A 56,169-nucleotide genomic window follows, 5' to 3' on the forward strand; every position below is an offset into this window, starting at 1 on the left:
GACGTCGTCCCACAGCCGCTCCACTCCCCACTCCTCGGCCAGCTCGACGACCAGCGCGGCGGTCCGGTTGCCGTCGAACTCCTCGGCGGCGGCGGTCAGGCGCTTGCGCGCGATCTGCACGACCTCGGCCGGCATCGGTACCCCAGACACCAGACTTCCTCCCAGTGGACAGGTCTCCACCGGGGGATTCGTTCGGTGGCCCCGCCACGGATGCGCCCGCGACGACCTTGACCCGGACGGCTACGTTGATGATCAACTCAGCAAGCGCCGTCACCGGAAAGGTCCCGCCATGCCCTTCGGCTTCATCCTGGCCATCGTCGCCGCCGTCGTCGCGATCGTCGCCGCCGCCGTCGCCCTGTTCAGCTCGCAACGCCAGGTGCGGCAGATCGGCGTCCTGACGGCGGTCGGCGCCCTGGCCGGCACGGCGATCCTCACCGTCGCGTCGAGCGCCCACTCGGTGCCGATCCGCTCGGTCGGCATCGTCACCAGCTTCGGCAAGCCGACCGGTGAGGTCACCGGTTCCGGCCTGAAATGGGTCACCCCGTGGCAGCGGGTCGGCGAGTGGGACGCCGGGCGGCAGAAGTACGACCACATCGGCAACGACAAGTGCGTGCGGGTACGTACCGGCACCCTCGCGGACGCGTGCGTCGAGGTGCTGGTCGAGTGGCAGGTCCAGCCCGAGAACGCACCGCAGCAGTTCATGGACTACAAGGGTGACTTCGAGAGTTTCCGGGGGCAGCGGGTCGGCGTCCAACTCGACAGCGCGGTCAACGACGCCTTCGCCACCTACAACCCGCTGGAGCGCATCGACTCGAAGACCGGCAACCTGAACGTCGACCTCAAGCCCTTCTCGGCGAGCATCAAGTCCAACGCCGAGGGGCGGCTGGCCGACGACGTCGAGATCCTGTCGGTCACCATCACCCGGGTCAACCACGACGACAAGACCGAGGGCAACATCAAGGCGTTCCAGGACAAGCTCGCGCAGACCCGCAACCTCGAACAGGACCGCCTCAACGCCGAGATCCAGAAGCAGGTCACCGAGACCAACGCGACGGTGGACAAGGTGACCCGCTGCCTGGAGATCGCGGACAAGCACGGCAGCTCGCCGGGACTGTGTATCAACCCGGGCATCATCACCGGCAAGTGAGGCGGCGGTCAGGGGACGTCGCGGACATCGTAGGGATCGCGGGAGACCGCCCTGCGGACAGTGCCGCCCGCCCTCACCGGTCGGGTGAGGGCGGGCGGCGGGCGCCGGCCACACACCGGCGAGCCGTCCGGTGCGGCGTGGCCGGCGCGGTCAGGAGGTGAGTGCGTCGAGGGCCAGGTCGACGTCCTCGGTGGTGGAGTAGAGATGGAACGAGGCCCGGACGCGACCGGCCCGCACCGCCGCGCGTACCCCGGCGCGCTCCAGCTTCTCCTGCGCGTCGGGCACCTCGACGGTGACGATCGCGCTGTGCCCGGGTGGCTGCCCCAGACCGGCGAGGAAACGGTTGGCCAGCGCCACGTCGTACGCCCGCACCTGCTCGACGCCGATCTCCAGCAGCAACTCCAGAGCGGGTACCGCACCGACCCAGCTGAACCAGGCCGGTGACAGGTCGAACCGGCGGGCGTCGTCGGCCAGCCGCAGCGGCGGCCCGTAGTAGGAGGCGTGCGGATCGCGGCCCGCGTACCAGCCGGCGGCGTCGGGTCGCAGCCGGTCCCGCAGCCCGGGAGCCAGGTAGGCGAAGGCGGTGCCCCGGGGAGCCATCAGCCACTTGTACCCGCCGGCCACCACGACGTCGGCACGGGCCGCGTCGAACGGCAGCCAGCCGCAGGCCTGGGTGGCGTCCACCGCGACGAGCGCGCCGTGCGCCCGGGCCGCCGCGACGATCTCGTCGTACGCGGCGACGGTGCCGTCGGCGGACTGCACCAGGCTGAACGCCACCAGGTCGGTGTCCGCGTCGATCGAGGCGGCCAGCTCGGCCAGCGGGACGGTGCGTACCTCGACGCCCCGATCGGCCTGGACCAGCCAGGGGAACAGGTTGGAGGTGAACTCGACCTCGGGCACCAGCACCCGGGCACCGGTGGGCAGCGCGGCGGCGACCGGCGCCAGCAACTGGGAGACGGTGGCACCGACCGCGACGTCGCCCACCGGCACGCTGACCAGGGAGGCGAACGCCGTCCGACACCGGTCGGTGGCGGTGCCCCAGTCCTCCCACGCTCCCCGCCCCACCCGCCAGGCGGCCAGCGCGTCCTGCAACGCGTCCCAGGCGGGGTCGGGCGGCAACCCGTAGCTGGCGGTGTTCAGCCAGCCCGGCTGCGGTTGCCACAACTTCTGTGCCTGCTCCAGATCCACACCCCGACGCTAACCGCCCCGCCCCCCACCCCTAAGCGCCAATCCCACCCCCGTGGCCCCCACCCCCACCCCCAACGGGGGTGACCGGGAGGGGTGTGGGGCTCAGGTGACGTTGGCGGGGCCCAGGACGCTTTTCAGGTCGGCCATGAGGGCGGTGGTGGCGGCTACTCGGACCGGGCTCAGGCGCAGGGTGGTGGTGCGGGTGCCGTTGAGGAGTTTGACGTGCACCTCGGCGTCACCGGGGTGCAGCACCAGGGTCTCCTTGAGCCGTTCCACGAGCGGTGGGGTGCAGCGGGTCACCGGGATGGTGAGGGTGACCGGCTTGTTCGTGGTGCTGGTGCTGACGTCCGGCAGGGACATGTCCATCGCCATGATGCGCGGGGTGTCGTCGCGCCGGTCGACCCGGCCCTTGACCACCACGATCGCGTCCTCGGCGATGTACTGGCCGATCACCTCGTAGGTGTTCGGGAAGAACAGCGTCTCCACACCGCCGGCCAGGTCCTCCAGGGTGGCCGAGGCCCACGCCCGCCCCTGCTTGGTGACCCGTCGCTGCACGCCGGAGAGGATGCCGGCGAGGGTGACCACCGCGCCGTCGGGCACGGTGCCCTCCTCCGACAGCGCCGCGATGGTGGTGTCGGCCGCCGCACCGAGGATGTGTTCCAACCCGAACAGGGGGTGGTCGGAGACGTACAGGCCGAGCATCTCGCGCTCGAAGGCGAGCTTGTCGCGCTTGTCCCACTCCCCCTCGGCGATGACCGGCATGACCGTGGTGTTCGTCGCCACCTCGGCGTCACCGAAGCCCGCGCCGAACAGGTCGTACTGCCCGACGGCCTCCTTGCGCTTGACGTCGGCGTACGCGTCGATGGCGTCGGCGTGCACGGAGAGCAGGCCCTTGCGGGGGTGCTTCAGCGAGTCGAACGCCCCCGCCTTGATCAAGGATTCGATGGTCTTCTTGTTGCAGACCACCGCGTCCACCTTGGACAGGAAGTCGTAGAAGTCGGCGTACTCGCCCTTTTCCTCGCGGCACCGCATGATCGCGGCGACCACGTTCGCGCCGACGTTACGGATCGCGCCGAGGCCGAAGCGGATCTCCCGGCCGACCGGGGTGAACGGGCCGGCCGAGGTGTTCACGTCCGGTGGCAGCACCTGGATGCCCATCCGCCGGCACTCCGACAGGTACATGGCCATCTTGTCCTTGTCGTCACCGACGGAGGTCAGCAGCGCCGCCATGTACTCGGCCGGGTAGTTGGCCTTCAGGTAGCCGGTCCAGTACGACACCAGCCCGTACCCGGCGGTGTGCGCCTTGTTGAACGCGTAGTCGGCGAACGGGACGAGGATGTCCCACAGGGTCTTGATGGCCTCGTCGGAGTAGCCGTTGCTCCTCATCCCGTCCCGGAACGGGATGAACTCCTTGTCGAGGACCTCCTTCTTCTTCTTGCCCATCGCCCGGCGCAGCAGGTCGGCCTTGCCGAGGCTGTACCCGGCGAGCACCTGGGCGGCGCGCTGCACCTGCTCCTGGTAGACGATCAGACCGTGGGTCGGGCCGAGGATCTCCTCCAGCGGCTCGGCCAGCTCCGGGTGGATCGGGGTGATCTCCTGGAGCCCGTTCTTGCGCAGCGCGTAGTTGGTGTGCGAGTTGGCGCCCATCGGGCCGGGCCGGTACAGCGCCAGGACGGCGGAGATGTCCTCGAAGTTGTCCGGCTTCATCAGCCGCAGCAGCGAGCGCATCGGCCCGCCGTCGAGCTGGAACACGCCGAGGGTGTCGCCGCGGGCCAGCAGCTCGTACGTCGGCTTGTCGTCCAACGGCAGCTTGAGCAGGTCGACCTTGAGTCCGTGGTTGAGCTCGATGTTCTTCAGCGCGTCGTCGATGATGGTCAGGTTGCGCAGGCCCAGGAAGTCCATCTTCAACAACCCGAGCGACTCACATGTCGGGTAGTCGAACTGGGTGATGATCGCCCCGTCGGCGTCCCGGCGCATCAGCGGGATGTGCTCGATGATCGGCTCGGCGGACATGATGACGCCGGCGGCGTGCACCCCGGTCTGCCGGATCAGCCCCTCGATGCCCTTGGCGGTGTCGATCACCTTGCGGACGTCGGGGTCGGACTCGTACAGGCCACGGATCTCGCCGGCCTCGGCGTAGCGCGGGTGCTTCGGGTCGAAGATGCCGGTGAGCGGGATGTCCTTGCCCATCACCGCCGGCGGCATCGCCTTGGTGATCCGGTCGCCGACCGCGTACGGGTAGCCGAGCACCCGAGCCGAGTCCTTGATCGCGGCCTTCGCCTTGATCGTGCCGAAGGTGGCGATCTGGGCGACCTTGTCCTCGCCCCACTTGTCGGTGACGTACTTGATCACCTCACCGCGCCGACGCTCGTCGAAGTCGATGTCGACATCCGGCATGGAGACCCGCTCGGGGTTGAGGAACCGCTCGAAGATCAGCCCGTGCGGGATCGGGTCCAGGTCGGTGATGCCCAGGGCGTACGCGACCAGGGAACCGGCCGCGGAACCACGGCCGGGACCGACGGCGATGCCCTGCGCCTTGGCCCACTGGATGAAGTCGGCCACCACGAGGAAGTACGACGGGAAGCCCATCTGGATGATGACACCCAGCTCGTACTCGGCCTGCACGACGTGCCCCTCGGGGATGCCCTCCGGGTAGCGGCGGGCCAGGCCGGCGAAGGTCTCCTTGCGGAACCAGGACTCCTCGGTCTCGCCCTCGGGGACCGGGAAGCGCGGCATCAGGTTGTGGAACTCGAACATCCCGGTCGGGTCGACCCGCTCCGCCACCAGCAGCGTGTTGCGGCAGCCCTCCAGCCAGGCGTCGGAGTGGTCCACGCCGCGCATCTCGTCGGCGGACTTGATGTAGTAGCCGCTGCCGCCGAACTTGAACCGGTTCGGGTCGGCGACGTTGCTGCCGGTCTGTACGCACAGCAGCACGTCGTGCGCCTCGGACTGCGCCTCGTGGGTGTAGTGCGAGTCGTTGGTGACCACCGGCGGGATGTTGAGCTTGCGGCCGATTTCCAGCAGCCCGTCGCGGACCCGCTTCTCGATGTCCAGGCCATGGTCCATCAGCTCCAGGAAGTAGTTCTCCCGGCCGAAGATCTCCTGGTACTTCGCGGCGGCTTCGAGGGCCTGCGCGTCGTGGCCGAGCCGCAGCCGGGTCTGCACCTCACCGGATGGACAGCCGGTGGTGGCCATCAGCCCGTCGGCGTACTCGGCGAGCAGTTCGGCGTCCATCCGGGGCCACTTGACGAAATAGCCCTCGGTGTACGAGCGCGAGGTCAGCGCGAACAGGTTGTGCAGGCCGGTCTTGTTGCGCGCCCAGATGGTCTTGTGGGTGTAGCCACCGCTACCGGAGACGTCGTCGCTCTTCTGCTCCGGCCGGCCCCACCGGACCCGTGACTTGTGGAACCGTGACTCCGGCGCCACGTACGCCTCGATGCCCAGGATCGGGGTCACCCCGGCGGCCATCGCCTGCTTGTAGAAGTCGTTCGCGCCGTGCATGTTGCCGTGGTCGGTCATCGCCACCGCCGGCATCCCCTGCCGCTTGACCTCGGCGAACAGGTCCTTGAGCCGGGCCGCCCCGTCGAGCATCGAGTACTCCGTGTGCACGTGCAGATGCGCGAACGAATCGCCCATGCGGAGGCCCCCCGGTTCGGATGATCGAGTCGGTCGGCGCTAACCCTAACCCCGCCGTCGCCGGTCGCTCCAGCGCGCCGCGCGCGGCGCTCGCCGGTCCGCTCGACCCGCCTCGGCGGCCGGCGCCGACGCCCGTGCCGTGTCAGCTGGTGGACTCGGGACCGGACGCGGCGGTCCCGGCGGCGTAGCCTGAACGCCACCGCAACACCGGCGAGCACGGGACGGCGCGATGACCCTCGCGGATGGGATCGACGACCTGGCCGCAGCTGCGGCGCGTGGCGATCGGGCGGCCCTGGACACGCTGCTCGCGGCGGTGCGTCCGGAGGTGCTGCGGCTGTGCGGTCGGCTGCTGCCCAACCGGGAGGACGCGGAGGAGGCCTGCCAGGACGCGCTGCTCGCGGTGGCGCGGGGCATCGACAGGTTCGAGGGCCGCTCGTCGTTTCACACCTGGCTGTACCGGCTGACCGCCAACCGGGCCCGCTCGACCTACCGGACGCTGCGCCGACGGTGGCTGATGGAGACCGCCGGGGCCCCGCTGCCGGACCGGCCCGACCCGCGCCGCACCAGCGTGGTCGCCGGTACCCGACTCGACCTGCTGGAGGCCCTCGACGCGGTCCGACCGGACCTGGCCGAGGCGCTGACCCTGCGGGACGTGCTCGACCTCGACTACCGCGAGATCGCCGAGCTGCTCGACATACCCGTGGGCACGGTCAAGTCCCGCATTCACGAGGCCCGCCGGCAGGTCCGGCAGCGGCTCACCGGTGCCGACTGACCTGGCCGGCCGGCTCCGCCCGACGGTGCTGGCCCTGGCCGTCGCGCTCGTCGCGGGTGCCGGCGGTTGCGCCGACGAGCCGGTCGCGCCGCTGCCGGTACGCCCACCCGCGCCCACCACCGCGCCGCCGCCCTCCCCACCGTCGATCCGGCCGAGCGGAACACCTGTCGGTACGCCACCGACGGTCGGGACGGTGCCGACCACGCGGCCGGCACCGGCGCCCCGGGCGCCCACCCCGCAGCGGAGCACCCGCGCCCCGGCACCCAGCCCGAGCATGTCCGAGTCCTGCCTCGGCGCGGTCCGGTACGAGCTGCCCCTGTCCGACCCCGGGCCGTTGCCGTCGTCGCTCTGCTTCGCCACCGGCGGGGTGCTGCGCCTGCGGGACATCGGACCGGGTGAGGTGACGGTGGACCGAGAGGACCTGGTGGACAGCAACTACGAGGCCGGCGTGGTCGATCTCCGGTTCCTCCGGACCGGCACCGTGGAGGTGTTCATTCCCCGCGAGGCGGTCACCCACGTACTCACCGTGGTGGTGCGATGACCGGTCGTCGTGTCCGTACCCCGTCGAGCAGGGTGTCCACGAACTCGTCGCCGGCACCGGGTGGGGGCACGACCTGGGCGTAGAGCAGGCCCGTGGGTGCCCGGGCGGCGGCCTCCACCAGCACCGGCCGCCCGTACGGGCAGTCAAAGCGGGCGACCACCCAGTCCAGACCAGCGCGCCGCACCCGTCGGGGTGGCGAGGGAGCGCAGTCGGCATGCGGTTGCGCGGCGACGAACGTACCCGGATCGGTGTGTCGGGCGGTCACCGACAGCCCGAGGAAGGCACCCGGCACACTCGGGTCGGTGGCCCACCGACGCGGCTCCGGCGAGATCACCATCGCCGGTTCGAGCCGACCGGACGCGTCGTACCGCCCGGCCCAGCCGGTGCCGGCCGCCCGCCAGCCGGCCGGCAGCACGACGGACAGCGGGCCACTTCTCGCCGTACCGCTGGGCGTCGCCGAGTCCGCCGAGACTGTGCCGGCCGCCGCCACCAGGATCACCGTCAGCGCGACCGCACGCAGCCACCGTGTCGGTGCGGCAGCTACCGGGGCGTCGGCGCCGTGGGTACCGGGCGCGGGAGCCGGCCACTGTCCGGTGCTCGGGTTGGTCGGATCCCGGGTTTGCCGCGCCGCCGCCAGCAGGGCCGTGCGAAACGCCTCGGCGTCCGGGTACCTGTCGTCCGGTCGGGTGGCGGTCGCTCGCCGGAGCGCCGCCGCCACGGGCTGCGGCACCGGATGTGCGAGCAGTTGCCGGCCGAGTCGGCCGAGGGCGTACACGTCGGCGCGCTCGTCGACGACCGCGAGCGGGTCGTCCTGCTCGGGTGCCATGTAACCGGGCGTGCCGGCGCGCATGGTGAGCCCGGAGGCGACGGCGAGCGCCTTGGCCAGACCGAGGTCGGCGATGACCACCCGCTCACCGTCGGCGGTCGAGCGGAACAGGATGTTGCCGGGTGTCAGGTCACGATGCACCACTCGGTGCCGGTGCAGCACCGCCACCCCGGCGGCGATCTCGGCGAGCAGGTCCAGGGCGGTCGCCACGGGAAGGGGCCCGGCGGCGAGCCGCTCCCGGAGGCTGCCCCCGTCGGCCCAGTCGAGCACCGTGTAGGGCCGTCCGTCCGCCAACTCCCCCACCAGGCGTACCCGGACCAACCGGTCGTCCTCCATCCGGCGTAGCAGCCGGGCCTCGTCCAGGAAGCGTTCCCGGACGCGTACGTCGTGGTGCCAGTTCTCCGCCAGCACCTTGATCGCCACCCGGACTTCCAGCGCCGGGTCGTACGCCAGCCAGACGGTCGCGAACGAGCCCACCCCGAGCAGGCGCTCCACCCGGTACGCCCCGATCCGCCCCGGCACCCCCACCCGCCCACCCCACCCTCTCCCGCCACCCTCCCCCTCCCTCGTCCCCGCAGCAACCACCCCGGCGGGTGGGGACGGGGCGAACCGCGGGGGTGGGCGGGGAGACGAAGAGAGTAGGAACTCGATGCCGAGGAGGCGATCTCTGTGCACCGTTTCGCGTATGTCGCAGTCGCGACCGTTCTTGGCCTCGCCGGGGCAGCTCCGGCGCAGGCCGCACCACTGCCGCGTCCGGCCCTCTCGGTGGTGGTGGGCGCGCAGCCGCCGGTCACCACCGACACCGGTGTGTTGAGCGTGCGGGGCGCCGGGCCGTACCGGATCGGTGCCGGTCTCGACCGGCTCACCGCCGCCGGAATGATCGACTGGTCCGTCGCCACCTGCGACGGCGTGGTCCGGGCCGGTGCGACCGGCGCCTGGGCGGGCGTGATCCTGTTGGCCTTCCGGCACGGCCGGCTGGTCGAGGTGATGACCGCCACCGTCCCGCCCTACTCCCCCGCCGGTGCGGGAGTCGGCATGACCTTCGCCGACCTGGAGACGATCTACGGCCCGCGCGGCGGCCTGATCAGCAACGACGCGGGCACCGCAACGGCGTACCTGGTCCGGGTGGGCGCGCGGGTGGAGCTGTTCACCGGGCACCCGATCCGGTCCGGCGTGGGCGCCTTCCAGGTCGGTCCGGCGTCCTTCGTGGAACGTGGCTTCCGGCAGGGCGGCACCTGCTGAGGCGGCCTACGGACAGACGGGAGACGACGCGGGACGTCCGGATATCCGGACGTCCCGCGTTGCCCGACAGAGCTACATCGTTGTGCGTTAGACAATAGTGTGTGGCACACAGTATGGTGTGACGCATGGTCAGCGATGACGTGCTACGGACCCACCTACAGGAACTACGTCGGGGCACCGTGGTGGTGGCCAGCCTGGTCGCGCTGCGTCGACCCGACTACGGCTACGCACTGCTGCAACGACTCACCGGGCACGGCTTCCCGGTCGACGCGAACACCCTCTACCCCTTGCTGCGACGGCTGGAGGAGCAAGGGCTGCTGACCAGCGAGTGGAACACCGAGGAGAGCCGGCCCCGGAAGTTCTACCGCACCAGCGACTCCGGCGAGCAGGTGCTGCAACGCCTGCTCGACGACCTCACCGCCGTACAGACCTCGCTGCGCACCCTGATCGAAGGAGCCCCCGAATGACCTCGCTGACCGACCGCTACCTGGCTGCCACCCTGCGCTCGGTGCCCACCGGGCGACGCGAGGAGATCGCCATCGAACTGCGCGCCTCCATCGGCGACATGATCGACGGCCGGACCGCCGAAGGGCTCGACGCCGCGACGGCCGAACGCGCCGTCCTCACCGAGCTGGGCAACCCCGCCCACCTGGCCGCCCGATACGCCGATCGCCGTCTGCAGCTCATCGGGCCGGCGTACTACCTGGCCTGGCAGCGGCTGCTGATCGTGCTGCTCAGCACCATTCCCGCCATCGTCGGGGTGCTGATCGGCGTCCTCCAGGCCACCGTTGCCGACAACCCGGCCGGCGCGATCGGCGAGGGCATCGTCGCGGCGTTCAACGTCGCGGTGCAGATCGCCTTCTGGGTGACCCTGGTCTTCGCGGTGCTGGAACGCATCGGCACCCCGCTGAACCTGCCCGAGTGGAGCGTCGACCAGCTACCCGAGCTGCCCAGCGAACGGGGCGTCACGCTCACCGACGTGTGCGCCTCGATCGTGTTCCTCGGCCTGTTCATCGCCTTCCTGCCATGGCAGCACTTCCAGTCGGTGATCGGGCCCGACGGCGAGCGCCTGCCGATCCTCGATCCGGCGCTGTGGACGTTCTGGCTGCCGCTGCTGATCGTCGTCCTGCTCGCCAGCATCGCCCTGGAGATCGGCAAGTACCGTGCCCGCCGGTGGACCTGGCCGCTGGTCGTCGGCAACGCCGTGCTGAGCCTGGCGTTCGCGGTGCCGGCGATCTGGCTGCTGCTCGACGACCGGCTGCTCAACCCGGAGTTCGTCGCCCGCTTCGCCTGGCTGCGCGACGGCGGTCTCGACACGGTCGCCCGGATCAGCATCGTGGTGATCGTCGCGATCACCCTGCTGGACATCGCCGACAGCGTGGTCAAGGCGCGTCGATCCGCGCGCTGAGCAGGAGCGGGCCTGGACCGACGAACGTACGATGATCAGCGGAAGTACCGACTCACACCGAGGGAGCGGCCGTGGAACTGATCATCGGACTGGTGTGCCTGTTGTTGATCGTCGTGGCGGTGCTCGGCTTCGGCGTGTCGATCTACAACGGGCTGGTCCGGGCCCGCAACGCGTACCGTAACGCCTTCGCCCAGATCGACGTGCAGCTCGTCCGGCGACACGACCTGATCCCCAACCTGGTCGAGACCGCCAAGGGCTACCTCAAGCACGAACGGGAGACCTTGGAGGCGGTGATCAACGCCCGCAACGCCGCCGTCAACGCGCAGGCCACCGCGGCCGCGGCTCCCGGCGACCCGGCGGCGATGCAGCAGCTCAGCGGCGCGGAGAACGCGCTCACCGCCACCCTGGGTCGGCTGTTCGCGCTTTCCGAGGCGTACCCGGACCTGAAGGCCAACCAGAACATGATGCAACTGTCGGAGGAGCTGACCTCCACGGAGAACCGGGTCGCGTTCGCCCGGCAGGCGTACAACGACGCGGTGATGGCCTACAACAACAAGCGCGAGGTGTTCCCCTCCAGCGTGGTGGCGGGCATGTTCTCATTCGGCCCGGCGGAGCTGTTCCAGCCGGACGACCCGCAGCAGCGCCAGGCGCCGCAGGTCTCGTTCTGATCGGGCCGCGATGAACTTCTTCGAGCGACAGCGGCAGGTGCGCCGGCTGTCGACCCGACTCGTGCTGCTGTTCGTGCTGGCCGTGGTCGGGATCGTGGTGGTGGTGAACGTCGCGGCGTTGGTCGCCTTCAACGCCACCACCGCCGATCCCGGCCAGCTCGCCGGGTTCATCGCCATGGTCACCGTCGCCACCCTCGCCGCGATCGGGCTGGCCGCCCTGGTCCGTACGCTCGCGTTGCGCGGCGGCGGTGGGAAGGTGGCCCGCGAGCTGGGCGGGGTGCCGGTGCCGGCGAACACCACCGATCCCGAGCTGCGCCGGCTGCGCAACGTCGTCGAGGAGATGGCGCTGGCCTCCGGCGTACCGGTGCCCGAGGTCTACGTGCTGCCGGAGGAGACGGCGATCAACGCCTTCGCCGCCGGATGGACCCCGTCCGACGCCGCCGTCGCCGTCACCCGGGGCGCGTTGCAGCGACTCAACCGGGACGAACTCCAGGGCGTGATCGCCCACGAGTTCAGCCACGTCGTCAACGGCGACATGCGGCTCAACATCCGGTTGATGGGCCTGCTGTTCGGCATCCTCTTCCTGACCGTGATCGGTCGCGGGCTGGCGCGCGCCGGGGTCATCGGCGGCGGCCGGTCGCGCGGCAACAACAGCGGCGGCAGCGCCGCCCCACTGGCGCTGGTGGGTCTGGCCCTGCTGGTGGCCGGCTACGTCGGGGTGCTCGCCGGGCGGCTCATCCAGGCGTCGGTCTCCCGGCAGCGGGAGTACCTGGCCGACGCCTCCGCGGTGCAGTACACCCGCCAGACCCGGGGCATCGCCGGGGCGCTGAAGAAGATCGGCGGGCTCAGCGACGGCTCCGAACTGAAGTCGCCGAAGCGCGACGAGGTGGGGCACATGCTCTTCGGCGAGGCGGCCCGCACGTCGTGGTTCGCCACCCATCCCCCGCTGACCGACCGGATCAAGGCACTGGAGCCGTCGTTCGACCCGGCCGAGCTGCAACAACTGTCACGGCGGTGGGCGGCGGCGCCGCCGTCGGGCCGTCAGGAGGATGTCGCCCTCGGCCTGGCCCCCGCCGGCGCACCGGACCGCCCGGACACAGCGGCGCGCCCGGACACGGCGGACCGCCCGGTGGAGGCGGGCCGGGCGCGGCCGGCCCGGCCCAGGTCACCGGTCGGCGGCGGGCGGATCCGCGTCGCACCGGGCGAGGTACTGGACCGGGTCGCCGCTCCCACCGCGACCGCGTACACCCACGCCGCAGCGATCCTCGACCGGATACCTGATCCGCTGCTCGACCGGGCCCGCGACCGGCAGGCGGCGGTACCGCTGCTGCTCGGGCTGCTGCTCAGCGCCGAGCCGGAGGTCCGGCAGCACCAGTACGCCGCGGTGGCCCAGCGGCACGGCCAGCACCTGGCCGACGCTGCCCTGCGCGCGGCGGACGACCTGGTCGAACTCCCCGCCGAGCTGCGGTTGCCGCTGGCCGAACTGGCCTTCCCGGCGCTACGCGACCGGCCCGACCCCGAGGTGGAGTCACTGCTGGCGGCCGTGTTCACGTTGATCCAGGCGGACGGCGCGATAAACGTGACCGAGTACTGCCTGTCCCGGCTGTTGCTGGCCGAGTTGGAGGAGTCGCTGCGGCCGGACTCGCGCTGGCGTACCGACCGGCGCAAGCTCACCGACGCGCGGTCGGCGGCGGCCGCCCTGCTGGCCATCCTCGCGCAGGTCGGGCACCCTGACCGAGGCGAGGCGGAACGGGCCTACCGGGCCGGCGTCGGCTCGCTGCTGCCGGGCACCAACCTGCCGTACGCGCCGCCGGAGAACGGCGTGCTCGCCCTGGAGACCGCCTGGCCGGTGCTCGACGGGTTGCGTCCTGGCGACAAGGAACGGCTGGTGGCAGCCACCGTCGCGGTGATCAGCCACGACGGGATGATGACCGTGCCCGAGATCGAGTTGCTGCGGACGATCTGCGGCCTGCTGCACTGTCCGCTGCCGCCGATGGTCGGCGACGTCACCGGCTGACCATCGCCCCACCCTTCCCTCGCCCTTCCCTCGCCCTTCCCCCGACCTTCCCTCGCCCGACCGCCCCCGACCGCCCCTCGCCGGCGCTACGGCCCGGTCCGCCGGTGCTGCGTCTAGGGGCAGGTGCAGTCTCTGCCCTCGGTGGGCCCGCACGAGGACCGGACACAGAAAGTGATTGTCACTACGAGTCACGGCAACGCGGACGACCTCTATCCCACCTCGCACGCTTTGCTCTGCTTCAACCCACGCACTGGCGCCTGAGCAGGGGCAATGCAACGGTCCACGGCCGCACATCTCGCACCCGCCGACACTTTCCGTGACCATTGCGTCCGTTGAAGCAGAGCAAAGGGAGGAGAAGGGTATTGGTTGGGGGCGGTCCGAAGGCACTGTCCGTGACGATCGGTGGGCGGACGGACGGCCCGATCTCACCCGACGCGAATGGCGGTCGGCGGGGGGATGGCATGCTGCCCAGGGTGACCACCGAGACCGCCGAGACCAGCGACGAGTGGCGCCGGGCCGAGACCGGTGACGACTGGCGACGGCCGGGGCCGACGCCGGAGCAGCGCCGGCTGGACCTGTACGCCGGTCTGGCCGCGACGGCCCTCGCCCTGCTCAGCCTGACGTTGGCCCGCAGCACCGGGGCCTTCCTGCTGGGGCCGCCGCCGTCCGGTGTCGAACAGCTCTTCTGGACCGTCGCGGTGCCGCTGCCGCTGATCTGGCGACGTCGCTTCCCCGTCGCCGCCACGCTGGCCGTGTCGGCCGCGTTCATCGGTTCGCAGGTGCGCGCCGTCCCCGAGTGGCAGCTCTCCACCTGGGCGCTGTTCATCGCCATCTACACGCTGGGCGCCTGGGGCCGGGACCGTCGGTTGTCCCGACGACTGCGGATCGGCGTGATCGTCGCGATGTTCGCCTGGCTCGGAATCTCCTACTCGATCAGCTTCGGGACGCTCACCGCGGAGACCTTCGACGACGCCATCGGGCCGGTGCCGCCGGTGCTCGCCGCGATCGTCACCGGGGTCCTGGTCAACGCGCTGTACTTCGGATTCGCGTACTTCTTCGGCGAGACCGCCTGGGTGGCGGCTCGTCGTGCGCACCAGGTGGCCGAGCAGGCGGAGCGGCTGCGCCGGTCGCAGGCCGAGGTACGCGAGCACGCGGTGGTCGGCGAGCGGGTACGCATCGCCCGTGAGCTGCACGACGTGGTGGCCCACCACGTGTCGGTGATGGGCGTGCAGGCGGCGGCCTGCCGCCGGGTCTTCGACAAGGATCCGGCGAAGGCCCGCGCCGCCCTCACCGCCATCGAGGAGACCGCCCGTCAGGCGGTCGACGAGTTGCGCCGGATGCTCGGCGTGCTGCGGGCCCGCGACGGCGACCCGGACAACGCCCGACAGCCGGCCGGGATCGACCGGATAGCCGCCCTGGTGGACCGGGCCGGCGAGGCCGGGCTGCGCGCCACCCTGGGGGTGTACGGCGATCCGCAGCCGCTGCCGGAATCGGTCTCCCAGGCGGCGTTCCGGGTGGTGCAGGAGGCGGTGACGAACGTGTTGAAGCACGCCACCGGGGCGAGTCTGCTCGACGTCCGGGTCCGCTATCTGGCGAAGGAGATGGAGGTCGAGGTGAGCGACGACGGTCGGGGCAGACGCTCGGCGAACGCCGACGGGCTGGGACTGATCGGGATGCGGGAACGGGTCGCGACCCATGGCGGTGAGTTGGAGGTGGGTCCGCGTACCGGCGGTGGCTGGCGGGTGCGGGTCCGTCTCCCACTGCCGGCGGGGAGTCCGAGGTGAACCCGATCCGGGTGCTCCTCGCCGACGACCACCACCTGGTGCGGACCGGCTTCCGGGTGATCCTGGAGATCGAGGACGACATCGAGGTGGTCGGCGAGGCCGCCGACGGGGAGCGGGCCGTCGGCATGACCCGGGCGCTGCGTCCGGACGTGGTGCTGATGGACGTGGAGATGCCCGGGATGGACGGGTTGGAGGCCACCCGGCGGATCAGCACCGACGACGAGCCGGGCGGGCCGGCCGTGCTGATGCTGACCACGTTCGACCGCGACGACTACCTCTTCGCCGCGCTGCGTGCCGGCGCGAGTGGCTTCCTGCTCAAGAACGGCACACCGGAGGCCCTGGTCGACGCGATCCGGGTGGTGGCCCGCGGCGACGGGCTGCTCGCGCCGGAACTCACCCGGCGGGTGATCGCCACCTTCGCCCGCCCCGGCGACCGCCCCGGTGGTGACGTCGGTTCGGCGGCGGCGCTGGACAGCCTGACCCCCCGGGAACGGGAGGTCCTGGTGCTCGTGGCCGGCGGCGCCAGCAACGCCGAGATCGCCGCCGACCTGCACCTGGGCGAGGCGACGGTGAAGTCACACGTCAGCCGGGTGCTGGCCAAGCTGGGCCTGCGCGACCGGGTGCAGGCGGTGGTCTTCGCGTACGAGCACGGGGTGGTGCGGCCCGGCGGGTGAACGGCCTCCACCGCGAGAGGGAGTCGTGATCTCCATCCGTGGGCGGACGGCAGCCGGCCGCCCACGACCTAGCGTTGCCCCATGACCAGCGTGCTCCGTCTCGACGGCGTCGACCGCAGCTTCGGCGACCGTCAGGTACTCAAGGACGTCTCGTTCGACGTCGTCGCCGGCCGGATGACCGGCTTCGTCGGCGGCAACGGTGCCGGCAAGACCACCACCATGCGCATCATCCTCGGCGTGCTCGCCGCCGATGCCGGCCAGGTGACGTGGCGGGGCGAAGCGCTGAGCCGGGACGCGCGGCGGCGCTTCGGCTACATGCCCGAGGAACGCGGCCTCTACCCGAAGATGAGCGTCCGGGAGCAGGTCACCTACCTCGGTCAGCTGCACGGGTTGACCGCCGACGCAGCCCGCCGCGCCACCGACGGGCTGTTGGAGCGGGTCGGACTCGCCGAACGGGGCGACGACCTGCTGGAGACGCTGTCCCTGGGCAACCAGCAACGCGCGCAGATCGCCGCCGCGCTGGTGCACGACCCGGAGGTGCTGGTGCTGGACGAGCCCTTCTCCGGCCTCGACCCGCTGGCCGTGGACACGGTCGTCGGCGTGCTGCGGGAACGGGCCACCGCCGGTGCCCCGGTCCTCTTCTCCAGTCACCAGCTCGACGTGGTCGAGCGGCTCTGCGACGACCTGGTGATCATCGCGGACGGCTCGATCCGCGCCGCCGGCAGCCGGGAGCAGCTGCGCTCCGCGTACACCACGCCTCGCTTCGAGCTGGTGGTGGAGACCGACGCCGGCTGGCTGCGCGACCACCCCGGGGTGAGCCTGGTGGACCTCGACGGCGCGCGCGCCGTGTTCGACCTGGCCGCCGGCACCGACGAGCAGCCGGTGCTGCGCGCGGCGCTGGAGCGCGGCCCGGTCCGCGCGTTCCGCCCGGTCACCCCCTCCCTCGCCGAGATCTTCCGAGAGGTCGCCAAATGAACACCATGCAGGCCACCCGCCTGGTCGCCGCCCGGGAGATCCGGGTCAAGCTGCGCGACCGCACCTTCCTGATCAGCACCGTGGTCTTCCTGCTGATCGCCGCGGCGGCGACGATCCTGCCACCGCTGCTGTCCGGCGGGCCGTCCACCGTGGCGGTGACCGAGGCGGCGGCGGGCCCGCTGCGGGCGGCCGGGCTGGAGGTGCTCGCCGTACCCGACGACGCCGCCGCCGAGCAGGCGGTGCGCGACGGAGACGCGGACGCCGCCGTGGTCGCCGGCCCGGCCGTGCTCGCCATGGACGACGCCCCCGACGACGTGATCTCCGCGTTGAGCACCGAGCCCCCGGTCCGGCTGCTGAACCCGGACGCGGTGGACCCGGTGGTGGCCTTCCTGGTGCCGTTCGCGTTCGCCTTCATCTTCTTCATCACCTCGCAGACCTTCGGGGTGCAGATCGCGCAGAGCATCATCGAGGAGAAGCAGACCCGGATCGTGGAGATCCTCGTCGCCGCGGTGCCGGTCCGCGCCCTGCTGGCCGGGAAGATGCTCGCCGGTACGATCCTGGCGCTCGGGCAGATCGCCCTGGTGGCCGTGGTCGCGGTGGCCGGCATGGCGTTCGGCGACAACACCACCCTGCTGTCGCTGCTCGGCCCGGCGATCGGCTGGTTCGTGCCGTTCTTCCTGCTCGGCTTCGTGCTGATCGCGTCGATGTGGGCGGCGGCCGGCGCGCTGGTGAACCGGTTGGAGGACATCGGTGGCGTGTCGACGCCGGTACAGCTCGCGGTGATGCTGCCGTTCTTCGCGGTGATCTTCCTCAACGACAACGTCACCGCCATGCGGGTGCTGTCCTACCTGCCGTTCTCGTCGCCGACGGCGATGCCGCTGCGACTGTTCACCGGGGACGCCGCCGCGTGGGAGCTGGTCGTCTCGCTGGCCCTGCTGCTGGTCGCGGCGGTGGGCTTCCTACTCGCCGGAGCCCGCGTGTACGAGGGCTCGCTGCTGCGCACCAACGGCCGCACCTCGATCCGCACCGCCTGGCGCGAACGCGAGACGCTCGGCTAAGACGCCCAGTTGGTGGGGAGGTGGGGGACGGGCCAGGTGGGGTCGGGTTGCCAGGTCGACCAGGACTCGTCCCACCAGCGCTCACCGGCGTCGAGCAGGGCGGCGATCCGGTCGCCCTCGGCGCGGATCGCCTCACCCTGGCCCGGGTAGCGCCCCTCCACCAGCCGCTGGGCGAACATCTCCACGTCCTTGAAGACGTACCGGTCGGCGTCCGCCGCCCACCAGAGGTCCAACTCGTGGTCGAGGGTGTCCACCCCGATCGGCGTACGCCGGAACGGGTCCTGGAGGTTGAAGTACCAACCGGCGAAGGTGCGCTCCGGGCCGGACCAGAACACGTCGACCGAGTGCGCCTCGCCGGGCCGTTGCAGCATCAGCTTGCCGTGACCGGTCCAGGCGGTGTGCCCGGCGAGCTGCCACGGGTGCCGCCCGCACGGAAACTCCCCCGACTCGGGGAAACCGAACTCGGCGCCGGTCGGCAGGAAGAGCGCGAGCAGGTCGGGTGAGTCCTCGACGCAGATCGTCGGGCAGCCGAACCACACCTCACCGCGCAGGATTTCCCGCCGTACCAGCACGTCACCCGGCGCGAACCGGCCAGCCGTCGTCACGCTCGCAGATGCCGCCCTACTTCTTGCCGACAAGCTTCTGGGTGATCGGCCGCCCGGCCTCGCTGGCGAGCCGCAGGATCACCGCGCCGACCGGGTCCTGCTCCCCGTCCTTGAGCCCGACATCCGTCGAGTTGACCCGCATCGGCGCCTGGCCGGTCGGCTTCATCACGTACGCCGCGGTCTTGCCGGCGAACAGCGTGCCACCACCGAAGACCTGGACCTCCACCTCGGCCATCTCGGCCCAGGTGGCGGCCCGGGCGTTGCCGTTACGGACGTACACCATCCCGCCAGGGTAGAGGTAGCCTGCCTCGAAGCCTCTCACCAACACGGCGACGAACCAGCCGACAGCGCAGATGCCGAGCGCCAATGACGGGATCGCCAACCAGATCAGCGGCCGCCAGGAGGACGCGAGCGCGAAGAGGGCGACCGACACCAGGACCGCCACCGCGCCGACGACGACGATCGTGAGCGCGGACCTGATGGGATTGCCGCTGCTGCGCTTGTCGATCAACGTACCGAGCCCGCGTTCCGCAGCCAGGCTGGCCACCTTTTCCGGTACTTCCTGCCGCTCGTCGACACTGCTCATGCCCGCCCCGTTTCGGTCGACTCGAGAATCAGCGGCGAGCATATCCATGGTGGACAGTTGCTGCTGCCCCGTGTTGTGCGGCGGGCGGGAGCCGACGAGTGGCCGGGTGTGGCGTCCGGCTACCGGTGAGCGCCACCGGACGTCAGTTCTCGGGCAGGGTGCGCATGGTGCGCAGCGGGGAGAAGACGACCCAGAGCACGCCGAGCAGGGCGCCGAGACTGGCGACCCAGAGGGCGGGCCGTACCCCGATCGCCGCGCCGAGGGTCCCGCCGAGCACGGCACCGATCGGCCGGATGCCGTAGTTGACGGTGCGGCGGAAACCGGAGACCACGGCGAGCATCGCCACCGGGGTGGCGGCGATCTGCACCGATCCGACGGCGATGTCGAGGATCATGACGCCCAGCGCGGATACGAACTCGGCGGCGAACAGCAGCGCGAGCACCAACGGTTGCGGCCCCGTGGCCAGCGGCACGAGGACCATGGGGGCCGGGAAGGCGACGAAACCGAGGAGCACCGCGGGGCCGATGCCGATCCGGCGACTGATCGCGCCGGTGACCGCCGCGCCGAGCAGTCCACCGACCGCGCCGGCCCCGATGATCAGGCCGAGCAGGCCCGGGGAGACACCCAGTTCGGTGGTCACGTACAGCACGAACAGCGCGGCGAACATGTAGTTGAACAGGTTGAGCGTGGTGGTGCCGAGCAGCGTAGCCCGCAGGATCGCCGAGCGGACCACGTACCTCACCCCGGCGGCCATCCCTCGGCCGGAGCCCTTCGGTACGGGGTTCTCGGTGACCTGCGTCCGGGCCAGGAAGGCCGCCGAGATCAGGTAGGTGAGCACGCCGGACAGGAGCGCGAACGGAGCGGTGAGCACCTGCACCAGCACCCCGCCGATGCTCGGGCCGGCCACGTGCGACATGGCCCTGCTGCCGTTGACCAGACTGTTGGCGTCCACGTAGTCCGCCCGTCGGACCAGTGCGGCGAACAGGCTGCTGTGCGCCACCTCGAAGAACATCGAGAGGATCCCGATCAGGAAGGTGACGGCACAGAGCAGCGGCAGGTTCAGCGCGTCCGCCCACCACAGCAGCGGCACGGCCAGCAGCAGGACCGCCCGACCGACATCGGCGATGATCATCACGTGGCGTCGGCGCGGGTACCGGTCCACCCACGCGCCGGCCGGCAGGGAGAAGAACAGGTTCGGCAGCAGCGAGGCGGCGGTCAGGTAACCCATCTCGGCGGGTCCGGCGCCGAAGGCGAGCACGGCCAGCAACGGCACGGCGAGCATGGTGATCTGGTCGCCGAAGAGCGAGACGGTCTGCGCGGACCAGTAGCGGCGGAAGGCCGCCTGCCGCAGCAGCCGTGGGACGCGCGGCCGGCGCGGCGGCGCCGGGTCGGCCAGGGTGAGAGATCCGGTCACGATCCGTCTCCGCTCGCCGTCTCCCGCGGAGGTACGGCGCCGCGCGGCAGCGCCATCTGGACGAACGTCACCGGACGGGAGCCGGGCGGGCGCTTCGCCGGGTCGGCGATCCGTTCGTCGTACCGGGCCAGCAGCGCGTCGATCTGTCCCGTGATCTCACTCAGCTCGGCGGCGGTGACGTGCAGCAACGCGTCGCCGAAGCCGGCGGCGGCCCGCCACTCGGCGGGCTCGCCGGCGCGGATCGCCAGGTAGTCCTGCGCCCGTTGCAGGTAGAGGGCGACCATCACGCTGTTGATCTGGTCGGTGGCCTCCCGCATGGCCGGATCGTCGGAGTCGTCGTCCCAGGAGGTGTACTGCGTGGTGGCCCGCCAGGGCCGTTCCCGCGCGTCCGCACCGGGCACGCGTTCGGCGAACCCGTACTTGGCGAGTTGCCGAAGGTGGAACGAGCAGTTCGGCACGTTGTCGTCGAGCCGAGCCGCCGCCTGCGTCGCGGTCATCGGCCCTTCGCCACGCAGCAGCCCGATCAGGCGCATCCGCAGCGGGTGGGCGTACGCCCGCAGGGCGCGCGGGTCGGTGACCTTGAGCGAGCGCTGAGGTACCTCGTCAGTCATACAGTAGAGAATGCTTTAGAAAGACATCTCTAGCAACTGCCATCCGACCGGCCCGCCCCCCGCTCGCACACCGTCAAGCCCGTCGGGACGGCCAAATCTTGGACAGATTCCGCTCTTCGCTAACGGGAATCTTCCAAGATCTCCGTGATCTCGTCGCTGAGGTCTGTCATCCAGCACGGCTCGGGGCCTGACCCCGGCCGCGGTTCGCCCAGGGTGCAGCTCGCAACAGAAGGCCCCCGAGCAGGAGCAGTGCGGCGGCGAAGACGACTTCCCGATCGAACGCCTTGGTGGCAAGGCTCAGCAGAAGCACGACTGCTCCCACCGCGACAGCCGACGTTCCGATGCCGCTGACGATCTGTCCAGACCTGCTGTTCACCACGGCAGTCTAGTCACCGTCGGTCGACCTGTCGGGCACACCGCACACGCTCAGGCTCTCAGCGATCGCCGCCCACCGCCCGGGGTCAGCCGACGGCGGCCATGACCTCGTCGGAGACGTCGAAGTTCGCGTAGACGTTCTGCACGTCGTCGCTGTCCTCCAGGACGTCGATCAGCTTGAAGATCTTGCGCGCGCCCTCCTCGTCCAGCGGCACCGTGACGCTGGGCACCAGGGAGGACTCGGCCGACTCGTACTCGATTCCAGCGTCCTGCAGGGCGGTCCGCACCGCGAGCAGGTCGCCCGGCTCGGAGATCACCTCGAACGCCTCGTCGAGGTCGTTGACCTCCTCGGCGCCCGCGTCGAGGACGGCCAGCATCACGTCGTCCTCGGTGGTGCCGGCCTTGGGCACGATCACCACGCCCTTGCGAGAGAACATGTACGACACCGAGCCGGCGTCGGCGAACGAGCCGCCGTTGCGGGTCAGCGCGGTGCGTACCTCGGTGGCGGCGCGGTTGCGGTTGTCGGTCAGGCACTCGATCAGCAGCGCGACACCGTTCGGGCCGTACCCCTCGTACATGATCGTCTGGTAGTCGGCGCCACCGGCCTCCAGGCCGGAGCCGCGCTTGACGGCCCGGTCGATGTTGTCGTTGGGGACCGAGTTCTTCTTGGCCTTCTGGATCGCGTCGTAGAGGGTCGGGTTGCCGGCCGGGTCCCCACCGCCGGTACGCGCCGCGACCTCCACGTTCTTGATCAGCTTCGCGAACATCTTGCCGCGCTTGGCGTCGATGACCGCCTTCTTGTGCTTGGTCGTCGCCCACTTTGAGTGGCCGGACATCTGTTACCTCCGTTGCTACCCGCCGTCTGCATCGACCGCACCGAGCGCCCCGCTCCGCACCGGCGCACACGGTGGTGCCGGTCAGCTCTGGTGGAAGCAGTGGCGGCCAGATGGCCCTGCCGAATCTCGACAATCCTACCGACGTGCGGCGGGTGGTCGTCACCCGCCGCACGTCAGCCGTCGGCCCGCACTCCCCCGATCACCACAAAGCGGACGAAATCACTCCCCTATGCCGTACGAACCCAGCACGCTGAACTCGGTCGTGCTGCGCTGCTCGCAGCGTTCCTCAAGCCGCGCCCGGAAGCGGCCGAACGACTCCAGCGACGGCAGTGGTCCGGGCAGGTCCGGGCCGATGACGACGTCGACGAAGCTGAGCCCGTCGTCGAGCCGCAGGGTCAGGTAGCGGAACCCGGGCGGGCGCAGCCGGGCCAGGTCCCGGTGCACCGCGTCGAGCAGGGCCAGATGCTCGTCGAGGCGGTCCGGGCGGACCCGGTACGTGATGAGCAGGGTCTCCATGGTCGGCTCACCGCCCAGCGACCGGGACCGCGTCCCGGCCCGCCGTCCCGGCACCGGCCGCCGGATCCGCCGTCTCGCCGGCACCCGCCGCCGGGTCCGCCGCCCCGCTCGATTCCGACGCCGGCTCCGCCCGCTGGTCGACGCGGCGTTCCCGGGCCGCGGCGAGGAGTTCGGTGAGCATCGCCGTGACCAGGTCCGCTCGGCCGTCGCCGGGCGCGATCCGACCTTCGGCGGTCGGGTCGGACCGATCCGCACCGGACCAGTCGAAATCCGTGAACAACCCCAGCTCGACGTGGTCCGGCAGGACCGCCATGCCCACCTCGGCGAGAATGGGCCGCAGGTGCTCGGCGGCCCGCCCACCCCCGCGTACGCCGTAGGTGAGCACACCGGCCGGCTTGCCGCGCCACTCGGCGTCCAGGTAGTCGATGGCGTTCTTGAGGACGGCCGGGATCGAGCTGTTGTACTCCGGGGTGACGAAGACGAACGCGTCGCAGGCCGCCGCGACCGACGACCAGCGACGGGTGTGCTCGTGACGGTAGTCGCCGAACCTCGCCGGCACCGGCTCGTCGAGCAGCGGCAGCCGCTGCTCGGCGAGGTCGACAAGCTCGACGGTCACCTCCCCCGCCCGCGCCGCCGGATGCCCGGTCGCCGTGTCGGCCACCCACCCCGCCACCGTCGGGCCACGTCGCCCCGGGCGGCTGCTGCCGACGACCAGGCCCACCTTGATCGGTCCGTGCTGTCGTGTGCTGTTCATGAGCCGATCCCACCGCCGTCGGCAGCTCCCGGGGAGACCGGCGGGAGGGTAGCCCTGGCGGGGACACGCTCCCGGAGCGCGAGCGCGGCAGACTGGACGGGTGATGGACGGCGAGTTGGGCGCGTTCCTGCGTAGCCGCCGGGAGGCGCTGCGACCCGATCAGGTGGGGCTATCCACCAACGGCCGGCGGCGTACGCCGGGCCTGCGGCGGGCGGAGTTGGCCACGTTGGCCCAAGTCAGCGTGGAGTACCTGACCCGGCTCGAACAGGGTCGGGACACCCGCCCGTCGCCGGGCATCCTCGCCGCGCTGGCCGAGGCGTTGCGCCTCGACGACGCCGACCGGCGGCACCTTCAGCAACTCGCGTCCGTCGATCACCGCCGGCAACTGTGCGCGGGTGGGCGGCCGACCGTGTCGCGTACCGTCCGCCCGCAGGTCCAAACGCTGCTGGAGGCGCTGCGGGACCGGCCGGCGTACCTGACCAACCGGCTCGGCGACGTGCTGGCCTGGAACGAGCCGTTCGACCGGTTGGCCCGCCCGCTGGGGCTGCTCGACGGCGAGCGGCCCAACCTCGTGTGGTTCCTCTTCGTCGACGAGCGCGCACCTCAGCACTTTCCCGACTGGGCCGACCTCGCCGATCAACAGGTCGCCGACCTGCACCGGTTGCGCGCGGGCGACCCCACCACCGACGCGTTCGCCGAGCGGCTCGCCCGTACCGTCGGGGAGCCGTTCCGGTCCCGGTGGCAGCGCCGGCCGGTCGCGGTGCGGCCGAGCGGGGTGCGCTGGTTGCGGCATCCGGAGGTGGGGCCGCTGCGACTGTCGTACGAGACGCTGGAACTCGCCGACGACCAGCAGCGACTGGTGGTGCAGCAGCCCACCGACGCGGCCGGCGCCGCCGCGCTGGACCGCCTCCTGGGCCGCCGCCCCGGCAGCCTCCGCTCCGTCGCCGGCTGACGCCCAGTCCGAACAGCGCCCCGGCCGGCACAAGATCCCCGCAGTTTCGGGGAAACTGCGGCATGGAGGCCGCAGAAGGCGGCAGTTTCCCCGAAACTGCCGGCACGCGTCGGCGCGGCGCGGCAGCGCGAGACGGGGTCAGCGGGCGGCGCGGACCAGGTCGACGAAGTAGGCGTGCAGGCGGGGGTCGCCGGTCAGTTCCGGGTGGAACGAGGTGGCCAGCAGGTTGTGCTGGCGTACGGCGACGATCCGGCCGGACGCGGGGCCGTCGGACACCGTGCCGAGGACCTGCACGTCCTCGCCGACCCGCTCGACCCAGGGCGCGCGGATGAAGACCGCGTGCAGCGGCCCGCCCGGGACGCCGGTGATCTCCACCGGCGCCTCGAAGGAGTCGACCTGCCGGCCGAAGGCGTTGCGGCGGACGGTCATCGCGATGCCGTCGAAGCCGCGCTGGTCCGGCCGGCCGTCGAGCACCTCGGCCGCCAACATGATCATTCCGGCGCAGGAGCCGTAGACCGGCATCCCGTCGGCGATCCGCTTGTCGATCGGGCCGCGCAACTCGAAGATGTCGACCAGCTTGCTGATCGTGGTGGACTCCCCGCCCGGGATGACCAGGCCGTCGACCGCGTCCAGCTCCGCCGGCCGGCGTACCGGGCGGGCCTGCGCGCCCGCCGCTGTCAGGGCCGCGACGTGTTCGCGGACGTCGCCCTGGAGAGCCAGCACACCGATCACGGGTGCCGTCACCGTCGGGTCACCAGCCGCGTTCGGCGAGGCGGTGCGGCTGCGGGATGTCGTCGACGTTGATGCCGACCATCGCCTCGCCCAGACCACGGGAGACCTTGGCCAGCACGTCCGGGTCGTCGTGGAAGGTGGTCGCCTTCACGATGGCGGCGGCCCGCTGGGCCGGGTTGCCGGACTTGAAGATGCCCGAGCCGACGAAGACGCCCTCCGCGCCGAGCTGCATCATCATCGCCGCGTCGGCCGGGGTGGCGATGCCACCGGCGGTGAACAGCACCACCGGCAGCTTGCCGGTCTCGGCGATCTCCCTGACCAGCTCGTACGGCGCCTGCAACTCCTTGGCCGCGACGAACAGCTCGTCGGCGGGCAGCGACGACAGGCGGCGGATCTCCTGGCGGATCCTCCGCATGTGGGTGGTGGCGTTGGAGACGTCGCCGGTGCCGGCCTCACCCTTCGAGCGGATCATGGCGGCGCCCTCGGTGATCCGGCGCAGCGCCTCGCCCAGGTTGGTCGCGCCGCAGACGAACGGCACGGTGAACGCCCACTTGTCGATGTGGTTGGCGTAGTCGGCCGGGGTGAGCACCTCGGACTCGTCGACGTAGTCGACCCCGAGGGACTGGAGGATCTGCGCCTCCACGAAGTGCCCGATGCGGGCCTTTGCCATCACCGGGATGGAGACCGCGTTGATGATGCCGTCGATCATGTCGGGGTCGCTCATCCGGGACACCCCGCCCTGGGCGCGGATGTCCGCGGGCACCCGTTCGAGGGCCATCACCGCGACCGCGCCGGCGTCCTCGGCGATCTTGGCCTGCTCGGGGGTGACCACATCCATGATCACGCCGCCCTTGAGCATCTCGGCCATGCCGCGCTTCACCCGCGCGGTGCCGACGACCGGGGTGGCGGTGGTCGGGGAAGTCGTCTCGGACACGTTGTCGCTCCTCAGGCGTCCTCGGGAGGTGGCAGCGCAGATGCTACGCCCGGGCCGACGCCGCTCCGACAGCCAATCAACCCCGTGGTGGCCTGCCCTGTGGCCGCCGTCACCCCCGGACCGGCGGCTCAGCGGATGGGCACGTCGGCGGCCGGGACGGTCAGCGTCGGGTCGTCGATGTCGAAGTAGCGCGGCCAGGTGTGCCGGCGTCCCATCCGCAACAGCCGCACCAGGGGCCGGCTGCGCACCGCCCGGGCGTCGCGGACCAGATCGGTGTGCACCTGGCGGGCCAGGGCGAGCCGCCGGCTGGCCGCGATGACCGCCTCACAGTCGCCGTCGGTGGGATCGAGCCGCACCGCCCGCAACTGCCGGGTCAGGTCGTTCTCGGCTGCCTCCCGCTCCTCCGGCTGGGCGTCGAGGGCGATCCGTGCCGCCGCGTACAGCTCGACGCCGTAGCGGCGTTCGGCCAGCACCGCCGCGGCGGCGGCCCGCCGCAGCAGGTGGGCGTCCAGGGCACGGGCGGCGAGCTGGGCACGGTCCTGGAGCCGCTCGACCCGGCCGGCGGTCCAGATCAGGTACACCGCCACCAGGGCGACGACCACCGTCGCGCCCACCACCCACCACATGCCCGGCATCGTAGTGCTGCTCCCGTTCCTCCCGATCAGTCCGGCCCCGCCCACTCCTGGTCGATCACCCGCCCGTCGGTCGCCTCGATCGCCGCTGCGTATACCTCCAGAACCCGGCGGGCAACCACGGGCCAGTCGAAATTCGCCACCACCTGGTCGCCGCAGGCGGTCAGCTCCGCCCGTTGGTCCGGATCGTCAAGCAGTTCGGCGATCGTCTGCCGCAGCGCCGCCGCGTCGCCGGTGGGGAACAACCTGCCGGCCCGGCCGCCGTCGAGTACCCGGCGGAAGGCGTCGAGATCGCTGGCGACGACCGTGGTGCTGGCCGCCAACGCCTCGGTGAGGATCATGCCGAACGACTCGCCGCCGGTGTTGGGCGCCACGTAGAGGTGCACGCTGCGCAGCATGCGCGCCTTCTCCGGCTCGGGTACCAGCCCGAGGGAGGTGACCCGGTCGCGCAGGTCGGTCGGGAACCGGTTGAACAGGTCGTCCGGGTCGCCGGGGCCGGCGACCAGCAGGCGCAGCCCGGGACGCTGCCGGGCCAGCTCGACGAAGGCGTCGCGCAGGATCGGGAACCCCTTGCGCGGTTCGGTGAAGCGGCCCAGGAAGCCGAGGGTGCCGCCGGTACCCGGCCCGCACGCCCCCGGCCAGCCGGGCAGCGGCTCGACCCCGGCGTACTTGGCCACCGCCACCCCGTTCGGGATCTCCACCGCGCCGCCGTCGAGGTGCTCGACCTGCACCTTGCGGGCCAGGGCGCTCACCGCGATCCGTGCGGTGATCCGCTCCAGCAGGATCTGGAGCACCCCCTGGGCGGCGGCGAGCACCCGGGAGCGGGTCATCGCGGTGTGGAAGGTGGCCACCACCGGTCCCCGGGCGGAGAGCACGGCGAGCATGGACAGGCTCAGCGTCAGCGGTTCGTGCACGTGCAGCACGTCGAAGTCGCCCCGGGTGATCCACCGGCGGACCCGCGCGGTGGAGACGGGGCCGAACGCGATGCGGGCCACCGAGCCGTTGTACGGCAGCGGGACCGCCCGCCCGGCCGGCACCACGTACGGCGGCAGCGGCGAGTCCTCGTCCGCCGGGGCGAGCACACTCACCTCGTGGCCCAGCCCGATCAACGCCTCGGCCAGGTCCATGACGTGGTTCTGCACCCCGCCCGGAACGTCGAAGGAGTACGGGCAGACGATGCCGATCCGCATTGCGCCCGTCCCCTCAGTCCAGCCACATCCGTTGCAGCATGTGCCAGTCTTCCGGATGCCGGGCGATGCCCGCCGCGAGACCGTCGGCGATCCGCTGGGTCAGCGACCGGACCCGTACGTCGAGGTTGCCGACCTCGGGCCCCGGCACCGGCAGCGGGCCCTCCAGCGAGGCGCACGCCGCATCCGGTTCGTACCACATCGACGCCACGTACAACGGTGCGCCGGTCCGCAACGCGAGCAGCGCCGGGCCGGGCGGCATCCGCGTTCGGCCGCCGAAGAAATCCACCTCCACGCCCCGGGCGGAGAGGTCCCGGTCGGCCAGCAGCGGCACCACCGCCCCGGCGGCCAACCGGTCGGTCAGCACGTCCAGCGGCGGCCGGACGCCGCCCGTGGTGGGCAGGATCTCCATCCCCAGCCGTTCCCGGAACGCGGTGAACCGCTGGTAGACGCCCTCCGGCTTGAGTCGTTCCATGACGGTGGACAACGGCCACCCGTTCGCCACCACCCACGCGCCGGCCATGTCCCAGTTGCCGGCGTGTGGCAGGGCTACCACCGCGCCGCGGCCGGCGGCCACGTCGGCGGCAAGCAACTCGGTGCCGTCCAGTCGGAATCCGGCGAGAATCTGGTCGCGGCTCAGCGACGGCAGCCGGAACGCCTCCATCCAGTACCGGGCATACGAGCGCAGGCCCCGGCGGACCAGGTCGTCGAGTTCGGCCTCGGGCAGCTCCGCCCCGACCACCCGGCGCAGGTTGGCGCGCAACCGGGTGGCACCGGCCCCCCGGCGGCGGTGAGCCCGGTCGGCCCCGGCGTTGAACGCGGCGGCGGCGACCGGTCGAGGTAGCGCGCGGACCAGCCGCCAGCCGGCCAGGAAGCCGAGTTCGGTGAGGTTCACCTGGTGCTCCGTCCGGCTGTGCCGCTCACCCCTGGCCGCCCGGCACGTCGACCTGCTGGGCCTGCCGGTACACGTGCCGCATCCGCTGGCCGACGGTGAACAGGGACACCGCCGCGAGCAGCCAGAGCGCGATCGGCAGCGCCACCGGGTGGACCAGCTCGGCGAGCAGGCCGCCGACACCGACGATCAGCAGTCGCTCCGTACGCTCGGCGATGCCCACGTTGCAGGTCATCCCGAGCCCTTCGGCGCGGGCCTTGACGTACGACACGAGCCCTCCGGCGGCCAGGCAGATCAGCGCGGCGGCCAGCCCCGCGCGGTCGCCCTCGGTGGCCAGGTAGAAGGCGACCGCGCCGAACACCGCGCTGTCGGCGACCCGGTCCATGCTGGAGTCGAGGAACGCGCCGAACCGGGTCGACCCGCCGCTCATCCGGGCCATCGTCCCGTCGAGCAGGTCGGTGAGCGCGAAGACCGTCACGATCAGCGCTCCGGCGACCAGGTGGCCGCGGGCGCCGAAGCCGAGCGCGCCGACGAGCACCCCGAGGGTGCCCGCGACGGTGACCGCGTTGGGGGACACGCCCGCGCGCAGCAGGCTGCGGGCGATCGGCTCGACGACGCGGGTCATCCCCGCGCGGGCCGACACTTGGAAGATCTTCGCCATGGCGGTCCCACGATAACGGTCCGCCCTGAACGGGCGACACCGCCCGGCTGACCAGCCACGCTCGACCCGGCGCGGCGGCTGGCCGGAGAGGGTTGTGTCGGCCCGGCATCGGGTGTGAGATCGAGCAGAAGGGTGACCCGGCTCACCCCGCCGCCTGTTGACTGCCCGGTCCCCAGCGAGTCACCGGAGGATATCGCCGCAGCACCCCGCCCGGGCCGTGTCCCCGTCGCGTGCGGCGGTCGCCACCCACCACCACCGGCTGAGGGAGGTGCGCCCGATGGCGCAGAGGAGTCAGGACAAGGGGGCCACCGGCGTACCGGTGGTGACCGACCCCGCCAGGATCCGCAACGTGGTGCTCGTCGGGCACTCCGGAGCGGGCAAGACGACACTTGTCGAGGCGTTGCTCGCGGCCTCCGGCACGATTTCCCGGGCCGGCTCGGTCACCGACGGCACCACCGTCTGCGATCATGACCCGGCCGCCGTCCGCCAGCAGCGTTCGGTCGCCCTGGCCTGCGCGCCGCTGCTGCACGACGGGATCAAGATCAATCTGCTCGACACGCCCGGCTACGCCGACTTCGTCGGTGAGCTGCGCGCCGGGTTGCGGGCCGCGGACGCCGCCCTCTTCGTGGTCTCGGCGGTCGACGGGATGGACGCGGCCACCGCGGCGCTGTGGGAGGAGTGCGCGGCGGTGGACATGCCCCGGGCGGTGGCGGTGGCCCGGCTGGACCACCCCCGCGCCGACTTCGACGAGGCGGTGGCGCTGTGCCAGCGGGTCTTCGGCGACAACGTGCTCCCGCTCTACCTGCCGATGCTCGGTGACGACGGTGAATCCACCGTCGGCCTGCTGGGGCTGATCACGCGGCGGGTCTTCGACTACACGGGTGGGCTGCCGCCGCAGGTGCGTGAGCCCGACCCGGAGCACCTGCCGGCCATCGTCGAGTCCCGCAACGAGTTGATCGAGGGGATCATCGCCGAGAGCGAGGACGAGACCCTGATGGACCGGTATCTCGAAGGCGAGGAGATCGACGCCGCCATCCTGGTGGAGGACCTGGAGAAGGCGGTCGCCCGCGGCCACTTCTATCCGGTGGTGCCGGTCTGCGCGGCGACCGGGGTCGGCGTGGACGCGCTGCTGGAGGTGCTCACCGCCGGCTTCCCCGCCCCGCCGGAGCACGCGCTGCCCGCGGTGACCGGGGTAGACGGCTCCCCACGACCGCCGCTGACCTGCGATCCGGACGGCCCGCTGGTCGCCGAGGTGGTACGGACCACCATCGACCGGCACGTCGGGCGGGTCTGCGTCGTCCGGGTCTTCTCCGGCACGCTGCGCGCCGAGCAGACCGTGCACGTGTCCGGGCACGGTCTGGCCGAACGCGGCCACCCCGACCATGACGCCGACGAGCGGATCGCCCACCTCTACAGCCCGCTCGGTGCCACCCTGCGGGAGGTGGGCGTGGCGGTGGCCGGTGACATCTGCGCGATCACCAAGTCCGGCAGCGCGGAGACCGGCGACACCATCTCCGCCAAGGAGAACCCGTTGCTGATCGCCCCGTGGGAGATGCCGGAGCCGCTGCTGCCGGTGGCGATCGTGGCGAAGTCCCGGTCCGACGAGGACGCCCTGGCCCGTAACCTCGGCCGCCTGGTCGCCGGTGACCCGACGATGCGGCTGGAGCGCAACCCGGAGACCCACCAGCTGGTGCTGTGGTGCATGGGCGAGGCGCACGCCGACGTGGTCCTCGACCGACTGCGCGCGGGCGGCGTCGAGCTGGACACCGAGCCGGTGCGGGTGGCGCTGCGGGAGACGCTCACCGTGCCGACCCGGGGCCACGGCCGGCACGTCAAGCAGTCCGGTGGGCACGGGCAGTACGCCGTCTGCGACATCGAGGTGGAGCCGCTGCCGCGCGGTGCGGGCTTCGAGTTCGTCGACCGGGTGGTCGGCGGCGCGGTCCCGCACAACTACATCCCGTCGGTGGACAAGGGGGTACGCGCCCAGATGGAGCGCGGCCTGGTCGCCGGCCATCCGGTGGTGGACCTACGGGTGACGCTCGTCGACGGCAAGGCGCACAGCGTGGACTCCTCCGACGCCGCGTTCCAGACCGCCGGGGCACTGGCCCTGCGCGACGCCGCCGACCGGGGGCAGCCGGCGCTGCTGGAGCCGGTCGACGAGGTGACGGTGCGGGTGCCCGACGTCAACGTGGGCGCGGTGATGGGCGACCTGTCCGGCCGGCGCGGCCGGGTGCTCGGCACCGAACCGGACCCGGCCGCCGAGGGGCGCACTCTGGTACGCGCCGAGGTGCCCGCCACGGAGCTGCTGCGGTACGCCGTGGAGCTGCGGGCGATGACCTCCGGAGCCGGCACCTTCCGGCGCCACTTCGTCCGCTACGACCCGATGCCCGCCCACCTGGCCGACCAGATCCGCAAGGAGCACGGCTGACCGGTCAGGGGCGGGCGGTGGGCAGCATCGGGCTGGGCCAGTAGGGGCGGTCGGCCTCCCGCAGCGCGGCGGCCCGCAGCGCGGCCAATTGCCGTTCCACCTCGGCGAAGTGGTCGGCGGCGAGTGGGCCGAGGGCGAGCGCGGCGGCGTTCTCCTCGACCTGGGCGACGGTGCGGCAGCCCGGGATCGGGACGGTCCGGTCGCTGCGGGCCCAGATCCAGCCCAGCGCCCCCTGGGCCAGGGTGCGCCCGTCGGCGGTCAACGCCGCCCGGACCGCCTGCACCCGACGCAGCCACTCCGGTGCCGGCCGCCCGCCCCGGAACCACTCCAGCCAACCCGAGGTCGTTCCGCGCACGTCGTCGCGGGGCAGCACCGACTCGGGACGGTACTTGCCGGTGAGCAGCCCCATGCCGAGCGGACCACGGTTGACGCTGGCCAGGTCGTACTTCGCGCAGACGGCGAGCAGGTCGGGCGCGTCCCGCAGCACCGACAGGCCGTGCTGCACGGCCGTGGCGTGCGGGGCGTCGTGCCCGAGGGCCGCCGCCCGGTCGGCCCGGTCGGTGCTCCAGCCGTACGCGCGGACCAGACCGTCGGCCACCAGCTCCTCCAACGCGCCGATCAGCTCGTGGGCGCGGGGCACCGGCAGGTCGGCCAGGTGCAGCTGGTAGAGGTCGATCCGGTCGGTGCCGAGACGGCGCAGCGAGTCCCGGACCGCCCGCCGCAGGTACGCCGGTGAGGCGTCGGGCCCGATGCCCTGCCGGGTCCGCTCGTCGAACGTGTACCCCCACTTCGTGGCGATCACCGCCTCGTCACGGCGGCCGCCCAGGGCCCGCCCGAGGACCCGTTCACCGTGTCCCGCGCCGTGGCTGTCGGCGGTGTCGAAGAGGGTCACGCCGAGGTCGAGCGCGCGGCGGATCGCCCGGACCGACTCCTCGTCGTCGACGGCCCCCCAGCCCAGCGGCATGCGCCCCACCGTCCACGGGCCGGCGATCGCCCAGCAGCCCATGCCCAGGGCGCTGACCGCGATGCCGCTGCGGCCCAGTGTCCGCGTCGACTCCACCACCGGCGCATCGTGCCATCTTTCGGACAGGCAATGACGAAGATCCAGCACGATCATCCGTACGGGCACCGGCGGGCGTACGGATCACCCGACCGGCGGTCGATCCGGCGCGGTTTCGTCGCTGCCGCGCCGCGTCGCGGACGACCTGCGGATGGCCGGCGAATCCCCTTCCTCACCGCGTCGCCTCTGCTCTGCTTACCGATACGCATCGACTTCACTGCGTGACCGCCGCGTGGGTTGAAGCAGAGCAAAGGGCGCGTACCAAGTGGTCGCCCCGGCGCGAGCGGAGACGGCGCGGCGCGAGCGGAGACGGCGCGGCGCGGCGCGAGCGGGATCAGGCGGGCCAGGCGCGAGCGAGCAGGTCGCGGGTGTCGCCCAGCAGTTGCGGCAGGACCTTGGTGCGCCCGATCACCGGCATGAAGTTGGCGTCGCCGCCCCACCGGGGTACCACGTGCTGGTGCAGGTGGGCGGCGATGCCGGCACCGGCCACCCCGCCCTGGTTCATGCCCAGGTTGAAGCCGTGGGCACTGCTCACCTTGCGGATGACCCGCATGGCGGCCTGGGTGAACGACGCCAGCTCGGCGGTCTCCGGCCCGTCCAGGTCGGTGTAGTCGGCCACGTGCCGGTACGGGCAGACCAGCAGGTGCCCCGGGTTGTACGGGTACAGGTTGAGCACCACGAACACGTGCCCGCCACGTGCCACGACCAGGCTCTCCTCCGGCGGGCGGGCCGGGGCCAGGCAGAACGGGCACCCCGAAGGTCGCTCGTAACCTCCCTCGGGCCGGTCCTCCCCGGAGATGTACGTCATCCGGTGGGGCGTCCAGAGCCGGTCCAGCCCGTCGGCCATGTCCCTGTCGTCGGTGTGCTCCTCCGCCCCAGTCACACCGGCGATCCTACGGCCCTGACCGGCCGTCACATCTCGGCGGAGGGGCCGGTGTTGGTCCGGGAGGTGACCACGTCCAGGACGTGGGTGACCGCCTCGGCCAGCGGTACCCCGTTGCGCTGGGAGCCGTCCCGGTAGCGGAACGAGACGGTGCCGGCGGCCACGTCGTCGTCGCCGGCGATCACCATGAACGGGATCTTCTGCTGCTGTGCGGTGCGGATCTTCTTCTGCATCCGCTCGTCACCGGCGTCCACCTGGGCCCGGATCCCCTCCGCGCGCAGCGCGGCGACGAAGCCGTGCAGGTAGTCGGTGTGGTCGTCGCGGATCGGGATGCCGACCACCTGCACCGGGGCCAGCCAGGCCGGGAACGCCCCGGCGTAGTGCTCGGTGAGCACGCCGAAGAACCGTTCGATCGAGCCGAAGAGAGCCCGGTGGATCATGACGGGCCGCTGCCGGGTGCCGTCGGCGGCCTGGTACTCCAGGCCGAACCGCTCCGGCTGGTTGAAGTCGACCTGGATGGTGGACATCTGCCAGGTCCGGCCGATGGCGTCCTTGGCCTGCACGGAGATCTTCGGACCGTAGAAGGCGGCGCCGCCCGGGTCCGGCACCAGTTGCAGGCCGGAGGTCTCGGCGGCGGTACGCAGCGCCTCGGTGGCCTCGGCCCAGTCGTCGTCGGAGCCGATGAACTTCGGCGAGTCGTCGCGGGTGGACAGCTCCAGGTAGAAGTCGTCCAGGCCGTAGTCGCGCAGCAGGTCCAGCACGAACGACAGCAGGGTGGTCAGCTCGCCGGGCATCTGCTCCCGGGTGCAGTAGATGTGCGAGTCGTCCTGGGTCAGACCGCGTACCCGGGTCAGGCCGTGCACCACACCCGACTTCTCGTACCGGTAGACGGTGCCGAACTCGAACAGCCGCAGCGGCAGCTCACGGTAGGACCGTCCGCGCGACCTGAAGATCAGGTTGTGCATCGGGCAGTTCATCGCCTTGAGGTAGTACTCCGCGCCCTCCAACTGCATGGGCGGGAACATCGTGTCGGCGTAGTACGGCAGGTGGCCCGAGGTCTCGAAGAGCTGCGCCTTGGTGATGTGCGGGCTGTTGACGAACTCGTACCCCGCCTCCTCGTGGCGGCGACGCGAGTAGTCCTCCAACTCCCGGCGGATGATGCCGCCCTTGGGGTGGAAGACCGCGAGGCCCGAGCCGATCTCGTCGGGAAAGCTGAACAGGTCCAGGTCCGCGCCGAGCTTGCGGTGGTCGCGCCGGGCGGCCTCCTCCAGCAGCTTCAGGTACGCCTTCAACCCGTCACGGGTCGGCCACGCGGTGCCGTAGACCCGTTGCAACTGCGGGTTCTTCTCCGACCCCCGCCAGTACGCGGCGGCCGAACGCATCAGCTTGAACGCGCCGATCAGCCGGGTGTTGGGCAGGTGCGGCCCCCGGCACAGGTCCGACCAGCAGACCTTGTCCTCGTCGGCGGCGAGGTTGTCGTAGATGGTCAGCTCACCGCCGCCGACCTCCATCACCTCGGACGAGTCCAGTCCCTCGCCCTTGACGTCGATCAGCTCCAGCTTGAACGGCTCGGCCGCCAGCTCGGTCTTCGCCTCGTCCAGGCTGTCGAAGCGGCGACGCCGGAACCGCTGCCCCGACTTGACGATCTCCTGCATGCGCTTCTCGAGCTTGGCCAGGTCGTCGGGCTGGAACGGCTTGTCCACCGCGAAGTCGTAGTAGAAGCCGTTGTCGATCGGCGGGCCGATGCCGAGCTTCGCCTGCGGGAAGATGTCCTGCACGGCCTGGGCCAGCACGTGGGCCGTGGAGTGGCGCAGCACGTTCAGCCCGTCCGGGGAGTCCAGCGCGACCGGTTCGACGGTCGTCTCCTCGGCGGGTCGCCAGTCCAGGTCGCGCAGCACGCCGTGCGGGTCGCGGACCACCACGATCGCCCGGGGGCCGTTGGTGGGCAGCCCGGCCGCGGCCACCGCGTCGGCCGCCGTGGTCCCGGCGGCGACGACGACGGGGTCGGCCACGGCGGGGGTACGGGGTGCGGACACGGATGACTCCTCGCAGCAGACGTGACGGATGGTGCCGATGTCGGCGCACTGATGCTATCGGGCGCCCGGGACGTCACCGCCGTCGACACCGACGGCAGGCGATTCCCGCCACCGTTGAACCTTTCCGGCCCCGGATCCGAACTACCGGGTGTGGCCGGAGCCGGTTCCGGCCGCGTGGACACGGATGGGAACCCAGATGGCGATGACGCACGGCCCGAGCCGTCGACGCCGGGGCGCGCTGGTGGCCGCCCTGGCCACGGCCGTGGTGCTGCTCTGGCCCGCCACGGCGTGGGCCGACGGGGTGACCTTCACCCCGACCGAGGCACAGCAGGGCAACGCGGTGAAGCTCGAATTCGTGGTGCCCGACGAACGGCCCGGTGTCCGTACCGAGAAGATCGAGATCGCGATCCCCGAGGATCCGCCGATCGCCGAGGTGTACCCGCTGTCGGTCGAGGGCTGGGCGCCGACGATCACCACCCGGAAGCTGGACCGGCCGGTGTCCGGCATGCACGGCCCGGCCACCGACGTGGTGACCGCCTCGCTGATCTGGTCGCGGGCGACGGGCCAGGCGGGCGAGGGCCCGGCTCGGCTGGTGTTCTCGATGGCCCCGCTGCCGCAGACCGAACGGTTGAACTTCGAGCTGGTGCAGACGTACGCCGACGGTCTCCAGGTGCGCTGGGGCGCCGGTCCCGGCCAGCGTCCGCTGCCGGCGCTCACGCTGGTGCCCGGCGACCCGGCCTACCCGGGCGCCCACGGTGGACACGGCGCGCCCCCCGGCGGCGCGGCGCCCGCCGCGGCGCCGCCCACCACCGCCACCTCCGACGGCGGCCCGAACGCCAACAGCCTGCTCGCCGCCGGGCTGGTCGCCGGCCTCGGCGGCGGCGCGGTGGTGGGTTGGCTGATCAGCCGCCGACGCCGCGCCGCCACCGAGGAGATCGACCGTTCGGTGCTCGACGAGGAGCCGCCCGCCGAGCAGGCGGCAGCCGCAACGGTCGACGTCGGGACGTCCGGCGGCGGGGCGGACGCCGCCGGTGCGGCGGGGACGTCCGAGGGTGCCGGCTCCGACGTGGTCGAGGCGGGCGTACGGCGCTGAGCGACGGGCGCGGCGGGTCCGGGTCAGCCGGCCCGCTCAGAGCGGGGCACGGCACGTCCGGGTCAGCCGGTCCGCTCAGCGGACGGCGCGGCGGGCGCGGCTCCGGGTCAGCCGGCCCAGTCGGGTAGCGGCTCCCGGGCGGCCAGCCAGTCGGCGGGCACCCCACGCCCGGTGGCCACCCCGGTGTACGCGGCGACGATCCCACCGACGATGGCGGCGGTGGTGTCCACGTCGCCGCCCGCCGCGACGCAGGCGCGTACCGCGGCCGGATAGTCGTCCAGGTGGGTGGCGGCGACCCAGCAGGTGAAGGCGACGGTGTCCTGCGCGGTGACGCGGGAGCCGTTGCCGAGGGCGTCCACCACCTCCGGCAGCGGTCGGCCGAGCAACTCCGCCGCCCGGCGTACGCCCCGGTGCACCTCGGTCGCCGGGTCCACCGCGGCGGCGACGCCGGCGAGCAGGCGACCCGGATCCGGCCGGTCCCCGTCCAGTCGGGCCCGGACGGCTCGGGCGGCGGCCACCGCGACCGCCACCGCGCCGGCGATCCCCTCCGGGTGGGCGTGGGTCACCTCGGCCGACGCCTGCGCCGCCTCGACCACCCGGCTGGTCGAGTCGGCGAAGTACGCCCCCAGCGGCGCGACCCGCATCGCCGCGCCGTTGCCGCAGGAGCCCTGCCCGTCGAACGCGGACGCGGCGGCGACCGGCCACGGGGTGCCGGTCCGGATAAGGCGCAGGATGCGCACCGCTCCCGGCCCGTAGCCACGGTACGGCTCGCAGCGTTGGGCGAAGTCGAGCGCCAGAGCGTCCCGGTCGATCCGACCCACCTCGGCCAACTGGGCCAGCACCGAGCAGGCCATCTCGGTGTCGTCGGTCCACTGCCAGGGCGGTGGCGGCAGCCGGTCGGCGGTCAGGTCGGCGGGGTGCCGGCCGGGAACGAAGAACTGTGAGCCCAGAGCGTCGCCGACCGACAGGCCGACGAGGCTGTCCCGGGCGAGGGCCAGGCGGGTGTCCGGAAAGAGGGTGAACGTCATGGTCACACCAGCTTGACCGGTACCAGGGGTGGGCGCAATCACGGCGCACTTGCCGTCCCGAGTACCGTGCTTGGGTGGCCACCGTCCTCCTGGTCGAAGACGATCACGTCGTACGCGGCGCGATGCTTCGCTCCCTCACCGACCGGGGTCACGCGGTACACGCGGTGGGCACCGCGTTGGACGCGTTGCGCCGGGTCGCGGCCGAGACGCCGGACCTGGTGGTGCTCGACCTCGGCCTGCCGGATCTGGACGGCTCGGACGCGCTGCGGATGCTCCGGGGCATCACCGACGTGCCGATCATCATCGCGACCGCCCGCGACGACGAGCAGTCCGTGGTCAAGCTGCTGCGAGCCGGTGCCGACGACTACATGATCAAGCCGTTCACCGGCGCGCACCTGGACGCCCGGATCACCACGGTGCTGCGCCGCGCGGGCCGGGCCAGCCGCTCCGCCCAGCCGGCCGTGCACAGCGTCGGTGGGCTGCGGGTGGACGTCGGCGAGCGCAGCGCCCACCTCGACGGTGCGGCGCTGGCACTGACCCGCAAGGAATTCGACCTGCTGGCGTATCTCGCCGCCCGTCCTGGCCGGGTAGTGTCCCGGCGGGAGCTCTTGGAGGAGGTATGGCGGCAGCCATCGGTCGGCGAGGATCAGACCATCGACGTTCACCTGTACTGGCTACGGCGCAAAATGGGCGAGTCCGCGGCGAAGCCACGCTACCTGCGCACCGTGCGGGGGGTGGGCTTCCGGCTGGTGGCGCCGGACTGAGACCGACGCTGGCCCTGTTGACGGCCGGCGTGGGCACCCTGCTGGCACTGGCCTTCCTCGTGCCGCTCGGGCTGACCCTCGGCGGGCAGGCCCGGGAGGAGGCGATCGCCGACGCGGCCCGGCGCAGCGCGTTGGTGACCGGGGCGCTCGCCGTCAGCACCGAGTCGGAGGTGGTGACCCGGGCGATCGAGGCCAGCGGTGGCGACCCGGCCACCCGGCCGGTCGTGCACGGGCTCGACGTGGACTCCACCACCGGGCGGGCCGACGCGGCGCACCTCGCGCAGGCCCGGGAGCAGGGACGGTCGCTCGTCGTCGACGTCGACGGCGGGGTGCTGCGGCTCGATCCGGTGGTGCTGGGCGAGCGGACCGCCGTGGTCGAGGTCTTCGTGCCGGACACCGCGCTCGACGGCGGTGGTGGCCGGTGGTGGCTGCTGATCGGAGTGGCCGTCGCGCTTGTGGGCGCCGCGATGCTGGTGGTGGACCGGCTCGCCGCCCGGGCGGCCGACGCGAGCCGGGCACTGGTCAAGGCGGCGCTCGCGATCGGCGACGGCGACCTGGGCGTACGTGTCGAGCCGAACGGCCCGCGCGAGCTGGTGGAGGCCGGCCACGCGGTCAACCGGATGGCGCAACGGTTGGTGGCGGCGCGCACCGAGGAGCGGGAACTGGTGGCGGACCTGTCCCACCGGCTGCGTACCCCGTTGACCGTGCTGCGGCTCGACGCCGAGGCACTGGAGTCCGACGACACCAGTGTCGGCTCGTTCAGCCAGGCCGAGCTGGACTACCGGCGCGGCATCCGGCGGATCCGGCAGGCGATCGTCACCCTGGAGGGTGAGATCGATGTCCTGATCAAGACCACCCGCAAGGCGGTGGCGACCGAGGCCGCGCCACCGGCGATGTGCGACGTAAGCGAGGTGGTCCGGGACCGCATGGTGTTCTGGGCCGCCCTCGCCGGTGACCAGAACCGCCCGCACCGGGTCTCCGGTGCCCAGTTGCGCATCCCCGCGCCGGTTCCCCGGGCCGAGTTGGCCGCCGCCCTGGACGCCGTGATCGGCAACGTGTTCCGGTACACCCCGCAGGGCACCGCGTTCGAGGTGGCGGTGTCGCGACGCGACGGCTACGTGGCCATCCGGATCGACGACGCCGGCCCCGGTATCGCCAACCCCGATCGGGCCCTGCGGCGCGGCGCCAGCGACCAGGGCTCCACCGGCCTGGGGCTGGACATCGCCAAGCGGGTGGCGTTGCAGGCCAACGGCTCGGTGAGCATCGACCGGGCGCACCTGGGCGGGGCGAGTGTGGTGATGCTGCTGGCCGACCCGGAGGCGACGCCGCGCCAGGTCAGCCGGTTCGGTCTGGTGGGCCGGATGGCTCGGGAGGGCCGGGAGCAGAAGGCCGGTGGCCGCCGCTGGCCCCGGCAACGCCCGACGGACCGCTGACGGCCGGTGCCGCGGGAGTGGGGGCCGGCCGCTTCGGGTTGTGCGAGGGCGCAAGTCTTCCTTAGATCCGAATTAACCCCGTTCCACCCGACCGGTCCCGGCTGACAGGATCGCTGGCGAACCCAGCAGTTCCACCGGCCTGTCGCTCCCAGCGCCGTCGGCCGGTGGAGCCGTGCGCGCGGCGGGAGACACGGTCCCCCCACACCTCCTCCCGCCGCGCGCCACCTGGCCGGTGCACCCGGGCGACGGCGGCCGGCGCCACCCGGGCGACGGCGTCAGCCGCGCCGGTCGGCGGAATAGGTGTCGATCTCCGCCAGGATCCGCCGCCGGCCGGCCTCGTCGAGGAAGGACGCGGTCACCGCGTTGCGGGCCAGCTCGGCCACCCCGTCCGGCCCGATGTCGAGCAGTCGGGCGGCGACCGCGTACTCGTCGTCGAGGGTGGTGCCGAACATCGGCGGATCGTCGGAGTTGATGGTCACCAGGACCCCGGCGTCGACCAGCCGGCGCAACGGATGCTCGTCGATGTGGGCCACGGCCCGGGTACGCACGTTCGACGTCGGGCAGACCTCCAACGCGATCCGGCGCTCGGCCAGGTACCCGAGCAGGTCCGGGTCCTGCGCGGCGGAGATGCCGTGGCCGATGCGTTCCGCGCCCAGCTCGTGCAGGGCGTCCCAGATCGTCTGCGGGCCGGTGGTCTCACCGGCGTGCGGCACCGACCGCAGCCCGGCGGCGCGAGCCTGGTCGAAGTAGGGCTTGAACTGGGGCCTTGGCACGCCGATCTCCGGGCCGCCGAGGCCGAAGCTGATCAACCCGTCGGGGCGTTCGTCGAGCGCGATCCGCAGCGTCTCCTCGGCCGCCGGCAGGCCGGCCTCGCCGGGAATGTCGAAGCACCAGCGCAGCTCGATGCCGAAGTCGGCGGCGGCCCGCTTTCGCGCGTCCTCGATCGCCTCGCAGAACGCCGGTGCCGGGATGCCTCGGTGCACGTGCGAGTAGGGGGTCACGGTCAGCTCGGCGTAGCGAACCTGCTGGCGGGCCAACTCCCGGGCCACCTCGTGGGTGAGGATCCAGACGTCGTCCGGGTCACGGACCAGGTCCACCACGCTGAGGTACAACTCGACGAAGTGGGCGAAGTCGCGGAAGACGAAATAGTCGGCCAGCAGCTGCGGGTCCGCCGGGACGGGGCTGCGTCCCTCGTGCCGGGCGGCCAGCTCGGCCACGATGCGGGGCGAGGCGGAGCCGACGTGGTGCACGTGCAGCTCCACCTTGGGCAGTCCGGCGATGAAGGTACGCAGGTCGGTCACGAGTTCTCCTGGGCGGAACCGGTACGGGCGACGAAGAAGATCCGTCGGAACGGGAAGTACACCTGGCCGCGCCGCACCGGGTACGCCTCGGCGAGGCGTACCGCCAGCGCGGCCCGGAAGGCGGACCAGCCGGCGGCGTCCAGCGCCGCCCGGACCGGGCGCAGGGCGGTGCCCTCCAGCCAGGTCAGCACGGGGTGGTCCGGTTCTCCACCGGCCGCCAGCAGGTGCACGTAGGTAGTCTCCCAGGCGTCGACGGTGCAGCCCGCGGCGACCAGCGACCCGGCGTAGTCGACCGGTTCGGCGACCGGCGCCTCCCGCAGCAGCGGGCTCAGCACCGCCCGCCACGGCGGGCGACCGGCGACCTCGCGCAGCGCCCGATGGGAGGGTGCGTCGAAGTTTCCCGGCACCTGCACCGCCAGCCAGGCGCCGGCCGGCAGCTCGGTGGCCCAGCGGACGAGCAGGTCCCGGTGACCGGGCACCCACTGGAGCACCGCGTTGCTGACCACCACGTCGGTGTCCGGCTCGGGACGCCAGTCGCGCACGTCCGTTACCTGGAAGCTGGCCGGGACGTCGAGCGTGCCGGCCCGGGCGATCATCTCCGGCGAGGAGTCCAGGCCGACCACCCGGCTCTGCGGCCAGCGGGCCGCGAGCACGGCGGTCAGGGTGCCGGGTCCGCATCCGAGGTCGACCACCCGCCGGGGGCGGTCGGCAGCCACCCGGGCCAGCAGGTCGTGGAAGGGCCGGGAGCGCTCGTCGCCGTAGCGCAGGTACGCCGTCGGATCCCACATGTCCGCGCCCACCTCCCACAAACCGTACGTCCGTCTTGTTAGATTACGGCCCGGCCACCGGTGCGGCAACCCGGGTCACTAGGCTCACCGCATGGAGCAACGCACGTTCCCCCGCATGGATCGCCAGGTCGGCGTGGTCGGGCTCGGCGCCTGGCAGCTCGGCGCCGACTGGGGCACGGTCACCGAGGACGACGCGATGGCGGTGCTGACCGCCGCGGTCGACGCCGGGGTCACCTTCCTGGACACCGCCGACGTCTACGGTGACGGGCGCAGCGAACAGCTGATCGGACGTTTCCTGGCAGCGCATCCCGACGCCGGTCTGACCGTGGCGACCAAGATGGGCCGGCGGGTGGCGCAGACGCCCGAGGCGTACACCCTGGACAACTTCCGCCGGTGGACCGACCGGTCCCGGACGAACCTGGGCGTGGACACACTGGACCTGGTGCAGCTGCACTGCCCGCCGACGGCCGTCTTCGGCACCGACGAGGTCTTCGACGCCCTCGACACCCTGGTGACCGAGAAGCGGATCGCCGCGTACGGCGTCAGCGTGGAGACCTGCGACGAGGCGCTCACCGCGATCGCCCGCCCCGGGGTGGTCAGCGTGCAGATCATCCTCAACGCGTTGCGCCACAAGCCGCTCGAACGGGTGCTGCCGGCCGCCTCGGCCGCCGGGGTCGGCATCATCGCCCGCGTACCGCTGGCCAGCGGCCTGCTCTCCGGCCGCTACGACGAGCACACCACGTTCGCCGCCGACGATCATCGCAACTACAACCGGCACGGGGAGGCGTTCGACGTCGGCGAGACGTTCTCCGGGGTGGACTTCACCACCGGCCTGGCCGCGGTGCGACGGATCGCCCCGCTGGTGGGCGCGGACCGCACCATGGCCCAGTTCGCGCTGCGCTGGGTGCTCGACCAACCGGGCGTAACCGTGGTCATTCCCGGTGCCCGCGACGCCACCCAGGCCCGCGGCAACGCCGCCGTGGCCGGCCAGGCCCCACTGTCCCCTGGGGAACTGGCCGAGGTGACGGCGGTCTACGACGACCTGATCCGCCCCCAGGTGCACCACCGATGGTGAGCGGTGGGCCCGGCGACGGCCCGTTCGACGGTGGGCCCACCGGTGGTGGGCCGGCCGCGCCGCCCGGCGGCGCACGGCCGGGTGGCGAGCCACCGCGGCGGCAGACCGTGATGACCGGTTGGCTCCGGCTGACGCTCGGGCTGCTGGCCGTGGTGGTGGGTGCGGTGTGGACGGTGCAGGGCCTCGGTTACGTCGAGGGCAGCGTGATGACCGGCCAGCGGATCTGGGCGGTACTCGGACCGCTGCTGATACTGGTCGGGTTGGCCCTGCTCTGGCTCGGCGTCCGCACCCGGGACCGCCGCTGAGGCGACCGCGACGACGATGCGGAAAGCCCCGCGTCCGATGGGACGCGGGGCTTCGCACTGATTCGGGGACTGCCTCGCCAGTGGCCGACGGTCGCCGACCGGTGCCTCAGAGGGGGCGGACCTGCTCGGCCTGCGGACCCTTCTGGCCCTGGGCGATCTCGAACTCCACCCGCTGGTTCTCCTCCAGCGTGCGGTAGCCGCTGGTCTGGATGGCCGAGAAGTGGACGAACACGTCAGCACCCCCGCCGTCGACGGTGATGAAGCCGAAGCCCTTGTCAGCGTTGAACCACTTCACGGTTCCCTGCGCCATGTGTATCTCCTTCTAAAACTGGCGGCCGAGCACACCGTGCGGCCGGTTGGCCGTTTCGAGCAGCGGTGCCTGAGGCGGCCCCCGGTGAAGGAGACTTCTCTCAACCCACGCCGTCTCTCAACAGCGTGGAACAGCTTAACCACGTACGCAAAAACTGTGCAGAGCCTAGCCGACGAAATTCTCCGACATGTGACCTGACGGATGCGTCGAATCCGTCGGTCGGAAGCGGTCGGGCAAGGCAAAAGGCCCCCTCACCGGCAACCGGCGAGAGGGCCTTGAGACGAACCTTCAGTCCGGCCAACTACCGGTCAGCCGACGGACGCCGACCGCACCGCCCCGGTCCACCGCCGCCCGGACGACCGAGAAGATGGCGCCCTGCAGGGCGGCCGCCGCGAGGATCTCACCCCAGCGACGGTCCTCGTCCGTCGGGTTGGGCGCCTCACCGTCACCGGCGGTCATCTTCCACACCTGCCGGAAGACCGCGCCCGCGATCGCGCCGGCGGCGAAGCCCATCAGCACGCCGACCGGCTTGTAGGCGGCCCTGCCGATTCCCTTGCTCACGCACGCCTCCCTCTAATGATCATCAACACCACGGCGGCGGCGAGCGCACCGGCCGCGAGCGCGATGAACGGCGCGGGTCCCGGGCGGCTCGGACCCTGCTGGTGGTTCAGGCCGGCCTGGGCGCGCACCCGGGCGACCGTCATCGCAGCCTGCTCGCGTACCCGCTCCCGCGCCTGGTCCGCCGAGGACTTCAGTCGCTTCTTGACGTCGGCCTTGGCGGCCAGCGCCTCCATCGTCTCGCCCAACTCGACGCGGGTACGCCGGATCTCCTCCCGCAGCGCCTCCGTGTCACCCGTACCGTTACCTGTCATGCCCGTCCCCTGTCCTTCACCGCGGCGCTGACCACGTCGACGTCGGCCCGTAGGCTGCGCACGGTCGCCTCGGGCACCGGCGGGACCGCGCGGCTGACCCGGCGCTTGCCGATCAGCGCCAGCACGCCGGCGACCAGGAACAGGGTCACCGCCACGATCAGCGCGGCAGCCCACGCCGGCAGCACCAGGGCCAGCAGGAGGATCGCGGCGGTCACCAGTGCCCCCAGGCCGAAGAAGGCGAGGGCACCGCCCCCGGCGAACAGGCCGACACCGATGCCCGCCTGCTTGCCCTTCTCGGTCAGCTCGGCGCGGGCCAGCGTGAGTTCGTCCCGAACCAGGCGCGAGACCTGCTCGGTCGCCCGCTGAACCAGTTCGGCGGTGGACGGCTCCGTCCCGTTGTGGGCCATCCGCCCGTTGTGGGACGTACGGGCGTTCGCCACGTCAGCCATGCTGTCCCCCTCTCGTCATCACCGCGCTGTATGCCCGGAGTCGCCGCTCGTCAATCCTGTTCCCGAAAAAGGGGGCAGAAGCGTCGGGCAGCACGTCCCCACCGGACGCCGCGCCAAACCTGCCCATCCGAGTGGATAACGAGGTGGTCAGCGGCGAGGTTCGGCGGGCTGCCGGGCCTCGACCGTCTCGTCGGGGCCGACGAAGGCCTCGTTGCGAGCGTGGCCGTCGTCGCTGCCACCGAAGAGCCGGGCGTCGTCGGGCACCTCGGCCTCGGTCCGGCGGCGCGTCGAGTGCCGCGGCTGGATCCACTGCCACGCCAGGTCGCTACCGCCGTCGCCGACCTCGGTACGCAGGCGGGGCATCGCGGTGGGCCGGTGGTCGCGTACCCAGGCGACCAGGTGTTCCCGCACGAGGCAGCGCAGGTCCCACAGGGCCCCCGCGTTGCTGGCGCTCACCAGCGCGCGAACCTTGATCGTGCCGCCGGTCGCGTCGGTGACCTGGAGGACACAGACCCGGCCGTCCCACAGCTCGGTGCTCTCGACCAGTCGGCGCAGCTCCTCCCGCATGGCCTGCACCGGGATCGACCAGTCGACCTCGAACTCGGCCGTGCCCAGGACCTTCGCCTCGGTCCGGGTCCAGTTCTGGAACGGCTTGCTGGTGAAGTAGGAGGTCGGCAGGATCAACCGCCGGTCGTCCCAGACCTGGACCACCACGTAGCTGAGGGTCAACTCCTCGATCCGACCCCACTCCCCCTCGACCACCACCACGTCGTCGAGGCGTACCGCGTCGCTGAAGGCCAGTTGCAGGCCGGCGAAGACGTTGCCCAGCAGGCTCTGCGCGGCCAGGGCGGCGACCACACCGACCACACCGGCGCTGGTCAGCACGCCGGCACCGATGCCCCGCACAGCGGGGAAGGTCATCAGCATCACGCCGAGGGTGATGACGACGATCACCACTATCGTCACCCGGCGCAGCATCACCACCTGGGTGCGTACCCGCCGGGCGTGCCGGTTGTCCGGCACGTCCACCCGGAACCGGGCGAGCGCGGTGTCCTCCACCACCACCAGCAGCGAGGCGACCAGCCAGGCCGCCGTGGCGATCACGGCCAGCACCAGCAGGTGCAGCAGGGCCTGGCGCCAGCCGGTGCCGATCGCGTACCCGGTGCTGAACCGGACGGCGAACTGCACGGCGAGCACGGTGGCGGCGACCTGGAACGAACGGTGCGCGTGCTGGGTCAACTCGGTCAGCAGCAGTGATTTGCGGCCCCAGCGACGGGTGAGGCGGTGCACCACCTCGACCACGGCAAGAGCGATCGCCGCCGCGGCGAGCGCGGCGACGACCGTCACGAGGTAGCTGTGCACGTGTTGCTTCTCCTTCCGGCCCGACGGCGATCCCCGGTGGTGGTGTCCGGCGTGCGGGCAATCAAGATCCGGCAAAGGGGCAATGGTGCCCTGGATCGCCGGCCCCGGCCACCGCGGGGGTGGCCGGGGAGGAGAAGGTCATACCTTGCGGTAGCGGGACTGGAGGAAGCAGTAGACACCGAAGGCGGCGATGCCCAGCGCGATGAGGGTCAGCAGGATGGTGCCGAACGCCTGGTCACGCAGGGTCCGCAGCGCGGCGTCCAGACCACGGGCCTTCTCCGGGTCGTAGTTCACCGCGGCCAGTATGACCAGCAGGCCGGTCACGGCGAAGGCGACACCCCGGGAGGCGTAGCCCGCCATGCCGAGCCGACGGGCGAGCTGCCGGGTCTTGGCGCTCATCTCGCCGGTCTTCAGCCGCTTCATGAACTTCTTCTTCAGGCCGTAGATCGTCATGCCGACACCGATGCCCGCGAGCACCAGACCGGCGAGACCGACCAGCCAACGACCCCCGGTGGACTCCATCAGCCGGGCCGACAGGTCCTGCTGCTGGGAGGCGCTGTCGGAGTTGGCGTCGGAGAAGACCTTCCAGGCGGTCCAGGCCAGCCAGAGGTAGATCAGGGTGCGGGCGGCGGAGACGATCCGTTCCTTGAGCCGGTCGTTGCCGCGCTCGGTGCGGTGCCCGACGGCCGCTTCGAGGGCCTGCCAGATCGCCATGGCGAGCATGCCCACGGCGATCGCGACGACCAGGAACTGGCCCATGGGTTGCGCGGCGAGGGTACGCAGCGCGCCGGACTGGTCGCCGTCGCTGGACGAGTTGCCGAAGGCGATCTGCAGCGCCAGCCAGCCGAACAGCAGGTGCACGATCCCGTAGCCGATGAAACCGGCCCGGGCGAGGAGTTCCAGCCACCGGCTGTCGGCCGTACGGGCGGCGGTGGCTTCGGCGTTCCGGGTAAGAGACATGGCGCCTCAATCTCCGAACGCGAAGATTTCCAAACGTGCTGGCCGCCGCCCGAGTATCGTCAGCCGCCGTTACGCGCGATCCGGACCTTCACCTCGCTGTCGGTGACGCTGTCCAGGGTGACCGCGAGGCCACCGACGTCGGCCGCCTGCTGGCCCACCGTGAGGGACAGCTGCTCGCCAGCGACCTCGATGGTGGCCACGTCGTCCTGCGTCTCGACCAGCCGAGCCTCGACGCCGAGGATGTTCGCCCGGGCGTCCACGCCCCCGTCGAAGGTCACCGTGCAGGCGTCCAGGCCGCAGTCGGTGCTGGCCCCCTCGGAGCTGCAACCGGCCAGCAGGGCCGCGCCGAGCGCGAGACCGGCCAGCATTCCGGCGAGCCGGGTGGAGGTGCGACGGGTGAAGGTGGGCGGGAGCTTTCCGGCGAGGGATCGGTTCGTCACGCCGTCAAGCGTACGAGACACCGGCGAACCGACCGGGCGGGCCGACCGGCGATGGACAATGCAGGAGTGAGCATGCTGGTCGAGGACAATCCCGCCAAACACCGCTACGAGATCCTGGTCGACGACGCGCTGGCCGGCTTCACCGCCTACCTGCCCCGTGACCAGGTGCTGATCTTCACGCACACCGAGGTGGATTCGGCCTTCCAGAACATGGGCGTCGGTTCGGCGCTGATGCGCGGCACCCTCGATCAGGTCCGCGCGCAGGGGCAGCGGGTGGTGCCGCGTTGCCCGTTCATGGCCGCCTTCATCGAACGCCACCGGGAGTACGCCGACCTGGTCACCAGCCCGGACTGACCACGCCGCCGGCGAGCAGCTCGGCGGCGGCCCTACCGGCGGCCCGGGTGGCGCCGTGGGTGGCGATGTGCACCGCCCCGGTGACCAGCGCGGGCACCCCGAGTTCGACGACGACCGCGTCGGGGCGGGCGGTCAGCGCCCGATCGACCGCGTACCGCATCCAGGGGTGCCGGTGCAGGTCGCGCACGACGAGCACCAGTGGCCGCCCGGCGGCACCGGCGGCCGGGTCGCCCGGCGCCGACTGCTCGACGTGCCGGACGCTCGTGGTGCCCGGCACCAGGGCGGCCAGCGGCGCCGCCACTCCCCAGGGAGTCGCCGACCCGATCGCGATGTTGTGCGGTGGCTGGAACTCCACCACGTGCGCCGGGCCGCGCAGCGGCAACGAGACGGTCGTGGCGTCGCTGGTGGTGACCCGCACGGCGCGTCGCGCCGCGACCAACCCGACCGCTGAGCCGCCGGTCGGGCCGGCGGGGCGGGCGGTACGGGCCGCCACGGTCCAGGCGGCGAGTTGGCCGACCCGCTTGGCCGCCTCGGTGAGCCGCTCCTCGGGCAACTCCCCGGCGACGACCGCGTCGACGATGGCGTCGCGCAGGTGGCGGGCCGTCTCCTCGTCGGCGTGCTCGCCGCCGACACAGATCGCGTCGGCACCGGCGGCGAGGGCACGCACGGCCGCACCGGCGAAACCGTAGCGGTCGGCGACCGCGCCCATCTCCACCGCGTCGGTCACCACCACGCCGTCGAAGCCCATCTCCTCGCGCAGCAGGCCACCCAGGATGCGGGCGCTCAGGGTGGCCGGCAGGTCGGGATCCAGCGCCGGCACCAGCAGGTGCCCGGTCATCACCGCCTGGACGCCCGCCGCCACGGCGGCCCGGAACGGAGCCAGCTCGACGGCGTGCAGCCGGTCCCGGTCGGCGTCGATGCGGGGCAGGTCGTGATGGGAGTCGACGCGGGTGTCGCCGTGGCCGGGAAAGTGCTTCGCGCAGGCGGCGACGCCGCCGGACTGCAGGCCGCGTACCCAGGCGGTGGTGTGCCGGGCGACCAGCGACGGCTCGGCGCCGAACGAGCGGACGCCGATCACCGGGTTGTCCGGGTTGGAGTTTACGTCCGCGTCGGGCGCGTAGTTGAGGGTGATCCCGGCGGCGGCGAGTTCCGCGCCGAGGTCGCGGGCCACCTCCTCGGTGAGAGCCGGGTCGTCGACCGCGCCGAGTGCCAGGTTGCCCGGACGGGAGCTGCCCAGACCGGACTCGATGCGGGTGACGTCGCCGGCCTCCTCGTCGATGGCGACGATCACGTCCGGCCGCTCCGCCCGCAGCGCGGCGGTCAGCGCGGCCACCTGCCCCGGATCGACGACGTTACGGCTGAACAACACCACCGAGCCGAGCCCGTCGCCGAGCCAGCGGCAGATCCAGGCGGGTGGGACGGTGCCGACGAAACCGGGCTGCAGGACCGCGGCCGCCAGGGTCGCCAGGTTTCCGTTGCGCTCGGTCCGCTCGCTCATGCCGGCACTCCGCTTCGCTGCGTGCCGCCATGAGACACCACCGCGCTGAGTTGATGATTCGCTCGCTGCCGCTCGCTCATTCGGCGCTGTACCCCCGCGTGTTCCGCCGTGGACTCCCGCCGGCCGGCGGTCCAGACATGGTCACACCGCGCCACCCCAATAGTCAATAAACCTTACAGTTGCCCTGGGAGCGCTGCACCGCGACAGTGCGGGTATGGACCCCGTGCTGCTGGCCGACGCGACGAGCCCGGCCGACATCCCCGGCGTACGCCTGCTCGGCCTGGTGGTGGGCGGTCTGCTACTGCTGATCGCCATCCGCGCGATGTTCCGCCGTTGAACCACCGGAGCGGGTGTGACCGGCGCCCGCCGGGGTACCGCCTGCCCCACAGGCATCAGTGGGGCGAGGGGGAAGCAATGAAGATCGGATATTTCCTGTCCACCGAGGAGTACGCGCCGGCCGAACTGCTCGACCAGGCCCGGGCCGCCGAGCGGGCCGGCTTCGAGGCGTTGTGGATCTCCGATCACTATCACCCCTGGATCGACGCCCAGGGGCAGAGCCCCTTCGTCTGGTCGATGCTCGGCGCGCTGAGCCAGGTCTGCCGGTTGCCGGTGACCACCGCCGTCACCTGCCCGACGGTACGCATCCACCCGGCGGTGCTCGCCCAGGCCGCGGCGACCACCTCGGTGCTGCACTCCGGCCGGTTCGTCCTGGGGGTGGGCTCCGGCGAGGCGCTCAACGAGCACATCCTGGGCGGTGCGTGGCCGGGGGCCGGCGTCCGGCTGGAGATGCTGGAGGAGGCGGTCGAGGTGATGCGCAAGCTGTGGCGCGGCGGCTTCGTCAACCACCATGGCCGGCACTACCAGGTGGAGCACGCCCGGATCTACACGCTGCCGGAGACTCCCCCGCCGATCTACGTCTCCGCGTTCGGGCCCAAGGCCGTGGATCTGGCCGCCCGGATCGGCGACGGTTTCGTCAACACCATGCCCGACGCCGACCTGGTGCGCCGGTTCCGGGACAACGGCGGCGGCGACAAGCCCTGCCAGGCCGGTTTCAAGGCCGCGTACGCGCCGACGGTCGAGGAGGGCATGAGGCTGGCGTACGAGCGCTGGCCGACCGAGGCGATCCCCGGTGAGCTGCTCCAGGTGCTGCCCTCGCCGCGCCACTTCGAGCAGGCGGCCACGCTCGTGGATCCGGAGGCGATGCGCGAGGCGTTCGTCTGCGGCAGCGACGCCGACGCCCACCTGGCGAAGATCGACGCGTACGCGAAGGCCGGGTTCGACGAGGTCTACGTCGCCAACACCGGGCCGAACTGGTCGGGGTTGCTCGACCTGTACCAGCGCGAGGTGCTCCCCCGGCTGCGTTGATCAACCCGGGTTTCGGCGCGGAGCCGCCCGGGTACCTGCGGCCTTCGATGAAACTGACCACGCACTCGATGTCGTTGCGCCGCGCCGCGCGCAGCCTGTTCGGTTGGACCGCGCTGCGGCCCAACCAGTTGGCCGCGATGCGGGCCGTGATGCGCCGCCGCGACGCCCTGGTGGTGCTGCCCACCGGCGCCGGCAAGTCGGCGATCTACCAGATCCCGGCCAGCCTGATCCCCGGCCCGACCGTGGTGATCTCTCCGCTGCTGGCGCTCCAGCAGGACCAGATCGCCGCGCTCAACGAGCGGCAGCGCGCGGAACTGCGAGCGGTCCGGATCAGCTCGGACGAGACCGCCGCCCAGCAGGCCGAGGCGATCGCCGAGATCCGCGACGGGCGGGCCGAGTTCCTCTTCATCACCCCGGAACAACTGGCCAACCCCGACCGGCTGGCCGAGGTCCGGGACCTCAAGCCGGCGCTGGTGGCGATCGACGAGGCGCACTGCATCTCCGCCTGGGGCCACGACTTCCGCCCGGACTACCTGGCCCTCGGGCAGCTGATCGAGGGCATCGGCCGACCACCGGTGGTCGCGCTGACCGCCACCGCCTCCCCGCCGGTACGCGACGACATCGTCAGCCGGCTGCGGCTGCGCAAGCCCGAGATCGTGGTCTCCGGCCTGGACCGGCCCAACCTCTTCTTCGAGGTGGCGCACTGCCCCACCGAGGACTACCGGTGGCGGCGGCTGATCGCCCTGCTGCGTGAGGACAAGCGACCCGGCATCATCTACGTGCCCACCCGCCGCGCCGCCGAGGAACTGGCCGACCGGCTCACCGACGCGGGTTATCCCGCGCAGTACTACCACGGTGGGATGCCGGCCAGCGCCCGCGCCCGGCTGCACGAGGCGTTCCTCGCCGACCAGGTGCCGATCATGGTGGCGACCTCGGCGTTCGGCATGGGCATCGACAAGCCCAACATCGCCTGGGTGGTGCACATGGCGCTGCCCGACTCGCCGGACAGCTACTTCCAGGAGATCGGCCGGGCCGGCCGCGACGGTCAGCCGGCCCGGGTGCTGCTGCTCTGGCAGGCCGAGGACGTCGGGCTGCAACGCTACTTCAGCGGTGGCCTGCCCGACGCCACCGAGCTGCGCGACCTGGCCGCGTTGCTGCGCAAGGAACGGACCACCCGCAAGGAGCTGCGCGAGGTGACCGGGCTCGGCCCGCGCAAGCTCGGGCAGTACCTCGCCCTGCTGGAACAGGTCGGCGCCGCCCAGCAGGCGCCGGGACAGCGGGTTGGCGCACCCCGTTACGCCCCCACCCCGGTCGACGCGGCGGCGGCCGCGGTGGCCGAGGCGGAGCGGCAGCAGAGCCTGACCCGGTCGCGTACCGACATGATGCGGGCGTTCGCCGAGACCAGCGCCTGCCGGGGGCAGACGTTGCTGGCCTACTTCGGCGAGCAGATGAGCGAGATCTGCGGGCACTGCGACAACTGTCACGCCGGCACCAGCGTGCCCGACGACGGTTCGGTGGGCCCGTTCCCGGTGCACAGCCAGGTGCGGCACGCCGAGTGGGGCTCCGGCCTGGTGCTCAGCTACGAGGAGGGCCGGATGACGGTGCTGTTCGACGAGGTCGGGTACAAGACGTTGTCGGTCAGCGTGGTGTCCGAACAGGGTCTGCTCACCCTGAACTAACCTGAGCCGCACCGCCGCCGGCGGTGCGGGCTGACGAGGACGTGAACGACGAGCGGGAGGGGCGGGTCGTGATCGAAGAACCGGCGTACACCGGTTTCGGTTTCTCCGACGAGGAGTGGGGGCTGCTGGTCGGCCTGCCACAGTCGGTGCTCACCGCGGCGAGCGCCGCCGAGTCCGACGGCACCAAGGCGACGATGGCCGAGGGTGCCGCGGGTCTGGAGACCATCTCCGGCGGGCGGGAGTCGGCCAGTCCGCTGGTGGCCGCGGTGGCCGGTGAGATCGTCACCCGGGTCGGCGATCCGGAGGCCGGTGAGGAGATGCCGGTCATCGAGCCCGCGGACCCGCGCGGCTACGCCGAGGACGTGCTGGGCCGGGCCAAGGAGGCGTCGGCGCTGCTGGCGGCCAAGGTGGACGAGGGCGAGGCGGGCGCGTACCGGCACTGGCTGGTGGAGATCGCCGACCAGGTGGTCGGCGCCGCCAGCACCGGCGGCGTGCTGGGCCTGGGCGGCACCGAGGTCAGCCCCTCCGAGCGCCGCTTCCGCGACCGCCTGGCCCAGATCCTCAACGACTGACCCCCACCCACCCCCCACCCCGGTCTCCACCCCGTTGATCATGAGGTTGACGGCGCTGTTGATCTCAGAAACTGCCGCTAACCTCATGATCAACCCGGTGGGATGGGGGGTTGGGGGGGTGGGTGGGGTTAGGCGATTCGGCGGGGGAAGAGGAGGGCGGAGAGGAGTACGGCGAGGGCCAGCAGGGCTAGGCACCAGGCTGCTGCGCGGGTGGGCGCGGTGCCGACCGGGGTGTCCAACAGGAGGCCGCGCAGCGACTCGATGACCGGGGTGACCGGCTGGTGCTCGGCGAAGCCCCGCAGCCAGCTGGGCATGGTCTCGACCGGCACGAAGGCACTGCTCGGATAGGGCAGGAACATCACGATGAAGGTGTATCCGTTGGCCGCCTCCGGGGTCCGGGCCAACAGGCCGAACGCCGCCGACAGCCAGGACACCGCCAGCAGGAACAGCAGCAGCACCCCGGCGGCGGCCAACCAGCGCAGTGGCGCGACGGCCGGCCGGAACCCGATGGCCACCGCCACCCCCAGCACCAGCACCGTGGAGACGGTGTTGCGGGCCACGCTCGCCACCACGTGCCCGGCGAGGATCGAGGTGGCACCGACGTCCATCGTGCGTAGCCGTTCGATCATCCCGGTGGTCAGGTCGATGGTGACGCTCACCGCCGTGCCGGCCGCGCCGAAGCCGGCGCAGAGCAGCAGCACACCGGGCACCACGTAGGTCACGTACGCCGAACCGGTCTCGATCGCGCCGCCGAAGAGGTAGACGAAGAGCAGCATCAGGATCACCGGCAGCAGCAGCGAGGTGAGCAGCGCGTCGACGTTGCGCCGGGACAGCCGGACGCAGCGGCCGATCATCACGGCCGCGTGAATCGGTCGGAGGGTCAGCTCAGACACCGGCCACCTCCCGCTCGGGGCTCGCCGGCCGACCGGTGAGCGTGAAGAAGACGTCGTCGAGGGTCGCCTCCCGGACGGTGAACCGGACCACCCCGTGCCGGTCCGGATCGACCTCGTCGAGCAGGCCGCGTACCTGGGGGGCGCTGCCGTCGGTGGCCACCGACAGCGCCAGCCGGGCCGGTTCGCGGTGGGTGACCCGGTCACCCAACCGCCGGTCCGCCTCGGCGAGCCCGGCGGCGTCGCGCCAGGTCAGCTCCAACCGCTGGGCACCGAAACGGCGCTTGAGTTCCGCCGCCGTCCCCTCGGCGGCGAGTCGGCCGCCGTGCAGCACCGTGATCCGGTCAGCCAGGCGGTCGGCTTCCTCCAGGTACTGCGTGGTGAGCAGCACCGTCACCCCGGCGCCGGCCAACTCGCCGATCACCTCCCACAGCCCCTGCCGGCTGCGCGGGTCGAGACCGGTGGTCGGTTCGTCCAGGAAGATCACCGACGGAGCGCCGACGAGGCTGGCCGCCAGGTCGAGGCGTCGCCGCATCCCGCCGGAGTACGTCACCACCCGCCGCCTGGCGGCATCGGTCAGGTCGAAACGGTCCAGCAGTGCGGCGGCGCGGGCGCGGGCCGCCGGAGCGCGCAACCCGGCGAGACGGGCCAGCATCGTCAGGTTCTCCACGCCCGTCTGCCCGTCGTCGAGCGCCGCGTGCTGGCCGGCGAGGCTGATCGTCCGGCGTACCCGCCGCCGCTGGCGTACCACGTCGTGGCCGGCCACCCGGGCGTTACCCGAATCCGGTCGGGTCAGCGTCGCCAGGATGCGCACCGTGGTGGTCTTGCCGGCCCCGTTCTGCCCGAGCAGGGCATGCACCCCGCCGGTGGGCACCCGCAGGGTCAGCCCGTCGAGCACGACGTGATCCCCGAAGGACTTGCGCAGGTCGACCAGCTCGACCGCTGGCGGTCCGTGCACCATGAACACTCTCCCTAATCTGCGTATGTCATACGCTCTTATGCGTAGACGATACGCAGAAGATATGCTGGCGGTCAACGCCGGCCGGGGAGGTGGAGTGGGCGAAGACGTCGAGCTGCCCGAGAACGTGGCGCTCGCCTGGGGACTGCGTGACCGTCCCAGCCGTGGCCCGAAGCGCAGCCTCAGCCTCGACCAGGTGGTCGCCGCCGGCATCCAGATCGCGCAGGCCGAGGGGTTGACGGCGGTGTCGATGAGCCGGGTGGCAGGCGAACTCGGCGTGGCCACGATGTCGCTGTACCGGTACGTGCCCACCAAACACGACCTGCTCGACCTGATGGTGGACACCGCGTACGGCCCGCCACCGCGTCCGCGCGGGGCCGACGAGGGCTGGCGGCCGGCGCTGGCCCGATGGGGTGAGGGGAACGTCGCCGCGTTACGCCGGCAGCCCTGGATGCGGCACGTGCCGATCACCGGCCCACCGATCAATCCCAACCAGGTGCGCTGGTTGGAGTACGGGCTCGCCGCGCTGCGCGGCACCGGCCTGCGCGCCTCCGAACGGATCGCCACGATCATGCTGGTCAGCGGGTACGCCCGCAGCTGGGCCACGCTCACCGCCGACATCGCCGAGGCCGCCGCCCGGACC

Annotated in this window: 57 protein-coding genes and 1 pseudogene (2 of these 58 only partly in view); 25 read left to right on the forward strand and 33 right to left on the reverse strand. The window is 72.0% G+C overall.

The features are described 5' to 3' along the window. Window positions 1-150: the 5' end (the start) of a transcriptional regulator gene (locus O7605_RS09470; RefSeq protein WP_269738825.1), read on the reverse strand. Its footprint begins 462 nt before the window's first position; the window shows 150 of its 612 coding nt (coding positions 1-150); its start codon is at window positions 148-150; its stop codon lies off the left edge, out of view. Between the two features lie 139 nt (window positions 151-289). Here O7605_RS09470 and O7605_RS09475 point away from each other — a divergent pair, with 139 nt between their 5' ends. After that, complete coding sequence (locus O7605_RS09475) at window positions 290-1,147, forward strand: SPFH domain-containing protein (RefSeq protein WP_269738826.1); 858 nt, start codon at window positions 290-292, stop codon at window positions 1,145-1,147. A gap of 150 nt (window positions 1,148-1,297) precedes the next feature. Here the strand turns inward: O7605_RS09475 and O7605_RS09480 are convergent, their stop codons facing one another. Both O7605_RS09480 and dnaE read right to left on the reverse strand, forming a co-directional pair. Then, window positions 1,298-2,335, reverse strand: a complete 1,038-nt coding sequence (locus O7605_RS09480) for an aminotransferase class V-fold PLP-dependent enzyme (protein ID WP_269738827.1) — start codon at window positions 2,333-2,335, stop codon at window positions 1,298-1,300. Window positions 2,336-2,437: 102 nt separating this feature from the next. Next, window positions 2,438-5,971 carry a DNA polymerase III subunit alpha gene (gene dnaE, locus O7605_RS09485; RefSeq protein WP_269738828.1) on the reverse strand — a complete coding sequence of 1,178 codons (3,534 nt, stop codon included), beginning with the start codon at window positions 5,969-5,971 and terminating at the stop codon, window positions 2,438-2,440. A 229-nt stretch (window positions 5,972-6,200) separates the two neighbouring features. On the opposite strand from dnaE, the gene O7605_RS09490 reads away from it, so the two are divergent. Both O7605_RS09490 and O7605_RS09495 read left to right on the forward strand, forming a co-directional pair. Beyond that, window positions 6,201-6,743: an RNA polymerase sigma factor gene (locus tag O7605_RS09490; protein ID WP_269738829.1), complete on the forward strand. Its 543-nt coding sequence runs from the start codon at window positions 6,201-6,203 to the stop codon at window positions 6,741-6,743. Then, window positions 6,733-7,284, forward strand: a complete 552-nt coding sequence (locus tag O7605_RS09495; RefSeq protein WP_269738830.1) for a hypothetical protein — start codon at window positions 6,733-6,735, stop codon at window positions 7,282-7,284. Before O7605_RS09490 ends, O7605_RS09495 begins: the two co-directional genes overlap by 11 nt. Here the strand turns inward: O7605_RS09495 and O7605_RS09500 are convergent. Beyond that, window positions 7,265-8,638, reverse strand: a complete 1,374-nt coding sequence (locus O7605_RS09500) for a serine/threonine-protein kinase (protein WP_269738831.1) — start codon at window positions 8,636-8,638, stop codon at window positions 7,265-7,267. The two genes, O7605_RS09495 and O7605_RS09500, sit on opposite strands and share 20 nt — an antisense overlap. Before the next feature lie 141 nt (window positions 8,639-8,779). Between O7605_RS09500 and O7605_RS09505 the strand changes: the two genes are divergently transcribed. The 9 genes from O7605_RS09505 (at window position 8,780) to O7605_RS09545 (ending at window position 17,936) form a co-directional block, all read left to right on the forward strand. Next, a complete protein-coding gene (locus tag O7605_RS09505) occupies window positions 8,780-9,352 on the forward strand; it encodes a hypothetical protein (protein WP_269738832.1) in 573 nt (190 codons plus the stop codon). A 125-nt stretch (window positions 9,353-9,477) separates the two neighbouring features. Next, window positions 9,478-9,819, forward strand: a complete 342-nt coding sequence (locus O7605_RS09510) for a PadR family transcriptional regulator (RefSeq protein WP_269738833.1) — start codon at window positions 9,478-9,480, stop codon at window positions 9,817-9,819. Then, window positions 9,816-10,760 (forward strand): permease prefix domain 1-containing protein, encoded by a 945-nt coding sequence (locus O7605_RS09515; RefSeq protein ID WP_269738835.1) that lies wholly within the window; start codon window positions 9,816-9,818, stop codon window positions 10,758-10,760. The genes O7605_RS09510 and O7605_RS09515 overlap by 4 nt, the downstream gene beginning before the upstream one ends. Window positions 10,761-10,831: 71 nt before the next feature. Continuing rightward, window positions 10,832-11,428: a LemA family protein gene (locus O7605_RS09520; RefSeq protein WP_216592533.1), complete on the forward strand. Its 597-nt coding sequence runs from the start codon at window positions 10,832-10,834 to the stop codon at window positions 11,426-11,428. Window positions 11,429-11,438: 10 nt separating this feature from the next. Next, entirely contained in the window at window positions 11,439-13,445 is a 2,007-nt protein-coding gene (locus tag O7605_RS09525; RefSeq protein ID WP_269738836.1) for a M48 family metallopeptidase, read from the forward strand. Window positions 13,446-13,918: 473 nt separating this feature from the next. After that, window positions 13,919-15,229, forward strand: a complete 1,311-nt coding sequence (locus O7605_RS09530; protein ID WP_269738837.1) for a sensor histidine kinase — start codon at window positions 13,919-13,921, stop codon at window positions 15,227-15,229. Beyond that, window positions 15,226-15,903: a response regulator gene (locus O7605_RS09535; protein ID WP_269738838.1), complete on the forward strand. Its 678-nt coding sequence runs from the start codon at window positions 15,226-15,228 to the stop codon at window positions 15,901-15,903. The genes O7605_RS09530 and O7605_RS09535 overlap by 4 nt, the downstream gene beginning before the upstream one ends. A gap of 81 nt (window positions 15,904-15,984) precedes the next feature. Next, the gene (locus tag O7605_RS09540) at window positions 15,985-16,878 is read left to right on the forward strand and encodes an ABC transporter ATP-binding protein (protein WP_269738839.1); all 894 of its coding nucleotides are present in this window, start codon (window positions 15,985-15,987) and stop codon (window positions 16,876-16,878) included. Next, window positions 16,875-17,936 carry an ABC transporter permease gene (locus tag O7605_RS09545; RefSeq protein WP_269738840.1) on the forward strand — a complete coding sequence of 354 codons (1,062 nt, stop codon included), beginning with the start codon at window positions 16,875-16,877 and terminating at the stop codon, window positions 17,934-17,936. Before O7605_RS09540 ends, O7605_RS09545 begins: the two co-directional genes overlap by 4 nt. Here the strand turns inward: O7605_RS09545 and O7605_RS09550 are convergent. The 7 genes and pseudogenes from O7605_RS09550 to O7605_RS09580 all read right to left on the reverse strand — a co-directional run bounded on the left by O7605_RS09550 (window position 17,933) and on the right by O7605_RS09580 (window position 23,633). Next, complete coding sequence (locus tag O7605_RS09550; RefSeq protein WP_269738841.1) at window positions 17,933-18,541, reverse strand: DUF402 domain-containing protein; 609 nt, start codon at window positions 18,539-18,541, stop codon at window positions 17,933-17,935. The two genes, O7605_RS09545 and O7605_RS09550, sit on opposite strands and share 4 nt — an antisense overlap. A 16-nt stretch (window positions 18,542-18,557) precedes the next feature. Beyond that, window positions 18,558-19,127 carry a hypothetical protein gene (locus O7605_RS09555; protein ID WP_269738842.1) on the reverse strand — a complete coding sequence of 190 codons (570 nt, stop codon included), beginning with the start codon at window positions 19,125-19,127 and terminating at the stop codon, window positions 18,558-18,560. Between the two features lie 142 nt (window positions 19,128-19,269). After that, a complete protein-coding gene (locus tag O7605_RS09560; protein ID WP_269738843.1) occupies window positions 19,270-20,541 on the reverse strand; it encodes an MFS transporter in 1,272 nt (423 codons plus the stop codon). Continuing rightward, a pseudogene (locus O7605_RS09565) lies at window positions 20,537-21,152 on the reverse strand (winged helix-turn-helix domain-containing protein); the annotation flags it as partial. The pseudogene O7605_RS09565 and the gene O7605_RS09560, both read right to left, overlap by 5 nt. A 461-nt stretch (window positions 21,153-21,613) precedes the next feature. Continuing rightward, window positions 21,614-22,363 (reverse strand): YebC/PmpR family DNA-binding transcriptional regulator, encoded by a 750-nt coding sequence (locus O7605_RS09570; protein WP_269738845.1) that lies wholly within the window; start codon window positions 22,361-22,363, stop codon window positions 21,614-21,616. Window positions 22,364-22,582: 219 nt separating this feature from the next. Next, entirely contained in the window at window positions 22,583-22,879 is a 297-nt protein-coding gene (locus tag O7605_RS09575) for a hypothetical protein (protein WP_269738846.1), read from the reverse strand. Window positions 22,880-22,886: 7 nt separating this feature from the next. Further along, window positions 22,887-23,633 (reverse strand): NADPH-dependent FMN reductase, encoded by a 747-nt coding sequence (locus O7605_RS09580; protein ID WP_269738847.1) that lies wholly within the window; start codon window positions 23,631-23,633, stop codon window positions 22,887-22,889. A 103-nt stretch (window positions 23,634-23,736) separates the two neighbouring features. Here O7605_RS09580 and O7605_RS09585 point away from each other — a divergent pair, with 103 nt between their 5' ends. Next, window positions 23,737-24,585 carry a helix-turn-helix transcriptional regulator gene (locus O7605_RS09585; protein ID WP_269742580.1) on the forward strand — a complete coding sequence of 283 codons (849 nt, stop codon included), beginning with the start codon at window positions 23,737-23,739 and terminating at the stop codon, window positions 24,583-24,585. A 138-nt stretch (window positions 24,586-24,723) separates the two neighbouring features. Here the strand turns inward: O7605_RS09585 and pdxT are convergent, their stop codons facing one another. From pdxT to pgsA, 6 genes are all read right to left on the reverse strand, one after another. Beyond that, entirely contained in the window at window positions 24,724-25,329 is a 606-nt protein-coding gene (gene pdxT / locus O7605_RS09590; RefSeq protein WP_269738848.1) for a pyridoxal 5'-phosphate synthase glutaminase subunit PdxT, read from the reverse strand. Between the two features lie 7 nt (window positions 25,330-25,336). Beyond that, on the reverse strand, window positions 25,337-26,251 hold the full coding sequence (pdxS, locus tag O7605_RS09595) for a pyridoxal 5'-phosphate synthase lyase subunit PdxS (protein ID WP_269738849.1): 915 nt from the start codon (window positions 26,249-26,251) through the stop codon (window positions 25,337-25,339). A gap of 128 nt (window positions 26,252-26,379) precedes the next feature. Beyond that, window positions 26,380-26,886 carry a hypothetical protein gene (locus O7605_RS09600; protein ID WP_269738850.1) on the reverse strand — a complete coding sequence of 169 codons (507 nt, stop codon included), beginning with the start codon at window positions 26,884-26,886 and terminating at the stop codon, window positions 26,380-26,382. Between the two features lie 26 nt (window positions 26,887-26,912). Continuing rightward, entirely contained in the window at window positions 26,913-28,073 is a 1,161-nt protein-coding gene (locus O7605_RS09605) for a glycosyltransferase family 4 protein (protein WP_269738851.1), read from the reverse strand. A gap of 13 nt (window positions 28,074-28,086) precedes the next feature. After that, on the reverse strand, window positions 28,087-28,965 hold the full coding sequence (locus tag O7605_RS09610) for a phosphatidylinositol mannoside acyltransferase (RefSeq protein ID WP_269738852.1): 879 nt from the start codon (window positions 28,963-28,965) through the stop codon (window positions 28,087-28,089). 25 nt (window positions 28,966-28,990) lie between these two features. Beyond that, the gene (gene pgsA / locus O7605_RS09615) at window positions 28,991-29,623 is read right to left on the reverse strand and encodes a phosphatidylinositol phosphate synthase (protein ID WP_269738853.1); all 633 of its coding nucleotides are present in this window, start codon (window positions 29,621-29,623) and stop codon (window positions 28,991-28,993) included. Between the two features lie 277 nt (window positions 29,624-29,900). Here pgsA and O7605_RS09620 point away from each other — a divergent pair, with 277 nt between their 5' ends. Then, the gene (locus O7605_RS09620) at window positions 29,901-32,051 is read left to right on the forward strand and encodes an elongation factor G-like protein EF-G2 (protein ID WP_269738854.1); all 2,151 of its coding nucleotides are present in this window, start codon (window positions 29,901-29,903) and stop codon (window positions 32,049-32,051) included. 4 nt (window positions 32,052-32,055) lie between these two features. Here the strand turns inward: O7605_RS09620 and O7605_RS09625 are convergent, their stop codons facing one another. The 3 genes from O7605_RS09625 to thrS form a co-directional block, all read right to left on the reverse strand. Beyond that, window positions 32,056-33,114, reverse strand: coding sequence for an aldo/keto reductase (locus tag O7605_RS09625; protein WP_269738855.1), 1,059 nt, complete (start codon window positions 33,112-33,114; stop codon window positions 32,056-32,058). Between the two features lie 331 nt (window positions 33,115-33,445). After that, window positions 33,446-33,958 carry an HIT family protein gene (locus tag O7605_RS09630; RefSeq protein WP_269742581.1) on the reverse strand — a complete coding sequence of 171 codons (513 nt, stop codon included), beginning with the start codon at window positions 33,956-33,958 and terminating at the stop codon, window positions 33,446-33,448. 65 nt (window positions 33,959-34,023) lie between these two features. Continuing rightward, window positions 34,024-36,030, reverse strand: a complete 2,007-nt coding sequence (thrS, locus tag O7605_RS09635; RefSeq protein ID WP_269738856.1) for a threonine--tRNA ligase — start codon at window positions 36,028-36,030, stop codon at window positions 34,024-34,026. A 196-nt stretch (window positions 36,031-36,226) separates the two neighbouring features. Between thrS and O7605_RS09640 the strand changes: the two genes are divergently transcribed. Further along, window positions 36,227-37,123: a DUF1775 domain-containing protein gene (locus tag O7605_RS09640; protein WP_269738857.1), complete on the forward strand. Its 897-nt coding sequence runs from the start codon at window positions 36,227-36,229 to the stop codon at window positions 37,121-37,123. 107 nt (window positions 37,124-37,230) lie between these two features. Here O7605_RS09640 and O7605_RS09645 read toward each other — a convergent pair whose 3' ends face one another. Then, entirely contained in the window at window positions 37,231-38,151 is a 921-nt protein-coding gene (locus O7605_RS09645; protein WP_269738858.1) for an ADP-ribosylglycohydrolase family protein, read from the reverse strand. A 74-nt stretch (window positions 38,152-38,225) separates the two neighbouring features. On the opposite strand from O7605_RS09645, the gene O7605_RS09650 reads away from it, so the two are divergent. Further along, window positions 38,226-38,915: a response regulator transcription factor gene (locus O7605_RS09650; protein ID WP_210824668.1), complete on the forward strand. Its 690-nt coding sequence runs from the start codon at window positions 38,226-38,228 to the stop codon at window positions 38,913-38,915. A 17-nt stretch (window positions 38,916-38,932) separates the two neighbouring features. After that, on the forward strand, window positions 38,933-40,348 hold the full coding sequence (locus tag O7605_RS09655; RefSeq protein ID WP_269738859.1) for a HAMP domain-containing sensor histidine kinase: 1,416 nt from the start codon (window positions 38,933-38,935) through the stop codon (window positions 40,346-40,348). A gap of 275 nt (window positions 40,349-40,623) precedes the next feature. Here O7605_RS09655 and O7605_RS09660 read toward each other — a convergent pair whose 3' ends face one another. Together O7605_RS09660 and O7605_RS09665 are read right to left on the reverse strand one after the other, a co-directional pair. Then, window positions 40,624-41,649 carry an adenosine deaminase gene (locus O7605_RS09660; RefSeq protein WP_269738860.1) on the reverse strand — a complete coding sequence of 342 codons (1,026 nt, stop codon included), beginning with the start codon at window positions 41,647-41,649 and terminating at the stop codon, window positions 40,624-40,626. Continuing rightward, entirely contained in the window at window positions 41,646-42,437 is a 792-nt protein-coding gene (locus O7605_RS09665) for a trans-aconitate 2-methyltransferase (RefSeq protein WP_269738861.1), read from the reverse strand. The genes O7605_RS09660 and O7605_RS09665 overlap by 4 nt, the downstream gene beginning before the upstream one ends. Before the next feature lie 91 nt (window positions 42,438-42,528). Here O7605_RS09665 and O7605_RS09670 point away from each other — a divergent pair, with 91 nt between their 5' ends. Together O7605_RS09670 and O7605_RS09675 are read left to right on the forward strand one after the other, a co-directional pair. Next, window positions 42,529-43,512: an aldo/keto reductase gene (locus tag O7605_RS09670; RefSeq protein WP_269738862.1), complete on the forward strand. Its 984-nt coding sequence runs from the start codon at window positions 42,529-42,531 to the stop codon at window positions 43,510-43,512. A gap of 110 nt (window positions 43,513-43,622) precedes the next feature. Next, window positions 43,623-43,817, forward strand: coding sequence for a hypothetical protein (locus O7605_RS09675; protein WP_269742582.1), 195 nt, complete (start codon window positions 43,623-43,625; stop codon window positions 43,815-43,817). Window positions 43,818-43,923: 106 nt separating this feature from the next. On the opposite strand, the gene O7605_RS09680 is transcribed toward O7605_RS09675, so the two are convergent. The 7 genes from O7605_RS09680 to O7605_RS09710 all read right to left on the reverse strand — a co-directional run bounded on the left by O7605_RS09680 (window position 43,924) and on the right by O7605_RS09710 (window position 48,210). Next, window positions 43,924-44,127: a cold-shock protein gene (locus O7605_RS09680; RefSeq protein ID WP_011905669.1), complete on the reverse strand. Its 204-nt coding sequence runs from the start codon at window positions 44,125-44,127 to the stop codon at window positions 43,924-43,926. A gap of 288 nt (window positions 44,128-44,415) precedes the next feature. After that, complete coding sequence (locus tag O7605_RS09685) at window positions 44,416-44,688, reverse strand: DUF4235 domain-containing protein (RefSeq protein WP_164445246.1); 273 nt, start codon at window positions 44,686-44,688, stop codon at window positions 44,416-44,418. Continuing rightward, window positions 44,685-44,999, reverse strand: a complete 315-nt coding sequence (locus O7605_RS09690) for a DUF3618 domain-containing protein (protein ID WP_269738863.1) — start codon at window positions 44,997-44,999, stop codon at window positions 44,685-44,687. Before O7605_RS09690 ends, O7605_RS09685 begins: the two co-directional genes overlap by 4 nt. After that, window positions 44,996-45,448, reverse strand: a complete 453-nt coding sequence (locus O7605_RS09695) for a phage holin family protein (protein WP_269738864.1) — start codon at window positions 45,446-45,448, stop codon at window positions 44,996-44,998. The genes O7605_RS09690 and O7605_RS09695 overlap by 4 nt, the downstream gene beginning before the upstream one ends. A gap of 147 nt (window positions 45,449-45,595) precedes the next feature. Then, window positions 45,596-46,810 (reverse strand): mechanosensitive ion channel family protein, encoded by a 1,215-nt coding sequence (locus O7605_RS09700; protein ID WP_269738865.1) that lies wholly within the window; start codon window positions 46,808-46,810, stop codon window positions 45,596-45,598. Between the two features lie 138 nt (window positions 46,811-46,948). Beyond that, window positions 46,949-47,770, reverse strand: coding sequence for a DUF1206 domain-containing protein (locus O7605_RS09705; protein WP_269738866.1), 822 nt, complete (start codon window positions 47,768-47,770; stop codon window positions 46,949-46,951). Window positions 47,771-47,829: 59 nt separating this feature from the next. Continuing rightward, window positions 47,830-48,210 (reverse strand): hypothetical protein, encoded by a 381-nt coding sequence (locus O7605_RS09710; RefSeq protein WP_269738867.1) that lies wholly within the window; start codon window positions 48,208-48,210, stop codon window positions 47,830-47,832. A 72-nt stretch (window positions 48,211-48,282) separates the two neighbouring features. Between O7605_RS09710 and O7605_RS09715 the strand changes: the two genes are divergently transcribed. Next, window positions 48,283-48,564 (forward strand): GNAT family N-acetyltransferase, encoded by a 282-nt coding sequence (locus tag O7605_RS09715; RefSeq protein ID WP_166457974.1) that lies wholly within the window; start codon window positions 48,283-48,285, stop codon window positions 48,562-48,564. Here O7605_RS09715 and O7605_RS09720 read toward each other — a convergent pair. Beyond that, the gene (locus tag O7605_RS09720) at window positions 48,548-50,062 is read right to left on the reverse strand and encodes a glycoside hydrolase family 3 protein (protein ID WP_269738868.1); all 1,515 of its coding nucleotides are present in this window, start codon (window positions 50,060-50,062) and stop codon (window positions 48,548-48,550) included. The two genes, O7605_RS09715 and O7605_RS09720, sit on opposite strands and share 17 nt — an antisense overlap. A gap of 214 nt (window positions 50,063-50,276) precedes the next feature. Between O7605_RS09720 and O7605_RS09725 the strand changes: the two genes are divergently transcribed. The 4 genes from O7605_RS09725 to O7605_RS09740 all read left to right on the forward strand — a co-directional run bounded on the left by O7605_RS09725 (window position 50,277) and on the right by O7605_RS09740 (window position 53,678). Further along, entirely contained in the window at window positions 50,277-50,399 is a 123-nt protein-coding gene (locus O7605_RS09725) for a hypothetical protein (RefSeq protein ID WP_269738869.1), read from the forward strand. Between the two features lie 77 nt (window positions 50,400-50,476). After that, window positions 50,477-51,427, forward strand: coding sequence for a TIGR03557 family F420-dependent LLM class oxidoreductase (locus O7605_RS09730; RefSeq protein WP_269738870.1), 951 nt, complete (start codon window positions 50,477-50,479; stop codon window positions 51,425-51,427). Window positions 51,428-51,474: 47 nt separating this feature from the next. Beyond that, on the forward strand, window positions 51,475-53,106 hold the full coding sequence (locus tag O7605_RS09735; RefSeq protein ID WP_269738871.1) for a RecQ family ATP-dependent DNA helicase: 1,632 nt from the start codon (window positions 51,475-51,477) through the stop codon (window positions 53,104-53,106). Between the two features lie 68 nt (window positions 53,107-53,174). Further along, the gene (locus O7605_RS09740) at window positions 53,175-53,678 is read left to right on the forward strand and encodes a hypothetical protein (protein WP_269742583.1); all 504 of its coding nucleotides are present in this window, start codon (window positions 53,175-53,177) and stop codon (window positions 53,676-53,678) included. A 128-nt stretch (window positions 53,679-53,806) separates the two neighbouring features. Here O7605_RS09740 and O7605_RS09745 read toward each other — a convergent pair whose 3' ends face one another. Then, window positions 53,807-54,571 carry an ABC transporter permease gene (locus O7605_RS09745; RefSeq protein WP_269738872.1) on the reverse strand — a complete coding sequence of 255 codons (765 nt, stop codon included), beginning with the start codon at window positions 54,569-54,571 and terminating at the stop codon, window positions 53,807-53,809. Beyond that, window positions 54,564-55,529, reverse strand: a complete 966-nt coding sequence (locus O7605_RS09750) for an ATP-binding cassette domain-containing protein (protein ID WP_269738873.1) — start codon at window positions 55,527-55,529, stop codon at window positions 54,564-54,566. The genes O7605_RS09745 and O7605_RS09750 overlap by 8 nt, the downstream gene beginning before the upstream one ends. Before the next feature lie 94 nt (window positions 55,530-55,623). On the opposite strand from O7605_RS09750, the gene O7605_RS09755 reads away from it, so the two are divergent. Next, window positions 55,624-56,169, forward strand: the 5' portion of a protein-coding gene (locus O7605_RS09755) for a TetR/AcrR family transcriptional regulator (protein ID WP_269738874.1). 252 nt of this gene lie beyond the right edge of the window; 546 of the gene's 798 nt are visible here — the first part of the coding sequence; it begins with the start codon at window positions 55,624-55,626; the stop codon falls past the right edge of the window.

Origin of the sequence: Verrucosispora sp. WMMA2121, from assembly GCF_027460185.1 — a bacterium.
GTDB lineage: Bacteria > Actinomycetota > Actinomycetes > Mycobacteriales > Micromonosporaceae > Micromonospora > Micromonospora palythoicola.

Coding starts and splice junctions, on each gene's coding strand:
- O7605_RS09475 (WP_269738826.1), top strand. CDS start 290: ATGCCCTTCGGCTTCATCCTGGCCATCGTCGCCGCCGTCGTCGCGATC.
- dnaE (WP_269738828.1), bottom strand. CDS start 5,971: ATGGGCGATTCGTTCGCGCATCTGCACGTGCACACGGAGTACTCGATG.
- O7605_RS09490 (WP_269738829.1), top strand. CDS start 6,201: ATGACCCTCGCGGATGGGATCGACGACCTGGCCGCAGCTGCGGCGCGT.
- O7605_RS09510 (WP_269738833.1), top strand. CDS start 9,478: ATGGTCAGCGATGACGTGCTACGGACCCACCTACAGGAACTACGTCGG.
- O7605_RS09515 (WP_269738835.1), top strand. CDS start 9,816: ATGACCTCGCTGACCGACCGCTACCTGGCTGCCACCCTGCGCTCGGTG.
- O7605_RS09525 (WP_269738836.1), top strand. CDS start 11,439: ATGAACTTCTTCGAGCGACAGCGGCAGGTGCGCCGGCTGTCGACCCGA.
- O7605_RS09540 (WP_269738839.1), top strand. CDS start 15,985: ATGACCAGCGTGCTCCGTCTCGACGGCGTCGACCGCAGCTTCGGCGAC.
- O7605_RS09545 (WP_269738840.1), top strand. CDS start 16,875: ATGAACACCATGCAGGCCACCCGCCTGGTCGCCGCCCGGGAGATCCGG.
- O7605_RS09555 (WP_269738842.1), bottom strand. CDS start 19,127: ATGAGCAGTGTCGACGAGCGGCAGGAAGTACCGGAAAAGGTGGCCAGC.
- O7605_RS09570 (WP_269738845.1), bottom strand. CDS start 22,363: ATGTCCGGCCACTCAAAGTGGGCGACGACCAAGCACAAGAAGGCGGTC.
- O7605_RS09575 (WP_269738846.1), bottom strand. CDS start 22,879: ATGGAGACCCTGCTCATCACGTACCGGGTCCGCCCGGACCGCCTCGAC.
- O7605_RS09580 (WP_269738847.1), bottom strand. CDS start 23,633: ATGAACAGCACACGACAGCACGGACCGATCAAGGTGGGCCTGGTCGTC.
- O7605_RS09585 (WP_269742580.1), top strand. CDS start 23,737: ATGGACGGCGAGTTGGGCGCGTTCCTGCGTAGCCGCCGGGAGGCGCTG.
- O7605_RS09600 (WP_269738850.1), bottom strand. CDS start 26,886: ATGCCGGGCATGTGGTGGGTGGTGGGCGCGACGGTGGTCGTCGCCCTG.
- O7605_RS09605 (WP_269738851.1), bottom strand. CDS start 28,073: ATGCGGATCGGCATCGTCTGCCCGTACTCCTTCGACGTTCCGGGCGGG.
- pgsA (WP_269738853.1), bottom strand. CDS start 29,623: ATGGCGAAGATCTTCCAAGTGTCGGCCCGCGCGGGGATGACCCGCGTC.
- O7605_RS09620 (WP_269738854.1), top strand. CDS start 29,901: ATGGCGCAGAGGAGTCAGGACAAGGGGGCCACCGGCGTACCGGTGGTG.
- O7605_RS09630 (WP_269742581.1), bottom strand. CDS start 33,958: ATGGCCGACGGGCTGGACCGGCTCTGGACGCCCCACCGGATGACGTAC.
- O7605_RS09640 (WP_269738857.1), top strand. CDS start 36,227: ATGGCGATGACGCACGGCCCGAGCCGTCGACGCCGGGGCGCGCTGGTG.
- O7605_RS09645 (WP_269738858.1), bottom strand. CDS start 38,151: ATGACGTTCACCCTCTTTCCGGACACCCGCCTGGCCCTCGCCCGGGAC.
- O7605_RS09665 (WP_269738861.1), bottom strand. CDS start 42,437: ATGTGGGATCCGACGGCGTACCTGCGCTACGGCGACGAGCGCTCCCGG.
- O7605_RS09670 (WP_269738862.1), top strand. CDS start 42,529: ATGGAGCAACGCACGTTCCCCCGCATGGATCGCCAGGTCGGCGTGGTC.
- O7605_RS09675 (WP_269742582.1), top strand. CDS start 43,623: ATGACCGGTTGGCTCCGGCTGACGCTCGGGCTGCTGGCCGTGGTGGTG.
- O7605_RS09680 (WP_011905669.1), bottom strand. CDS start 44,127: ATGGCGCAGGGAACCGTGAAGTGGTTCAACGCTGACAAGGGCTTCGGC.
- O7605_RS09690 (WP_269738863.1), bottom strand. CDS start 44,999: ATGACAGGTAACGGTACGGGTGACACGGAGGCGCTGCGGGAGGAGATC.
- O7605_RS09695 (WP_269738864.1), bottom strand. CDS start 45,448: ATGGCTGACGTGGCGAACGCCCGTACGTCCCACAACGGGCGGATGGCC.
- O7605_RS09705 (WP_269738866.1), bottom strand. CDS start 47,770: ATGTCTCTTACCCGGAACGCCGAAGCCACCGCCGCCCGTACGGCCGAC.
- O7605_RS09715 (WP_166457974.1), top strand. CDS start 48,283: ATGCTGGTCGAGGACAATCCCGCCAAACACCGCTACGAGATCCTGGTC.
- O7605_RS09720 (WP_269738868.1), bottom strand. CDS start 50,062: ATGAGCGAGCGGACCGAGCGCAACGGAAACCTGGCGACCCTGGCGGCC.
- O7605_RS09725 (WP_269738869.1), top strand. CDS start 50,277: ATGGACCCCGTGCTGCTGGCCGACGCGACGAGCCCGGCCGACATCCCC.
- O7605_RS09730 (WP_269738870.1), top strand. CDS start 50,477: ATGAAGATCGGATATTTCCTGTCCACCGAGGAGTACGCGCCGGCCGAA.
- O7605_RS09735 (WP_269738871.1), top strand. CDS start 51,475: ATGAAACTGACCACGCACTCGATGTCGTTGCGCCGCGCCGCGCGCAGC.
- O7605_RS09750 (WP_269738873.1), bottom strand. CDS start 55,529: ATGGTGCACGGACCGCCAGCGGTCGAGCTGGTCGACCTGCGCAAGTCC.